The 50,342-nt window shown below is 66.2% G+C and carries 45 protein-coding genes; 12 read left to right on the plus strand and 33 right to left on the minus strand.

Going from position 1 to position 50,342, the window contains the following annotated elements:
- The first annotated feature begins 101 nt into the window (after window positions 1-101).
- Window positions 102-2,255: an esterase-like activity of phytase family protein gene (locus tag IT41_RS14335; protein WP_036742652.1), complete on the plus strand. Its 2,154-nt coding sequence runs from the start codon at window positions 102-104 to the stop codon at window positions 2,253-2,255.
- Between the two features lie 260 nt (window positions 2,256-2,515).
- On the opposite strand, the gene IT41_RS14340 is transcribed toward IT41_RS14335, so the two are convergent.
- Entirely contained in the window at window positions 2,516-3,982 is a 1,467-nt protein-coding gene (locus IT41_RS14340; RefSeq protein WP_036742709.1) for an alanine/glycine:cation symporter family protein, read from the minus strand.
- A gap of 363 nt (window positions 3,983-4,345) precedes the next feature.
- Between IT41_RS14340 and IT41_RS14345 the strand changes: the two genes are divergently transcribed.
- Genes IT41_RS14345 through IT41_RS14355 form a run of 3 tightly spaced genes read left to right on the plus strand, consistent with a single transcriptional unit; the run spans window position 4,346 to window position 7,184 of the window.
- Window positions 4,346-5,023, plus strand: a complete 678-nt coding sequence (locus tag IT41_RS14345; protein WP_036742653.1) for a GntR family transcriptional regulator — start codon at window positions 4,346-4,348, stop codon at window positions 5,021-5,023.
- A gap of 14 nt (window positions 5,024-5,037) precedes the next feature.
- Window positions 5,038-6,246: a mannonate dehydratase gene (gene uxuA / locus IT41_RS14350; RefSeq protein WP_036742654.1), complete on the plus strand. Its 1,209-nt coding sequence runs from the start codon at window positions 5,038-5,040 to the stop codon at window positions 6,244-6,246.
- Window positions 6,243-7,184 carry a sugar kinase gene (locus IT41_RS14355; RefSeq protein WP_052081592.1) on the plus strand — a complete coding sequence of 314 codons (942 nt, stop codon included), beginning with the start codon at window positions 6,243-6,245 and terminating at the stop codon, window positions 7,182-7,184. Before uxuA ends, IT41_RS14355 begins: the two co-directional genes overlap by 4 nt.
- A gap of 19 nt (window positions 7,185-7,203) precedes the next feature.
- Here the strand turns inward: IT41_RS14355 and IT41_RS14360 are convergent, their stop codons facing one another.
- From IT41_RS14360 to uxaC, 9 genes are read right to left on the minus strand one after another with little or no spacing between them, the layout of a single operon-like run.
- The gene (locus IT41_RS14360; protein WP_036742655.1) at window positions 7,204-8,682 is read right to left on the minus strand and encodes a UxaA family hydrolase; all 1,479 of its coding nucleotides are present in this window, start codon (window positions 8,680-8,682) and stop codon (window positions 7,204-7,206) included.
- The gene (locus tag IT41_RS14365; RefSeq protein ID WP_036742657.1) at window positions 8,654-10,114 is read right to left on the minus strand and encodes a mannitol dehydrogenase family protein; all 1,461 of its coding nucleotides are present in this window, start codon (window positions 10,112-10,114) and stop codon (window positions 8,654-8,656) included. Before IT41_RS14365 ends, IT41_RS14360 begins: the two co-directional genes overlap by 29 nt.
- Entirely contained in the window at window positions 10,092-10,820 is a 729-nt protein-coding gene (kduD, locus tag IT41_RS14370; protein ID WP_036742659.1) for a 2-dehydro-3-deoxy-D-gluconate 5-dehydrogenase KduD, read from the minus strand. Before kduD ends, IT41_RS14365 begins: the two co-directional genes overlap by 23 nt.
- Window positions 10,817-11,641, minus strand: coding sequence for a 5-dehydro-4-deoxy-D-glucuronate isomerase (gene kduI, locus IT41_RS14375; protein ID WP_036742661.1), 825 nt, complete (start codon window positions 11,639-11,641; stop codon window positions 10,817-10,819). Before kduI ends, kduD begins: the two co-directional genes overlap by 4 nt.
- A gap of 10 nt (window positions 11,642-11,651) precedes the next feature.
- Window positions 11,652-11,933 carry a cupin domain-containing protein gene (locus IT41_RS14380; RefSeq protein WP_036742663.1) on the minus strand — a complete coding sequence of 94 codons (282 nt, stop codon included), beginning with the start codon at window positions 11,931-11,933 and terminating at the stop codon, window positions 11,652-11,654.
- A 10-nt stretch (window positions 11,934-11,943) separates the two neighbouring features.
- Window positions 11,944-13,224 (minus strand): TRAP transporter large permease, encoded by a 1,281-nt coding sequence (locus IT41_RS14385; protein WP_036742664.1) that lies wholly within the window; start codon window positions 13,222-13,224, stop codon window positions 11,944-11,946.
- A 3-nt stretch (window positions 13,225-13,227) separates the two neighbouring features.
- A complete protein-coding gene (locus tag IT41_RS14390; protein WP_081967573.1) occupies window positions 13,228-13,839 on the minus strand; it encodes a TRAP transporter small permease in 612 nt (203 codons plus the stop codon).
- 55 nt (window positions 13,840-13,894) lie between these two features.
- On the minus strand, window positions 13,895-14,881 hold the full coding sequence (locus IT41_RS14395) for a TRAP transporter substrate-binding protein (protein ID WP_036742666.1): 987 nt from the start codon (window positions 14,879-14,881) through the stop codon (window positions 13,895-13,897).
- Between the two features lie 20 nt (window positions 14,882-14,901).
- Window positions 14,902-16,308: a glucuronate isomerase gene (gene uxaC, locus IT41_RS14400; RefSeq protein ID WP_036742668.1), complete on the minus strand. Its 1,407-nt coding sequence runs from the start codon at window positions 16,306-16,308 to the stop codon at window positions 14,902-14,904.
- 102 nt (window positions 16,309-16,410) lie between these two features.
- Here uxaC and IT41_RS14405 point away from each other — a divergent pair, with 102 nt between their 5' ends.
- Window positions 16,411-17,115, plus strand: coding sequence for a GntR family transcriptional regulator (locus IT41_RS14405; protein ID WP_036742669.1), 705 nt, complete (start codon window positions 16,411-16,413; stop codon window positions 17,113-17,115).
- 9 nt (window positions 17,116-17,124) lie between these two features.
- Here IT41_RS14405 and glpK read toward each other — a convergent pair whose 3' ends face one another.
- The 10 genes from glpK to efp form a co-directional block, all read right to left on the minus strand.
- Entirely contained in the window at window positions 17,125-18,612 is a 1,488-nt protein-coding gene (gene glpK, locus IT41_RS14410; RefSeq protein ID WP_036742670.1) for a glycerol kinase GlpK, read from the minus strand.
- A 54-nt stretch (window positions 18,613-18,666) separates the two neighbouring features.
- Window positions 18,667-20,388, minus strand: a complete 1,722-nt coding sequence (locus IT41_RS14415; protein WP_036742672.1) for an ABC transporter substrate-binding protein — start codon at window positions 20,386-20,388, stop codon at window positions 18,667-18,669.
- Between the two features lie 76 nt (window positions 20,389-20,464).
- On the minus strand, window positions 20,465-20,746 hold the full coding sequence (locus tag IT41_RS14420) for a DUF2160 domain-containing protein (protein ID WP_036742715.1): 282 nt from the start codon (window positions 20,744-20,746) through the stop codon (window positions 20,465-20,467).
- 156 nt (window positions 20,747-20,902) lie between these two features.
- Window positions 20,903-21,187 (minus strand): hypothetical protein, encoded by a 285-nt coding sequence (locus IT41_RS14425; protein WP_036742673.1) that lies wholly within the window; start codon window positions 21,185-21,187, stop codon window positions 20,903-20,905.
- Window positions 21,188-21,189: 2 nt separating this feature from the next.
- Window positions 21,190-21,993, minus strand: a complete 804-nt coding sequence (locus IT41_RS14430) for a carbohydrate ABC transporter permease (RefSeq protein ID WP_036742675.1) — start codon at window positions 21,991-21,993, stop codon at window positions 21,190-21,192.
- Window positions 21,993-22,880, minus strand: coding sequence for a carbohydrate ABC transporter permease (locus tag IT41_RS14435; protein ID WP_036742676.1), 888 nt, complete (start codon window positions 22,878-22,880; stop codon window positions 21,993-21,995). Before IT41_RS14435 ends, IT41_RS14430 begins: the two co-directional genes overlap by 1 nt.
- On the minus strand, window positions 22,880-23,965 hold the full coding sequence (locus IT41_RS14440) for an ABC transporter ATP-binding protein (RefSeq protein ID WP_036742678.1): 1,086 nt from the start codon (window positions 23,963-23,965) through the stop codon (window positions 22,880-22,882). The genes IT41_RS14435 and IT41_RS14440 overlap by 1 nt, the downstream gene beginning before the upstream one ends.
- Before the next feature lie 11 nt (window positions 23,966-23,976).
- Window positions 23,977-25,014 carry an ABC transporter ATP-binding protein gene (locus tag IT41_RS14445; RefSeq protein ID WP_052081594.1) on the minus strand — a complete coding sequence of 346 codons (1,038 nt, stop codon included), beginning with the start codon at window positions 25,012-25,014 and terminating at the stop codon, window positions 23,977-23,979.
- Window positions 25,015-25,090: 76 nt separating this feature from the next.
- Window positions 25,091-26,650, minus strand: a complete 1,560-nt coding sequence (gene glpD / locus IT41_RS14450; protein ID WP_036742681.1) for a glycerol-3-phosphate dehydrogenase — start codon at window positions 26,648-26,650, stop codon at window positions 25,091-25,093.
- A 206-nt stretch (window positions 26,651-26,856) separates the two neighbouring features.
- Complete coding sequence (efp, locus tag IT41_RS14455; protein WP_036742683.1) at window positions 26,857-27,423, minus strand: elongation factor P; 567 nt, start codon at window positions 27,421-27,423, stop codon at window positions 26,857-26,859.
- A 122-nt stretch (window positions 27,424-27,545) separates the two neighbouring features.
- Between efp and epmA the strand changes: the two genes are divergently transcribed.
- Window positions 27,546-28,604 (plus strand): EF-P lysine aminoacylase EpmA, encoded by a 1,059-nt coding sequence (gene epmA / locus IT41_RS14460; protein WP_036742684.1) that lies wholly within the window; start codon window positions 27,546-27,548, stop codon window positions 28,602-28,604.
- Between the two features lie 155 nt (window positions 28,605-28,759).
- On the opposite strand, the gene glcF is transcribed toward epmA, so the two are convergent.
- The 3 genes from glcF to IT41_RS14475 are packed head-to-tail and all read right to left on the minus strand — an operon-like array spanning window position 28,760 to window position 32,623.
- A complete protein-coding gene (gene glcF, locus IT41_RS14465; RefSeq protein WP_036742686.1) occupies window positions 28,760-30,052 on the minus strand; it encodes a glycolate oxidase subunit GlcF in 1,293 nt (430 codons plus the stop codon).
- A 1-nt stretch (window position 30,053) separates the two neighbouring features.
- Window positions 30,054-31,181 (minus strand): FAD-binding protein, encoded by a 1,128-nt coding sequence (locus IT41_RS14470; RefSeq protein WP_036742688.1) that lies wholly within the window; start codon window positions 31,179-31,181, stop codon window positions 30,054-30,056.
- Window positions 31,178-32,623, minus strand: coding sequence for an FAD-linked oxidase C-terminal domain-containing protein (locus IT41_RS14475; RefSeq protein WP_197056005.1), 1,446 nt, complete (start codon window positions 32,621-32,623; stop codon window positions 31,178-31,180). Before IT41_RS14475 ends, IT41_RS14470 begins: the two co-directional genes overlap by 4 nt.
- 152 nt (window positions 32,624-32,775) lie before the next feature.
- On the opposite strand from IT41_RS14475, the gene IT41_RS14480 reads away from it, so the two are divergent.
- Complete coding sequence (locus IT41_RS14480) at window positions 32,776-33,558, plus strand: FCD domain-containing protein (RefSeq protein WP_036742691.1); 783 nt, start codon at window positions 32,776-32,778, stop codon at window positions 33,556-33,558.
- An 88-nt stretch (window positions 33,559-33,646) separates the two neighbouring features.
- Window positions 33,647-35,104: an amidase gene (locus IT41_RS14485; protein ID WP_036742693.1), complete on the plus strand. Its 1,458-nt coding sequence runs from the start codon at window positions 33,647-33,649 to the stop codon at window positions 35,102-35,104.
- 40 nt (window positions 35,105-35,144) lie between these two features.
- Here the strand turns inward: IT41_RS14485 and IT41_RS14490 are convergent, their stop codons facing one another.
- The 10 genes from IT41_RS14490 to IT41_RS14535 form a co-directional block, all read right to left on the minus strand.
- Window positions 35,145-36,230: an ABC transporter substrate-binding protein gene (locus tag IT41_RS14490; protein ID WP_052081621.1), complete on the minus strand. Its 1,086-nt coding sequence runs from the start codon at window positions 36,228-36,230 to the stop codon at window positions 35,145-35,147.
- 81 nt (window positions 36,231-36,311) lie between these two features.
- The gene (locus tag IT41_RS14495; protein WP_052081619.1) at window positions 36,312-36,824 is read right to left on the minus strand and encodes a thioesterase family protein; all 513 of its coding nucleotides are present in this window, start codon (window positions 36,822-36,824) and stop codon (window positions 36,312-36,314) included.
- Entirely contained in the window at window positions 36,821-37,144 is a 324-nt protein-coding gene (locus tag IT41_RS14500) for a 2Fe-2S iron-sulfur cluster-binding protein (RefSeq protein ID WP_036742694.1), read from the minus strand. The genes IT41_RS14495 and IT41_RS14500 overlap by 4 nt, the downstream gene beginning before the upstream one ends.
- 62 nt (window positions 37,145-37,206) lie before the next feature.
- The gene (locus IT41_RS14505) at window positions 37,207-38,145 is read right to left on the minus strand and encodes a 3-hydroxyacyl-CoA dehydrogenase NAD-binding domain-containing protein (protein WP_036742696.1); all 939 of its coding nucleotides are present in this window, start codon (window positions 38,143-38,145) and stop codon (window positions 37,207-37,209) included.
- Between the two features lies 1 nt (window position 38,146).
- Complete coding sequence (locus tag IT41_RS14510) at window positions 38,147-38,905, minus strand: SDR family NAD(P)-dependent oxidoreductase (RefSeq protein ID WP_036742697.1); 759 nt, start codon at window positions 38,903-38,905, stop codon at window positions 38,147-38,149.
- A complete protein-coding gene (locus IT41_RS14515) occupies window positions 38,905-40,323 on the minus strand; it encodes an aminobutyraldehyde dehydrogenase (protein ID WP_036742699.1) in 1,419 nt (472 codons plus the stop codon). Before IT41_RS14515 ends, IT41_RS14510 begins: the two co-directional genes overlap by 1 nt.
- A gap of 25 nt (window positions 40,324-40,348) precedes the next feature.
- Window positions 40,349-41,281 (minus strand): 3,5-dioxohexanoate:acetyl-CoA acetone transferase, encoded by a 933-nt coding sequence (gene kce / locus IT41_RS14520; RefSeq protein WP_036742701.1) that lies wholly within the window; start codon window positions 41,279-41,281, stop codon window positions 40,349-40,351.
- 18 nt (window positions 41,282-41,299) lie between these two features.
- Entirely contained in the window at window positions 41,300-42,100 is an 801-nt protein-coding gene (locus tag IT41_RS14525) for an SDR family NAD(P)-dependent oxidoreductase (RefSeq protein WP_036742721.1), read from the minus strand.
- Window positions 42,101-42,137: 37 nt separating this feature from the next.
- Window positions 42,138-43,280 (minus strand): aromatic ring-hydroxylating oxygenase subunit alpha, encoded by a 1,143-nt coding sequence (locus IT41_RS14530; protein WP_036742703.1) that lies wholly within the window; start codon window positions 43,278-43,280, stop codon window positions 42,138-42,140.
- Window positions 43,281-43,418: 138 nt separating this feature from the next.
- Window positions 43,419-44,441: a GlxA family transcriptional regulator gene (locus tag IT41_RS14535; protein WP_036742705.1), complete on the minus strand. Its 1,023-nt coding sequence runs from the start codon at window positions 44,439-44,441 to the stop codon at window positions 43,419-43,421.
- Window positions 44,442-44,678: 237 nt separating this feature from the next.
- On the opposite strand from IT41_RS14535, the gene IT41_RS14540 reads away from it, so the two are divergent.
- The 4 genes from IT41_RS14540 (at window position 44,679) to repA (ending at window position 50,284) form a co-directional block, all read left to right on the plus strand.
- Window positions 44,679-45,641, plus strand: a complete 963-nt coding sequence (locus IT41_RS14540) for an ABC transporter substrate-binding protein (RefSeq protein WP_139221662.1) — start codon at window positions 44,679-44,681, stop codon at window positions 45,639-45,641.
- An 11-nt stretch (window positions 45,642-45,652) separates the two neighbouring features.
- On the plus strand, window positions 45,653-46,720 hold the full coding sequence (locus tag IT41_RS14545; protein WP_036742725.1) for a quaternary amine ABC transporter ATP-binding protein: 1,068 nt from the start codon (window positions 45,653-45,655) through the stop codon (window positions 46,718-46,720).
- 37 nt (window positions 46,721-46,757) lie between these two features.
- Window positions 46,758-48,794 (plus strand): ABC transporter permease subunit, encoded by a 2,037-nt coding sequence (locus IT41_RS14550; RefSeq protein WP_036742707.1) that lies wholly within the window; start codon window positions 46,758-46,760, stop codon window positions 48,792-48,794.
- A gap of 302 nt (window positions 48,795-49,096) precedes the next feature.
- Window positions 49,097-50,284 (plus strand): plasmid partitioning protein RepA, encoded by a 1,188-nt coding sequence (gene repA / locus IT41_RS14555; RefSeq protein ID WP_036742727.1) that lies wholly within the window; start codon window positions 49,097-49,099, stop codon window positions 50,282-50,284.
- Window positions 50,285-50,342: the final 58 nt, after the last annotated feature.

Consider the following 50,342-nt stretch of genomic DNA (forward strand, 5'->3'; position numbering starts at 1 on the left):
GGCGGGGACAGCGAAATTCATCCTTTCGTCGCCCGAATGTCGCAAGACTGTCATCCGGGACAGGGAAAAACCCCGCGAGACAACAGGATCCGAGGTTTCCCATGACATTCCGCCTGACCGCCATTTCGGCGCTGGCCCTTGCCGCCGCCACGCCCGCCATGGCCGAGCCGGTCTTCAACCGCATCGCCTCTTTCCCGGTGGCGATGAACCTGCCCGAAGGCGCCGATCCGATGACCGAAACCTCGGCCGAAATCATGGCCGTGACCGAGGACGGCAATACCCTGATCTATTCGGACAGCCCCAACAAGGCGCTTGGCTTCGTGGACATCACCGATCCGCGCGCGCCCAAGCCCCTGGGTCAGGTCGCGATGGAGGGCGAGCCGACGACCACCGTCATCATCGGCGGCACCGGTTTCGTCGGGGTGAACACCTCGGAAAGCTTTACCCAGCCCTCGGGCGTGCTGCGCAGCGTCGATCTGGCCAGCCGCCAGATCGTGGCCAGCTGCGATCTGGGCGGCCAGCCGGATTCGGTCGCGCGCAACGCCGATGGCACGCAGATCGCCGTCGCCATCGAGAACGAGCGCGACGAGGACGTGAATGACGGCGCCATCCCGCAGCAGCCGGCCGGTTTCGTCGTCACCCTGCCGGTCGCGGATGGCGCGGTCGATTGCGCCGGCAAGCAGGTGATCGACCTGACCGGCCTCGCGGATCTGGCCGGCGACGACCCCGAGCCGGAATATCTCAGCTATAACGCGGCGGGCGATCTGGTCGTCACGCTGCAGGAAAACAACCATCTGGTGGTGATCGGCGCCGACGGCGCGGTGGCGGCCGATTTCCCGGCCGGAACCGTCGATCTGGAAGGGATCGACATCGAGGATGACGGCAAGTTCGATTTCTCGGCCTCGCAAGGCGCCGTGCCGCGCGAACCCGATGCCGTCGCCTGGTTGGATGACGGCAATTTCGTGACCGCGAACGAAGGCGACTGGAACGGCGGCTCGCGCAGCTTCACCATCTGGTCGCGCGACGGGCAGGTCGTGCACGAGGATGCCGGCGCCTTTGAAAAGGCGATCGTGCCGACCGGGCATTACCCCGATGGCCGCTCGGACAACAAGGGCGCCGAACCCGAGGCGGTGATCACCGCCGAATATGACGGGCAGAAGCTGATGTTCCTGGCCGCCGAACGCGCCAGCCTGGTCGGGGTCTATGATGTGGCCGATCCCGCCGCGCCCAAGCTGTTGCAACTGCTGCCCTCGGGCATCGGCCCCGAGGGGCTGGTCGCGATTCCGCAGCGCAACCTGTTCGCCACCGCCAACGAGACCGATCTGGGCGAGGACGGTGCCGCCCGCGCCCATGTGACCATCTTCGAACGCTCCGAGGGGCAGGCGAACTGGCCGCAGATCGTCGCTGACGCTGGCATCGGCTGGGGCGCGCTGTCGGGGCTGGCGGTCGATGCCGCGACGCCGACCACGCTTTACGCCGTATCCGACAGCGTCTACGGCGCCGCGCCGGCGATCTTTACCATCGACGCCTCGGCCATGCCGGCGAAGATCACCCAAAAGACCATCGTGACGCGCGACGGCAACCCGGCGGAAAAGCTGGATCTGGAAGGCATCGCCGTCGATCCGGCGGGCGGCTTCTGGCTGGCCTCGGAAGGGGATGCCGAAAAGGAGGTACCGCATGCCGTCCTCAGGGTGGACGCGAACGGCGCCATCACGCAGGAGATCGGGCTGCCCGACGCGCTCAAGGATCAGGCGACGCGCTTCGGCTTTGAAGGGGCCGCGGTCATCGACGGCAAGCTGTGGCTGGCGGTTCAGCGCGAATGGAAGGACGACCCCAAGGGGCAGGTGAAACTGCTGCAACTGGACCCGGCCAGCGGCGAATGGGCGGGTGTGCGCTATCCGCTGGAAACCGGCGAAGGATGGGTTGGTCTGTCCGATCTGGCGGTGCATGGCGAGCATCTGTATCTGATCGAGCGTGACAACCTGCTGGGTCAGCGCGCGCGGACCAAATCCGTGACCCGCATCGCGCTGGCCGATCTGGCCCCGGCACCGCTGGGCGGCGACCTGCCGCTGGTCCAGAAGGAACTGGTCCGCGACCTGATGCCCGATCTGACCGCGACCGGCGGCTTTGTTCTGGACAAGGTCGAGGGGCTGGCAATCACCCCGGAGGGCACCGCCTATATCGCGACCGACAATGACGGCACCGATGACAGCACCGGCGAAACCATGTTCTTCAGCTTCCAGCTGCCGGGCTGATCGCGAAAAAACGGCCGATGCGGCGACAAGCCCGCATCGGCCAGACGGATAACGGCATTCCAGCTTTCATGACCAAAGCATTTTATGACATAATACTGATTATCAATACATTTCCGCCCGCGTTGTCGGGCCCCCTCCTGACCTGCGGCAGCCGATGATTTCAGGCGGTTGCCATGCGGGAAATCCCGCCCGGATCGGGATATGAAAAAGGGCAGCCCGAACCCTGGTCGGGCTGCCCGCGAATGTTTGGCCTTGCCCGGTCAGGCCATGGCCGAACGCTCGCTCTCCTTCCATTCCTCCCAGCCGGGCCGGCCCTTCATGAAGGCCTCGATCTCGGCGCGGTTGGCCTCCAGCCTGGGGTCGTGCTTGAGGTAGAAACTGGTTTCGCGCGCGACCAGACCCGACAGGATCAGCAGCCCGATCAGGTTCGGAATCGCCATCAGCCCGTTCATCACGTCCGAGAAGTTCCAGACCACGCCCAGCTGCATCGTGCAGCCCACCAGCACGACCAGCGAGAACAGCACCCGGAACGGCATCACGCCGCCATGCCCGACCAGGCGCTCGACATTGCGTTCGCCGTAATAGGCCCAGCCCAGGATGGTCGAATAGGCAAACAGCACCAGGCCCAGCGTGACGATCCAGTGCCCCCATTGTCCGGGCAGCCCGTGGGTGAACGCCTGGCCGGTCATCAGCGCGGCCGAAAGCTGTTCGCCCGTGGCCGGGTCGATCTCGTTCCAGACGCCGGTGGTGATGATCACCAGCCCGGTGCAGGACACCACGATGATCGTGTCGATGAAGGTCTGCGTCATCGAGACCAGCCCCTGGCGCACCGGATGCGTCGTCTGCGCCGAGGCCGCCGCGATCGCCGCCGAACCCATGCCGGATTCGTTCGAGAAGATGCCGCGCGCCACGCCGAACTGCACCGCGATCATGATCGCCGAGCCGGCAAAGCCGCCCACCGCCGAGGTGCCGGTGAAGGCGTCGGTAAAGATCATGCCGACCGCCGCCGGAATGCCGCTGGCATTGGCGATCAGGATGTAAAGCGCGCCCAGCACATAGAACAGGATCATCACCGGAACCAGACCGGCGGTGACGCGGCCGATCGACTTGATGCCGCCGACCAGCACGATCAGCGTCATCGCCGCCAGGACCACCCCGGTGATCCAGGTCGGCAGCGCAAAGCTGCGCTCGAGATTCGAGGCGATGGAGTTGCCCTGCGTCATGTTGCCGATGCCGAAACAGGCCAGAACGGTGAACACCGCAAAGGACAGGGCAAGGAACTTGCCGAAGCCGTTGGGGATGCCCCGCTCAAGATAGTATTGCGGGCCGCCGTTCTTTTCGCCCACCTCGTCGGTGGTGCGGAAGCGCACGCCCAGGAACGCCTCGGAATATTTCGAGGCCATGCCCAGGATCGCGGTGACCCACATCCAGAACAGCGCGCCGGGCCCGCCGATGCTGATCGCGGTCGCCACGCCGACGATATTGCCGGTGCCGACCGTGGCCGCCATGGCGGTGGTCAGGGCCTGGAACTGCGAGATATCGCCCTCGGCATCGTCGTCATGGCGCTTGATCAGCCCCAGACGCAGCGCCGCGCCCAGCCGGATCAGCTGTATGCCGCCCAGCCGAATGGTCAGGTAAAGGCCCGTGCCCAGCAGCAGCGGGATCAGCAGATACGGCCCCCAGACGACGCCTCCCACCGCGCCGAAGAAGCTTTCAAGTTGTGCCATGTCCATCCCCTGTTATCCTTCTGTCGTTTCTGATGTCGCGAATGACGATCGTTTCTGTCAGAGATTGTCAATCCGCAGCATGGAAATTGGCCTCGGGTCGCGGTCCTGCCTCCCCGACGATCCGGGACCGCTTGCGAAGTCCCGCACAGCTTGCCACCATATCCACAGCCGGTAAAGATAAATGTGTTATTTCAGTCATCTATGGGAAAGCCACAGATATTGGCATGACCGCCAGCGCCCGGCCCGCAAACCGCAATCCCCTCGGCGTCGCGATGAATCGGCAGGGTTTTCCCTCGGTCTGCCCCGATTCGCGGCTTTACTTGTATGGAAGTATGGCTTAGACGATGCGGGAGGGAGGCAGCTATGGATTCGCCCGTCATCACCCCGCCGCCAAGCACCGCCAGTCAGGTCCATGACTGGCTGCGCCGTCGCGTGCAGCGCGGCGATCTGGCCCCCGGCGCAAGGCTGAGCGAGACCGAGATCGCCAATGAGATCGGCACCAGCCGCCAGCCGGTGCGCGAAGCCTTCATCCGGCTGGCCGGTGACGGTCTGGCCGAGGTCCGGCCGCAGCGCGGCACCTATATCAGCAAGATTTCCGTCTCGGCCGTGCTTTCGGCCCGGCTGATCCGCGAGGCGGTCGAAAGCGATCTGGCGCGGATGATCGCCACGCAGCGCCCGGCCAGGGTGCTGGCCGCGATGCGCGAGGAAATCGACCATCAGCGACGGGCCGATGACCGCGCCGAGGTCGAGGCCTTTATCGAATCGGACGACCGCTTTCACCGCCTGCTGGCCGCCGGCGCCGGTCACGAGGCGGTCTGGAACGATCTCGAACGGCTGAAAGCCCAGATGAACCGGCTGCGGCACCTGTCGATGCGCGCCTTTGACCGCGCCCATACGATCCGCCAGCATGTCGATATCCTCGATGCGCTGGAGGCGGGCGACGCCGATGCGGCCGAACGCGCGCTGCGCACCCATCTGCGCCAGATGCTGACCGAATTGCCGCGGATCGCGGTACAGAAACCCGAATATTTCACCGAATAGGAAAGGACGACGAGATGCGGCACACCTGGCGCTGGTTCGGCCCGAATGACCCGGTTTCCATCGACGACATGCTGCAGGCCGGCGTGCAGGGCGTGGTCACCGCGCTGCACCATGTCCCCACCGGCGAGGTCTGGACCCCGGAGGAAATCGCCCGCCGGCAGGACCTGCTGTCGCGGATGCGCGACGGCGCGCCCTCGGGGCTGGCATGGGAGGTGGTCGAAAGCCTGCCGGTCAGCGAGGCGATCAAGACCCAGACCGGCGACTGGCGCGGGCATGTCGCGAACTGGATCACCTCGATGCGGCATCTGCATCAGGCGGGCATCCGCACGATCTGCTATAATTTCATGCCGGTGCTGGACTGGACGCGCACCGATCTGGCCTGGCGGCGCCCCAGCGGCGCCACCTGCATGCGCTTCGATCTTTACGATTTCGCCGCCTTCGACATCCATATCCTGCAGCGCAAGGGCGCGGCCGAGTCCTTCCCCGAAGATATCCGCGATGAGGCCGGCCGCCGTTTCGCCGCCATGGACGACGCCCGGCGCGAGCAACTGGCCGGCAATGTCGTCTTTGGCCTGCCCGGCGCGGCCGAGCGGCTCTCCATGGCCGATGTCCGCGACCTGCTGGACAGCTATGCGCCGGTGACCGATACCGTGCTGCGCGGCAATTTCCACGCCTTTCTCGAACAGGTCGCGCCGGTCGCGCAGGATCTGGGCATGCGGCTGTGCTGCCACCCGGACGACCCGCCCTTTCCGCTTCTGGGCCTGCCCCGGATCATGTCGACCGAGGCGGATTACGCCGAACGCATCGCCGCCGTGGACCTGCCCGCGAACGGCATCACGCTGTGCTCGGGCTCGCTTGGCGCGCGGCCTGACAACGATCTGCCCGGCATGATGCGCCGGCTGGGCCATCGCGTGCATTTCCTGCATCTGCGCAATGTCCGCCGCGATGCCGACACGATCCCCGCCAGCTTCTTCGAGGACGAGCATCTGGGCGGCCAGACCGACATGGTGGCGCTGGTCGATGCCGTGCTGGCCGAAGAAGCCCGCCGTCGCGCCGAAGCGCGCGAGGATCACCAGATCCCGATGCGGCCCGATCACGGGCAGGATATCCTGGACGATATCGGCCGCGGCGGCCAGCCCGGCTATCCCGCCATCGGCCGGCTGAAAGGGCTGGCCGAACTGCGCGGGGTCGAGGCCGCGCTGAGCCGCAAGGGGGCCGCATGAGCCCCCGCCATATCCTGTCCATCGGCGAGGCGATGCTGGAGCTTTCCTCGGCCGGGCAGGCCGATCTGTGGCGGTTGGGGATCGCGGGCGACACGTTCAACACCGCCTGGTATCTGCGCCGGCTGCTGGCGGCCGACTGGCGCGTGGGCTATCTGAGCCGCGTCGGTGAAGGCGAATTTTCGCAAAAAATGCTCGATTTCCTGCAGGCCGAAGGGATCGAGACCAGCCATGTCCTGCGCGACCCCGCGCGCGAGATCGGGCTTTACGCCATCTCGCTGAAAAATGGCGAGCGCAGCTTTTCCTATTGGCGCGACCGCTCGGCCGCGAAGCTCCTGGCCGAAGATCCGGCGGCGCTGGACCGCGCGCTGGAGGGCTGCGGCATCGCCTATTTCTCGGGGATCAGCGTTGCCATCCTGTCGGATGCGGGGCGGGAAAACCTTGCCGGCGCGCTGGCCCGGGCGCGGGCGCGCGGCACAAGGATCGTTTTCGATCCGAACCTGCGGCCGCGGCTCTGGCCCGACGCGGCGGCCATGCGCGCGGGCATCGAGGCCGCGGCAAGCGGCGCCGATCTGGTCCTGCCCAGCTATGACGACGAGGCCACGCATTTCGGCGATGTCGATGCCGATGCCACGATCCGCCGCTACCTGTCCTTGGGCGCGGGGCATGTGGTGGTCAAGAATGGCGGCGGCCCGATGCGCTTTGGCGGCAGCGGCGGCCAGGGCACCCTGTCCGATCTTGCCCCGGAAACCCCGGTCGATACCACGGCGGCCGGCGACAGCTTCAACGCGGGCTATCTGACGGCGATGCTGCGCGGCGCGGATTGCGCCACCGCGATCCGCGCCGGCCACGCGCTGAGCCGGCAGGTGATCCGCCATCCCGGCGCGCTGGTGCCCGCCGCGATTCCGGCCGCAAAGGCGGAAATCGACAGCCTGCTGTGACGCCGGGCGGGCGCGGCGGTCACACCGTCGCGCCGATCTGCCAGGGCACGAATTCATGATCGCCCAGCCCCAGCGATTCGCTTTTCGTGACCTGACCCGAGGCGGTCGCCAGGATCAGATCGACGATCTGGCCGGCCTTTTCCTCGAGCGACACGCCCCGGCTCAGGATATCGCCGCAATTCAGATCCATGTCGTCGGGCATGGCGGCGGCCAGCCGGTCATTGGTCGCCAGCTTGATCGTCGGCGCCGGTTTCGAGCCGAATGCCGAGCCGCGCCCGGTGGTGAACACGATCAGCTGCGCGCCGCCCGCGATCTGGCCGGTGGCCGAGACCGGATCATAGCCGGGCGTATCCATGAAATTCAGCCCCGGCGCGGTGATCGGCTCGGCATAGTCCAGCACCGCCTCAAGCGGCGCGTTGCCGCCCTTGGCCACCGCCCCCAGCGATTTCTCCAGAATCGTGGTCAGCCCGCCCGCCTTGTTGCCGGGGCTGGGGTTGTTGTCCAGCGAAGCGCCGTTCCTGGCGGTATATTCCTCCCACCAGCGGATCCGGGCCAGCAGCTTTTCGGCCACCGCTGACGACGCGGCGCGATCCAGCAGCAGCCGCTCGGCGCCATAGATCTCGGGCGTTTCCGACAGCACCATCGAGGCCCCCTGCGCGGCCAGGATATCGCTGGCGATGCCAAGCGCCGGGTTCGCGGTCACGCCGGAAAACCCGTCCGAGCCGCCACATTGCAGCCCGATCTTCAGCGCCCCGGCCGGCACGGTTTCGCGCCGCACCTCGTTCAGCGCGGGCAGCATCTCGCGGATGCGCGCCTTGATCGCCTCGATGGTCTTGCGGGTGCCGCCGGTGTCCTGAATGGTCAAGCCGTGAAACCGCGCGGCCGCGCCCAGTTCCTGCTTCATGCGGGCAATCTGCATCACCTCGCAGCCCAGACCGACGAACAGCGCCGCGCCGACATTGGGATGGCCGGCATGGCCGGTCAGGACACGTTGCAGCGCCTGCCAGCCCGGCCCGCTATCGGCCATGCCGCAGCCGGTGCCATGGGCGAATGCCGCGACGCCATCGACATTGGGATAGGGCTCCAGCGCGCCCTCGATGCGAATCTCCTCGGCCGCGCGGCGGATCACCGTGGCCGAGCAGTTCACCGTCGCCACCAGCGCCAGATAGTTGCGCGTGCCGACCGCGCCATCGCCGCGCCGGTAACCCTGGAAGGTGAGGGCAGGCCCCTGGCGCGCGGCCAGCGACCTGCGCGCGTCCTCCAGCCCCGCGCCGGGGTGATAGTCGCGGCCATGTTCGCCAAAGACGCAGTTATGGCTGTGGACATGCGCGCCCTCGGCAATCGCTTCGGTGGCATAGCCGATGGTCTGGCCGTATTTCACCACCTCGCCGCCCCGGGGGATGGGGCGGCGGGCGATCTTGTGGCCGGCGGCGGCGACCCCCTTTTCGGTCAGGATCGCGACATTGTCGTCAGGATGCAGAACCAGAGGCTCGGGCATCGCTTGCTCCTTTCAGGCTGGCTTGCGCACCGTTTTCGATCAGGCCGCGCAGGGCGGCGGTCAGGTCGCGGGCAAAGCCCGGATCGTCGCGCAGGGCGGGCGGAAAGACCTCGGCCAGCGCCAGAAAGCCGTCGACCGTCCGGGCCGGATCGTCATGCCACAATGCGGCCAGCCGGTCGGCCAGCGGGTCCCTGACCTCGATCGGCTGGCCCTTTTCGTCCCGGCCCGAGGCATAGCGCATCCATGCCGCAACGGCGAGCGTCAGGCCCGGAACGGCGCGCCCCGCCGCGCGGTTTTCCAGAATCGTGCCAAGGATGCGCTGCGGCAGTTTCTGGCTGCCATCCATGGCGATCTGCCAGGTCCGGTGACGGATCGCGGGATTGGCATAGCGGTCGTGCAGCGCATCCGCATAGGCCGCCAGATCCACGCCGGGCGGCGGGGTCAGCGCGGGAATGATCTCGTCACGCCACAGCCCGCGCAGGAAATCCGAAAAGGCCGGATCGGCCACGGTGTCGGAGATCGTCTCATGCCCGGCCAGATAGCCCAGATAGGCCAACGAGCTATGCGTGCCGTTCAGCATCCGCAGCTTCATATGCTCAAAGGGCGTCACGTCCGCGACCAGCTGCGCGCCGACGGCGGTCAGATCGGGGCGCGCGGCATCGACGAAATCATCCTCGATCACCCATTGGCGAAAGGGCTCGTGCATGACCGGCGCCTCGTCGCGCCAGCCGGCGATAGCCTCCAGCCGGTCCAGATCGGCGGGCGTGGTCGCCGGCACGATCCGGTCCACCATGGTCGAGGGAAAGGCCCCTTCCGCGCTGATCCATTCGGCCAGATCCGGCGCGATCAGCCCGGCCAGTTCCAGCACCACGCCGCGCAGGACGCGGCCGTTTTCCGGCAGGTTGTCGCAGCACATCACGGTAAAGGGGCGCAGCCCGGCGGCGCGGCGCAGAGCCAGCGCGCGCACCAGAAAGCCCGGTGCGGATTTCGGCAGCGGGTTTTCCAGATCGTGGCGGATATCGGGATGCGCGCGGTTCAGCCGCCCGGTCGAGGGTTCATGGCAGTACCCCTTTTCGGTGACGGTCAGGCTGACGATCCGCACCAAGGGGGCGGCCATGGCGTCCAGCACCGCCTGCGGGTCCTCGGGCGCGACCAGCACGTCGCGCAGCACGGTCATCACCTGCGGCTTTTCACCGTCGGGCGCCAGTTCCAGCGCGGTATAGGCCCAGCCCTGCGGGCGCAGCCTGTCGCGCGTCCCCGGCGATTGCAGCGACACGCCGACAATCCCCCAATCGCCGCCGGATTTCGCCATTGCCTCGGCGATATAGACGGCGCCATGGGCGCGAAAGAACGCCCCGAGGCCCAGATGGACGATCCCCGCCGGAGCGGATGAGGGATTACGATACAACCTATCTGGCAAGCCAGCCTCCATCGACATTGATGACCGCGCCATTGACATAATCCGAGGCCGGCGCGGCCAGAAATACGGCCGTCTGGCCGATATCCTCGGGCCGGCCCCAGCGGCCGGCCGGAATACGGTCGAGGATCGCCCCGCTGCGCGCCGGATCGGCGCGCAGCGCCTCGGTATTGTTCGTTTCGATATAGCCGGGCGCAATGGCGTTCACGTTCAGCCCGCGCGCCGCCCATTCATTGGCCATCAGCCTGGTCAGCCCGGCCACGCCATGCTTGCTGGCGGTGTATGAAGGCACGCGGATGCCGCCCTGAAACGACAGCAGGCTGGCGATATTGACGATCTTGCCCTGCCCGCGCGGCAGGGCGGCACGGGCAAAGGCCTGACAGGTAAAAAACAGCGCCTTCAGGTTCACGTCGATCACATCGTCCCAGTCGGATTCGGTGAAATCGACCGCATCCGCGCGCCGGATGATGCCGGCATTGTTGACCAGAATGTCGATCCGCTCGGCGGCAAAGACATCGCGCGCGGCCATCGGATCGGCGAAATCCAGCCGCATGCCGCGCCCCTTGTCGCCGATCAGGGCCAGCGTCTCGTCGCAGTCGCGGCGGCCGGCGGCGATCACCTGCGCCCCGGCCTGCGCCATGGCCACCGCGATCGCCTGACCGATGCCGGTATTGGCGCCGGTGACCAGCGCCGTCTGGCCGGCAAGCGAAAAGGCGTTCACCGCAGATCCTCCGGCTGGATGAAGTCCATGTCGGTGTAATCGACATTGTCGCCGGCCATCGCCCAGATGAAGGTATAGGCGCCGATCCCCGCGCCCGAATGGATCGACCAGCTGGGCGAGATCACCGCCTGCTCATTGGCGACAAAGACATGCCGGGTCTCCTGCGGTTCGCCCATCAGGTGCAGCACGCGCGATTCCGGGGCCATGCCGTGGTAAAGATAGGCCTCCATTCGGCGGTCGTGGACATGGCTGGGAATGGTGTTCCAGACCGAGCCCTCCTCGAGCGAGGTATAGCCCAGCACCAGCTGGCAGCTCTCCATCACCAGCGGGTGGATGAACTGGCGGATGATGCGCTTGTTGCTGGTCTCGGCGGCGCCCAGCCTGAGCTCTTTCGCTTCGGCCACGGTGATCAGGCGGCAGGGCAGTTCGCGATGCGCCGGGCATGAGGTGATGTAGAACCGCCCCTGCCCCGAGAATGTGACCGGCCCCGCACCCATGCCCAGATAGAGCACGTCGCCGTAAGCCATGTCCCAGCCCTGGCCGGCGGCCTCGACCCGGCCCGGCCCGCCGATATTGACGATGCCCATCTCGCGCCGTTCCAGAAAGGTTTCGGTCCGGGTTTCCGCGACCTTGTCCAGCACCAGCGGCTTGCCCTTGGGCACCGCCGCCCCGACGGTAAAGCGGTCGTAATGGGTATAGACCAGGCGGATTTCGCCATCGGCGAACATGCCCTCGGTCAGGAAATGGCGGCGCAGGGTTTCGGTATCCATGGCCCGGGCATGCTCGGGGTGGATCGCATGGCGGGTTTCGACGGTCAGCATATCGGTCCTTTCACAGAAAGTCGTCGCGGCGGGGGGTAAAGCTGTCGATCAGTTCGCCCGGCTCAAGGCACAGGCAGCCATGCTCCGCCCCCGAGGGGATCACGAAGGCATCGCCCGGCCCCACCTCGAATTCGCGCCCGTCGATGCTGAACCGGTAGCGCCCGGATTGCACATAGGTCGACTGCACATGTGGATGGCTGTGCAGCGCCCCCCGGTCGCCCGCCCGGAAGGCAAAGCGGACGACCATCAGTTCGGGGGCGTGGGCCAGTACGGTCCGGGTGGGATCGCTCATCGGAAGAACCTCATTTGAAGACCGAGGGCAGCCACAGCGACAGCGCCGGGATATAGGTCACCAGCATCAGCGTGGCGAAGGCGGCGAAATAGAACGGCCAGATCGTGCGCATCGCCTGCCAGATGCTGATGCGGCCGACCGCGCAGCCGACGAACAGCACCGCGCCGACCGGCGGCGTGCACAGACCGATGCCAAGGTTCAGCACCAGGATCACGCCGAAATGCACCGGATCGACGCCGAAGGCCTGCGCCACCGGCAGAAAGATCGGCGTGGTGATCACGATCAGCGGCGACATGTCCATGAAGGTGCCCAGGATCAGCAGGATCACGTTCATCAGAAGCAGGATCACCAGCGGATTGTCCGAGATGTTCTGCAGCATCTCGACCAGTTGCGCGGGCACTTTCAGATAGGCCAGAAGCCAGCCGAAACTGGCCGCGCAGCCGATCACCAGCAGCACCATGGCGGTTGTGCGCACGGCGCCCTTGGTGGCCTCGACGAACTCGGCCCAGGGCAGGCTGCGATAGATCAGCGCGGTGACCAGCAGCGCATAGACCACCGCGATATTCGAGGATTCAGAGGCCGTGAACACGCCCGAACGCACGCCGCCAAAGATGATCGCGATCAGGATCAGCCCCGGCACGGCCGAAACGAAAAGCTGCCCCATCATGCGAAAGCCCGGAAACGGGTCGGTCGGATAGCCCTTGCGCTTGGCCACCCACCAGGCGGCGGTCATCAGAAGCAGCGCCAGCACCATGCCCGGAAAGATCCCGGCGGTGAACAGATCGGCGATCGACAGCCGCCCGCCGGCCGCGATGGAATAGATGATCATGTTGTGGCTGGGCGGAATCATCAGCGCGATGATCGAACTGACAACGGTGATATTGACCGCGTAATCGACATCATAGCCGCGCCGTTTCATCTGCGGCACCATCAGCCCGCCGACCGCGCTGGCATCCGCCGCGGCCGAGCCAGAGACGCCGCCGAACATCAGCGAGGCCATGATATTGACCTGGCCCAGCCCGCCCTTGAGATGCCCGACCAGCGAGCCGGCCAGCGCCACCAGCCGGCGCGCGATATCGCCGCGCACCATCAGGTCGCCCGAATAGATGAAGAAGGGAATCGCCATCAGCGCAAAGACCGAGATGCCGGAATTCAGCCGCTGGAACACCACCACCGGCGGCAGCCCCAGATAGAGCACGGTGAAAAAGCTGGAGGCACCCAGGCAAAAGGCGACGGGCGTGCCGATCAGCAAAAGGCCGGTGAAGCTTCCGAACAGGATCCAGTATTCCATCGCCTAGCCCCTTTCCTGCGGGTTCCGGTCGGCCGGAGCCTCTGGCAGCGCCTCGCCGCCGATGCTGTGCTGGTGATGGCCGTCCACCTCGCCGCCGGCCTCGTCATCGGTATCGCCGAAGCGCGCGGTTTTCAGACCCGCCGCGCGGCGCAGGATGCGCTCGACCGAAAACAGGATCAGCATGACCCCGCCGGCGATCAGCGGCGCGAAGTCCCAGAACCGCGAAATGCCAAGGCCGGGGATGTCGCCGCTTGCCGCCTTGGCGGCCAGTTGCCAGCCGTAAATGCTCATCCCGAAGCCAAAGGCCACGACGACCAGGTCGGACAGGGTGTGAAACCATGGCCGCATCCAGACCGGCACCAGATACAGGCCGACATCGAAAGACAGGTGATAGCCCTCTTTCACGCCGACGGCGGCACCCAGAAAGATGAACCAGCCCATCAGCATGACGCTGGCCGGCTCGGCCCAGAACAGGCTGGAGCCGATGACATAGCGGGAAAAGACCTGCGCAAAGACGAAAGCGGTCATCAGCACCAGCCCGATCCCGGCCAGCCACAGGCCCAGACGCGCCAGTGCCCCGGTCAGCCGGGCGATTTTCAGCATTGTGTCGTGCATATTTCCTCCGCTCGGGATGGCGGCCGCCCGGCGATGTCGCACGGGCGGCCCCGGCTCACTGGGTTTCCTGGATCCGCTTGACCAGATCCTGCGCCTCGGGCGTGGTCACGTATTTTTCATAGACCGGCGCCATGGCCTCGATGAACGGGGTCTTGTCGATCTCCTTGATGATCTCGGCGCCATCCGCGACGACATTCTCCTCGGAGGCCTTTTCCTGATCCGCCCAGAGCTGGCGCTGGATCACGGCCGAGTTCCGCGCCGCCTCGCGCATGATCTGCTGATCCTCGGGGCTCAGCTTCTCCCAGCTCAGTTTCGAGACGGCGACCACCTCCGGCACCATCAGGTGCTGGTCGAGCGTATAGTATTTCGCCACCTCGGCATGGCCGGAACTGTCATAGCTGGGATAGTTGTTTTCCGCCCCGTCGATGACCCCGGACTGGATCGAGGAATAGACCTCGCCATAGGGCATCGGGGTGGCATCGGCGCCAAGCGCCGACATCATGTCGACAAAGACATCGTTCTGCATGACGCGGAATTTCATCCCGCTCAGGTCGTCGATCGAGTCGATCGGCTTTTGCGAATTGTAAAAGCTGCGCGCGCCGCCATCGTAATAGGCCAGCGCGATCAGGTCCTTTTCGGCAAAGCCGGCGGCCAGTTCATCGCCGATCGGGCCGTCCATGACCTTGTACATGTGGTCCTGATTGCGAAACAGATAGGGCAGCGAGAAAAGCTGCGTCTCGGGCACGATATCGTTGAACGTGCCGAACGAGGCGCGCACCATGTCGATGACGCCGAACTGGGTCTGTTCGATCGCGTCCTTTTCCTCGCCCAGCTGCGAGGCCGGAAAGACCTCGATGCAGATGCGCCCTTCGGTCTTTTCCTTGACCTCGGCGGCCATGGCCCGGACGCCCTCGACGGTCGGATAACCGTCGGGATGCGTGTCGGACGAGCGCAGCGTGACCTCGCATTCCTGCGCCGCCGCCGCCGTGGCAAGCGCCGCCGTGGCCAGCAGCCCGACCAGGGTGTTTCTGTAGATCTTCATGTTTTCCTCCCTTGAAAAACTCAGAGTTTATAGGCCTTCTTGGCGAGGCCATAGGTAAGCTGACGGGCCAGTTCCGGCGCCTCGTCCGCGGTCAGCCGGCCCGAGGCGACCAGCGTCGCGAGCCAGGCGCAATCGACGCGCCGCGCGACATCGTGGCGCGCCGGGATCGAGCAGAAGGCCCGCGTATCGTCGTTGAAGCCGACGGTATTGTAGAAGCCGGCGGTCTCCGTGGTCATTTCGCGGAACCGGCGCATGCCCTCGGCGCTGTCATGGAACCACCAGGCCGGGCCAAGCCGCAGGCAGGGATAGACCCCGGCCAGCGGCGCCAGTTCGCGCGCATAGGAGGTCTCGTCCAGCGTGAACAGCACCACCGTCAGGTCGGGCCGCATGCCGACCGCGTTCAGCAGCGGCCGCAGCGCCGCGACGTAATCGGTGCGGCCGGGAATGTCGAAGCCCTTGTCGCGGCCGAACATCGCCATGACCTGATCGGAATGGTTGCGCCGCGAACCGGGATGGATCTGCAGCACAAGCCCGTCCTCAAGGCTCATCCGCGCCATTTCGGTCAGCATATGGCCGCGAAACGCGTCGGCCTCGTCTGCGGTGCAGGTGCCGGCCAGCGCTTTCTGGAACAGCGCGGCGGCATCCGATTGCGGCAGGTCCTCGGTCCGGGCGCTGGCATGGCCGTGATCGGATGAGGTCGCGCCGAATTCCCTGAAATAGGCCCGCCGCGCCCGATGCGCGTCCAGATAGCCCGACCATGTGGCGGTGTCGAAACCGGTCTGCTCGCCCAGCAGGGCGACATTTTCCGCGAATCCGGCCATTTCGGGGTCCACGACGCCATCGGGGCGATAGGCGGTGATGACCCGCCCGTCCCAGCCCGAGTCGCGGATCATCCGGTGCCAGCGCAAATCGTCGGTCGCGGCTTCGGTGGTGGCGATCACCTCGATGTCGAAGCGCCTGAACAATGCGCGGGGCCGGTATTCGGGCCGTGCCAGACAGTCCGCGATATGGTCGTAATACCAATCCGCCGTCGCCGCGCTCAGCCGCCGGTCGATGCCGAAGACATGCTGGAAACTGTGATCCAGCCAAAGGCGCGAGGGCGTGCCGGCGAACAGGTGGTAATGCTCGGCGAACAGCCGCCAGATCCTGCGCCCGTCGGTTTCGGTCGGCCCGCCATCGGCGCGCGGCACGCCCAGATCGGCCAGATCGACACCTTGCGAGCAGAGCATGCGGAACACGTAATGATCGGGGGTGACGAACAGCTGCGCCGGGTCGGGAAAGGGCGCGTCCTCGGCAAACCAGCGCGGATCGGTATGGCCATGCGGGCTGATGATCGGCAGGTCGTGGATTTCCGCGTAAAGCGCGCGGGCCAGGTCGCGGGCCCGCCCCTCCAGCGGAAACAGCCGGTCTTCGTCCGTCAAGGCCATGCAGCGCCTCCCCATCGAATCATGCTTGCTTCGGGTCTGATCCTCTAATATGCTAGTTTGCAAGTTTGGTCAATGCACGCAATCGCCAGGAAGGGATGTGACATGCCGCAAGCCGGGCCCTCGGTCACCACCTTGCCGGCGCTGGACGATCCGCGCCCGCGCACGGTCACCGATCAGATATTCGATCTGCTTTACGAAAATGTGGTCGATCTGAGCCTGCCGCCGGGCGCGAAGCTCTCCGAGGCCGAGGTGGCCGCGCAGATGGGCGTTTCGCGCCAGCCGGTGCGCGACGCGTTCTACCGGCTGTCGCAACTGGGCTTCATCCAGATCCGGCCGCAACGCGCGACGACCGTCACGCCGATCTCGGAAGAGGCCGTCATGCAGGCCTATTTCATCCGCCTGGCGCTGGAAGAGGCCTGTATCCGCGTCGCCTGCGACACGCTGACGCCGGCGAATTTCGACGATCTGGACCGCCTGATCGTGCAGCAGGAGGCCGCGCTGGCCGCCGATCGCCGCGCCGAATTCCACGCGCTGGACGACCGGTTCCATCACGATATCTGCGCCCATGCCGGGCTGAAATTCGTCTGGGCGCTGGTGCGCGAGAACAAGGGCCATATGGACCGGGCGCGCTATCTGAGCCTGTCCTATAACGCGTCGATCGCGCTGGACGAGCATCGCCGGATCATGGCCGCGCTGCGCGCCCGCGACCCCGAGGCCGCCACCACCGCCCTCCGGCTGCATCTGGGCCGCATCAAGGAGATCGTCGCCCGCCTGCAGATCGACCAGCCCGACGTCTTCAGCGCCTGATCCGCCGCCTTACGACACCTGCATCGCCGCCGCGACCGCCCGTTTCCAGCGCGCATAGCGGGCATCGCGCGTCGCTGCGTCCATCCTCGGCTCAAAGCGGCGCTCCAGCGCCCATCTGCCGGCGATGACCTCGGGTCTGGGATAGAGATCCACCCGCAGCCCTGCCAGATAGGCGGCGCCAAGCGCGGTCGTCTCGGTCACTTCGGGGCGATCCACGGGCGCGCCCAGGATGTCGGACAGGAACTGCATGGTCCAGTCGCTGGCCACCATGCCGCCATCGACGCGCAGGACGCCTTCGGCCGCGGCATCCCAGTCGGCGCGCATCGCCTCCTGCAGGTCGCGGGTCTGGAAACCCACGCTTTCCAGCGCCGCGCGGGCGAATTCCTCGGGGCCGGAATTGCGCGTCAGGCCAAAGATCGCGCCGCGGGTCTCGGGCCGCCAATAGGGCGCGCCCAGCCCGGTGAATGCCGGCACCAGGACCAGATCCTGCGCATCGTCGGCGGCCTGCGCCAGCGGCTGCGTCTCGGCCGCGTTGCGGATGATCCTGAGCCCGTCGCGCAGCCATTGCACCACCGCGCCGGCAATGAAGATCGAGCCTTCCAGCGCATAGGTGGTCTGCCCGTCCAGCCGATAGGCGATGGTGGTGAGCAGCCGGTTTTGCGAGGGCACCATCTGATCGCCCGTGTTCAGCAATGCGAAACAGCCGGTGCCATAGGTCGATTTCATCATGCCGGGCCGGAAACAGGCCTGCCCGACGGTCGCCGCCTGCTGGTCGCCGGCAACGCCCCTGATCGGGATCTCGCGCCCGAACAGATCGGCCCGCGTCACGCCGAAATCGTCGGCGCTGTCGCGCACCTCGGGCAGAAGCTGCATCGGAATGTCCAGAAGCGCGCAGATCTCTTCGTCCCAGCGGTTTTCGGCGATATTGTACAGCAGCGTGCGCGCGGCATTGGTGGCATCGGTCGCATGCACGCGGCCGCCGGTCAGGTTCCAGATCAGCCAGCTGTCCACGGTGCCGAATGCCAGCTCGCCCGCCTGCGCGCGCGCCCGTGCGCCCTCGATATTTTCCAGCAGCCATTTCAGCTTGGTGCCGGAAAAATACGGGTCCAGCAGCAACCCGGTCCGGGCCGAGATCATCGCCTCATGGCCCTGTTTCTTCAGCACCTCGCACAGATCCGCCGTGCGGCGATCCTGCCAGACGATGGCGCGATGGATCGCGCGGCCGGTCCCGCGATCCCAGAGCACCGTCGTCTCGCGCTGGTTGGTGATGCCGATGGCGGCAATGCCGGCCGCCCCCTGCCCCAGCTTTTCGATGGCGGCGCGGGCCGTCGCGGCAACCGTGCTCCACAGGTCCGAGGCGTCATGCTCGACCCAGCCCGAGGCGGGGAAATGCTGCGGAAATTCCTCTTGCGCCGCGGCGACCGGCTTCAGCCCCTCGTCGAACAGGATCGCGCGTGAAGATGTCGTGCCCTGGTCGATGGCAAGGATATGGTTCATGGATGGATTCCCCGGACAGATAGGGGGGCGAGGCAGGCCCCGCCCCCGTCAGCCTTATTGCCAGGACTTGATCAGCTCGTCATACGAGATGGTCTCGCCCTGCGGCTTTTCGTTTTCCAGCATGGCGACCGGCGCGCCGGGCGCGTCCAGCCATTCCTGCGGGTCCTTTTCCTCGTTCAGCCTGGGGCCCAGATCGCCCTGCACGCCGGCGCGTTCCAGACGCTCCAGCACGCGCTCCTGCTCGGCGCAGAGCGAATCCAGCGCCTCTTGCGGCGATTTGGCGCCCGACAGCGCGTCACCGATATTCTGCCACCAGAGCTGTGCCAGCTTCGGATAGTCGGGGATATTGGTGCCGGTCGGTGACCACTGCACGCGGGCGGGCGAGCGGTAGAATTCGACCAGACCGCCCAGATTGGGCGCGCGATCGGTAAAGGACTGGTCCTCGACCGAGGATTTGCGGATGAAGGTCAGCCCGATATGGGATTTCTTCACATCCACGGTCTTGGAGGTCACGAACTGCGCGTAAAGCCAGGCGGCCTGCGCGCGGTCGACCGGGGTCGATTTCAGGATCGTCCAGCTGCCCACGTCCTGATAGCCGATCTTGGTGCCCTCGGACCAATAGGCGCCGTGCGGGCTGGGGGCCATGCGCCATTTCGGCGTGCCGTCCTCGTTCATGACCGGGGTGCCGGGCTTGACCATGTCGGCGGTAAAGGTCGTGTACCAGAACATCTGCTGCGCGATATCGCCGCGCGCCGGGACCGGACCGGCCTCGCCGAAGGTCATGCCCATGGCCTCGGGCGGGGTGTATTTCTGCAACCAGTCGATGGCCTTGGTCACGGCATAGACGGCGGCCGCGTCATTGGTCGCACCGCCGCGCGCCACGCAGGAGCCGACGGGCCGCGAGTTCTCATCGACGCGGATGCCCCATTCGTCGACCGGCAGGCCGTTCGGCTCGCCCTTGTCGCCCATGCCGGCCATGGACATCCAGGCATCGGTATAGCGCCAGCCAAGGCTGGGATCCTTCTTGCCGTAATCCATGTTGCCCCAGACCTTGGAGGGGCTGCCCTCGACATAGGACATGTCGCGGCCGGTAAAGAAGGCGGCGATATCCTCATAGGCCGACCAGTTCACCGGCACGCCCAGATCATAGCCGTATTCGGCCTTGAAATCGTCCTTGGTCTTCTGGTCGTTGAACCAGTCATAGCGGAACCAGTACAGGTTGGCGAATTGCTGGTCGGGCAGCTGGTACAGCTCGCCATCCGGCGCGGTGGTGAAGCTGGTGCCCAGGAAATCGTCCAGATCCAGCGTCGGGCTGGTGAAATCCTTGCCCTCTTCGGCCATCCAACGGGTCAGGCTGCGGGCCTGCTGATAGCGCCAATGGGTGCCGATCAGGTCGCTGTCATTGACATAGCCGTCATAGATGTTCTCGCCGGTCTGCATCTGGGTCTGCAGCTTTTCGACGACATCCCCCTCGCCGATCAGATCGTGGGTGATCTTGATGCCGGTGATGGCGGTAAAGGCCGGGGCCAGCACCTTGGATTCATATTCATGCGTGGCGATGGTTTCCGAGACCACCTTGATTTCCATGCCCGCCAGCGGCTGCGCGGCGTCGATGAACCACTGCATTTCCTTTTCCTGATCCTCGCGCGAGAGCGAGGACAGATCGCCGATCTCGGCATCGAGGAACGCTTTCGCGGCCTCGATATCGGCCCAGGCGGGGGCGCCCGTGACCATCAGGGCCAGCGCGATGACCGTGGTTGTTTTCGTCGGTCTCATGTTTTCCTCCCTTGGAATGCGAGACATTGCTTGTCGCGCCGAGCGATCGTTGCCGCCCGGCGCGGGTCGAACCCGGTCAGACCCAGCGGAACACCGCCGCGGCATAGACAAGGCAAAGCGCGAGCCCCCACCAGAGCGGGGGACCGGCAAAGAACAGCCAGCCCAGGCAGATGAAGGCCGAACCCAGCAGCGAGATGAACAGCCGGTCGCCGCGCGTCGTCTCGATCCGCAGGATGCCCATGCGCGGGGTTTCCGGAAACCGGATGGCGAGGATGGTGAACAGCGTGAGCAGGCTGGCGATCACCCAGAAGAACAGCGCCACCGGGAATGTCCAGGCCATCCAGCCGCGGGCGATCATCGGCGCGGTCCAGTCGCGGGCGCCCTCTTCGGTCACCGGCGTGGCCCAGATCAGAAAGCCGAGCGCGGCGCCAAGGATCAGGGCGGCGGCGGCGTAGATCGCGAGCCAGCTGGTGCGGCGGGTGGGGGCTGCGCTCATACCCATCTCAGTGCTGCCTCATCTTCTTCCTGGTCCGCCGTCGAAGGGCGAACGATCAGGTATGGCTTCGATTACCTTGTACCGCCCTTCGCCCGGCTCTCCGGTATGCTGCACGGCAGAAAACACGCGCAGCAACTCCCGAAGTTGCCAGCCAAAAGCGCCGTGCTTGTCGCCAAGAGCAGCCCAAGCGCTCTCGGATAGAAGAGACTCAGCCCCGAACTCTTCATTCAGCGGCTTAGCGCGGATCGCCTCTATCACGTCAGCCAAATGATCCGCTATTTCCTCAAAATCCTTACGTGCCATTTTCACACTCTCCCCAGAGCAAAACCTTTTGCGATGTAGTTACGGACAAACCAGATGACCAAGGCGCCCGGCACGATGGTCAGCACCCCCGCCGCCGCCAGCACGCCCCAATCCATGCCGCTGGCGGAAACCGTGCGGGTCATGGTGGCGGCGATGGGCTTGGCATTGACGCTGGTCAGGGTGCGCGACAGCAGCAGTTCCACCCATGAGAACATGAAGCAGAAGAATGCCGCCACGCCGATGCCGCTCGCGATCAGCGGCATGAAGATCCGCACGAAGAAGCGCGGAAAGGAATAGCCGTCGATATAGGCGGTCTCGTCGATTTCGCGCGGCACGCCGCGCATGAAGCCTTCCAGGATCCAGACCGCCAGCGGCACGTTGAACAGGCAATGCGCCAGCGCCACCGCGATATGCGTATCGAACAGCCCGACCGAGGAATAAAGCTGAAAGAACGGCAGCGCGAACACCGCCGGCGGCGCCATGCGGTTGGTCAGCAGCCAGAAGAACAGATGCTTGTCGCCCATGAAGTTATAGCGCGAAAACGCATAGGCCGCCGGCAGCGCCACGGTGATCGAGATGACCGTGTTCAGCACCACATAGATGATCGAGTTGACGTAACCCATGTACCAGCTGGGATCGGTCAGGATGGTGCGGTAATTGGCAAAGGTCAGGTTGCGCGGGAACAGGCTGAACGTGCCGGTGATCTCGGCATTGGTCTTGAGGCTCATGTTCACCAGCCAGTAGATCGGCAACATCAGGAACAGCAGATATAGCACCATCACGATGGCCGAGGATTTCATGCGCATCACAGCTCCTCCGGGATGTCGGAGCCGGCGCGGTCCATATTGCTCATCACCGTGTAGAACACCCAGCTGACCAGCATGATCACGACGAAATACATCAGGCTGAAGGCCGCGGCCGGGCCAAGGTCGAACTGCCCCACCGCCATCTTGACCAGATCGATGGACAGGAAGGTGGTCGAATTGCCGGGCCCCCCGCCGGTCACCACGAATGGCTCGGTATAGATCATGAAACTGTCCATGAAGCGCAAGAGCACCGCGATCAGCAGCACGCCCTTCATCTTGGGCAGTTCGATATGGCGGAATACGGCCCAGCGGCTGGCCTGGTCGATGCGGGCGGCCTGATAATAGGCCTGCGGGATGGATTGCAGCCCGGCATAGCACAGCAGCGCGACAAGGCTGGTCCAGTGCCAGACATCCATCACGATCACCGTGACCCAGGCGTCCAGCGGATCGCTGGTATAGTTATAGTCGACCCCCAAGGCGGCCAGGGCACCGCCCAGCAGGCCGATATCGACGCGGCCAAAGATCTGCCAGATCGTGCCCACCACGTTGAACGGAATAAGAAGCGGCAGCGCCATCAGCACCAGAACGAGGCTGGACCAGAAGCCCTTTTTCGGCATGTTCAGCGCAACGAAAATGCCCAAGGGCACCTCGATCGCCAGGATGATGGCGGAAAACAGCACCTGCCGGCCAAGCGCCTCGTGCAGGCGCTCGGAATGGACCATCTCGTCGAACCATTCAAGGCCCGCCCAGAAGAACTGGTTGTTGCCGAAAGTGTCGTTGAACGCGTAATTCACCACCGTCATCAGCGGGATCACCGCCGAAAAGGCGACCACGACCAGCACCGGCAGGACCAGAAACCAGGCCTTGTTGTTCCAGGTCTTTTCCATCAGGCGGCCTCCTCTGCAGCGGGTGCGACGCGCCAGTCATCGGCATAGACATTGACCCGGTCGGGGGCGAAGGCCACGCGCGGCAGGCCGTCGATCGCCATGCCCTCGGGGATGACGACATTCAGCGGCTGGCCCAGCACGGAGCCGCGCACCAGCCGGTGGCGGCCGACATCCTCGACGCGGGTGACGTCAAAGGGCAGCCCGCCATCGGCGACCAGCGTCGCGTGTTCGGGGCGGATGCCGATCTGCACCTGACCCGACACCGCGCCGTAATCGCCGCCCAGTTCCACCGCCGCGCCGCCGGCCAGCAGGGCGCGGCGGCCCTGCACCTGCGCGGGCAGGAAATTCATGCCGGGCGAGCCGATGAAATAGCCGACAAAGGTATGGCCGGGCTTTTCGAACAGTTCCTCGGGCGTGCCCATCTGCACGACGCGGCCCTCATACATGACGACCACCCGGTCGGCAAAGGTCAGCGCCTCGGTCTGGTCATGGGTGACATAGATCATCGTATGGCCGAATTCGCGATGCAGGCGTTTCAGCTGCGTGCGAAGCTCCCATTTCATATGCGGGTCGATGACGGTCAGCGGCTCGTCGAACAGGATCGCGTTCACATCCTCGCGCACCATGCCGCGGCCCAGGCTGATCTTCTGCTTGGCGTCGGCGGTCAGGCCCTGCGCCTTGCGCGCCAGCATGTCCTCCATCCCGATCATGGCGGCGATCTGATCGACGCGGGCCTTGATATAGGCCGCATCCATGCCGCGGTTGCGCAGCGGAAATGCCAGATTGTCGCGCACCGACATGGTGTCGTAGACGACCGGGAACTGGAACACCTGTGCGATATTGCGCGCCGCCGTCGGCTGTTCGGTGACATCGGTATCGCCGAACAGCACCCGGCCGTGGCTGGGTTTCAGCAAACCGGAAATGATGTTCAAAAGCGTGGTCTTGCCGCAGCCCGAGGACCCCAGAAGCGCATAGGCGCCGCCATCCTGCCAGACATGATCCATTTCCTTGAGCGCGTAATCCCGATCCGTTTGCGGGTTCGGGTAATAGCTGTGGGCAAGGTTTCGCAGCGTGATCTGTGCCATGATCCCCCCCCTCAGGCCGCGACGGCATAGGCTGCGGGCGCGGCCAGCCGTCCGGCATCGTCGAACAGATAGACATGGGCCGGGTCCAGCCAGAGGGTCAGCTCCTGCCGCCGCGCCAGATCATGGACGCCCTCGACCAGGCCGACCCAGCGGTCGGGGCCGTGATCGGCATGGATGAAGGTCTCGGAGCCGGTGATCTCGGTCACCACCAGCTTGCAGCGGAACCCGAGCGCATGGTCGCCATGCCGCTCAAGATGCAGGTGATTGGCGCGAAAGCCGGCCCGGTAGGCGCCATCCGGCAGCGCCGCGAAACCCGCGACCGGAATCGTCTGATCCCCCAGGGTGATCTGGCCGCCCTGCTTTCTTGCCGCCATGAAATTCATCGGCGGGTCCGAGAATACCCGCGCCGTGGTGGCATCGACCGGCTGGCGATAGACCTGCGGCGTCGGGCCGAACTGGGTCACGCGCCCCTCCCATAATGTCGCGGTATGACCGCCCAGCAGCAGCGCCTCTTCGGGTTCGGTGGTGGCATAGACGAAGATCGCGCCCGAGGCCTCGAAGATGCGGGGGATTTCCACCCGCAATTCCTCGCGCAGCTTGTAATCCAGATTGGCCAGCGGCTCGTCCAGCAGCACGAGGCCCGCGCCCTTGACCAGCGCCCGCGCCAGCGCGCAGCGCTGCTGCTGGCCGCCCGACAGCTCCAGCGGCTTGCGCGGCAGCATCGGGGTCAGGCGCATCATCTCGGCGGTCTCGCGCACCTTGCGGTCGATCTCGTTCGCCGGCCGGCCCATGATGCGCAGGGGCGAGGCGATGTTTTCGTAAACCGTGAGGCCGGGATAGTTGATGAACTGCTGATAGACCATGGCCACGCCGCGATCCTGCACGCGCATGCCGGTCACGTCCTGCCCGTCCCAGACCACCCGCCCGGCCGAGGGCTGGTCGAGCCCCGCCATCAGCCGCATCAGGCTGGTCTTGCCCGACAGCGTCGGGCCCAGCAGCACGTTCATCGTCCCCTTGCGCAGGGTCAGATCGGTCGGATGAATATGCATCCGACCGCCGGCCGACCGCGACACGCCCTGCAATTCCAGCACGCCTTCCCCCCTTCTTGGCCGCCCGTCCCGCGGCCTATTGCCCCTTTACGAACCGATCGAGTTCGCGGGCCTGTTCCTCGTCCATGTGAAGCCCCAGCTTCGTCCGCCGCCAGAGGATATCCTCGGCGCTGCGGGCATATTCCCTGTCCATCAGCCATCTGACCTCGGTCCCGGTCAAGCCTGCCCCGAAGTCGCGGCCCAGATCGGCCATGCCTTTCGCCCCTGCGAGCAGGGCATGGGCATCGGTCCCGTAGGTCCGCACCAGCCGCCGCGAAAGCCGGGGCGACAGGAACGGATAATCCGCCTGCAGGCGCGCGATCAGCGCCGCGACCCCGTCCACCGGAAAATCGCCGCCGGGCAGCGCCACGCCCGCCGTCCAGTCGCCGCCGCATTGCGGGAAAAACCGCGCCAGCCTGGCCATCGCGCTTTCCGCCAGCCGCCGATAGGTGGTGATCTTGCCGCCAAAGACGTTCAGAAGCGGCGGCCCCCGGTCGTCCAGGCTCAGCACATAGTCGCGCGTCGCCGCCGTCGCCGATTTCGCCCCGTCATTGTAAAGCGGCCGCACCCCGGAATAGGTCCAGACCACCTGATCGGGCGTCACGGGCTGCGCGAAATACCGGCTGGCAAAGGCGCAGAGATAGTCGCGTTCCTCGTCCGAGCAGCGCGCCGCGCCCGGCGCGCCCTGATGGTCCATGTCGGTGGTGCCGATCAGGGTGAAATCCTGTTCATAGGGAATGGCGAATATGATCCGGCCATCGGTCCCCTGAAAGAAGTAGCAGCGGTCGTGATCGTAAAGCCGGGGCACGACGATATGGCTGCCGCGCACCAGCCGCACGCCTTCGGCGGACTGGATATGCGCGACATTGCGGATCACATCCTCGACCCATGGCCCGCCGGCATTGACCAGCGCGCGGGCGCGGTGGCTCTGCGGACCGTCCGGCCCCTCGGTGGTGACCTGCCACAGATCGCCGGCCCGCTCGGCATGGGTGACGCGGGTGCGGGTCAGGATGGTGGCGCCGCGCGCCGCGGCATCGCGGGCATTCAGCACCACCAGCCGCGAATCCTGCACCCAGCAATCGGAATATTCCCAGCCCAGCCGAAAGCCCGGCTTCAGCGGCGCGGCCAGCGGATCGCGCGCCAGATCCAGCCTTTTCGTGCCGGGCAGGATCCTGCGCCCGCCCAGATTGTCGTAAAGAAACAGCCCCAGCCGGATCAGCCAGGCCGGCCGCCGCCCCTTCATCCAGGGCATGACAAGGCCCAGCAGGCGCGAGGTCGGGGTGTCGCTTTCGAAGCGCATATCCGGCGAATAGGGCAGCACGAAACGCATCGGCCAGGAGATATGCGGCATGGCGGCCAGCAGGGTCTCGCGCTCTTTCAGCGCCTCGCGCACCAGGCGGAACTCGAAATATTCCAGATAGCGCAGCCCGCCATGAAACAGCTTGGTCGAGGCCGATGAGGTTCCCTGCGCCAGATCGCCCATCTCGGCCAGCGTCACCGACAGGCCGCGCCCGGCCGCGTCGCGGGCAATGCCGCAGCCATTGATGCCACCGCCGATGATGAAAAGATCGACCACCGGCCGTTCCGACGCTGACACGCCATTCCCCTTTGCGCGACTCTGTTCCCCGTCGGGCAGGATGCCCTGCGGAATGCGCGCCGGTCAAGCATGTATTTTCGTTTTCTCGCCAAGAAATATAAAAGCGAATATTTTCGCGTCCGCAGAAACCATCAGCGCAAAGCAAAAGGGCGGCGCCGCGCCTGCGGTGCCGCCCGTTCGATCCGGTCCTGTGCGTTGGCCCGCGCTCAGCCCTTGGCGCGTTCCACATAGGTCAGGTCGGCGGTGTTGATCACCACCTTGGTGCCCACGCCGATATGCGGCGGCACCATGATCCGCACGCCGTTATGCGCCTGCGCCGGCTTGTAGCTCGAGGAGGCCGTCTGGCCCTTGACCACCGGCTCGGTCTCGACCACCTCGACGGTCACCTTTTGCGGCAGCTCGATGGCGATGGCGACTTCGTTGTGGATCTGCAGGAAGACACGGACGCCATCTTCCAGAAACACCTTGTCATCGCCCACCACATCGGGCGCGACGGTCACCTGCTCATAGCTTTCCGGCTCCATGAAGTGGAAGCCTTCGCCATCCTCATAGAGGAAATCGTATTCGCGTTCGTCCACATGGGCGCGCTCGACCTGATCGGTGGTCTTCCAGCGCTCGGAGATCTTGGTTCCGTCCGAGATGCGGCGCATATCGACCTGCGTCGTCGGCGTCCCCTTGCCGGGGTGAAAATTGGTCGCGGTCAGAACGACATGAAGACGGCCGTCGATTTCGACGACATTGCCTTTGCGAAGGCTTGAGGCGATGACTTTCAAGGTTTTTCCCTTGCCTGCTTTCCAAATACCGGGGGGCCGGCTATGCGAAGGGCCGGCAAAGATGCGTTCCCATAACGTGTTTCACGCAGCGATGCCAGCGGCAAGCATAGGGAGGCCCCGCGATGAAAACCCCGACCGCCAGCCCGTGGTGGGACCGCGACCGCCATGCCGGGCGCCGGCCCCTGCTTCTGGCCCGCAACCGGATGCAGGCCGCGATCCGCGACTGGCTGGGGACGCAGGGCTTTCTGGAAATCGACCCCGCCGCGCTGGCCGTCAGCCCGGGGAATGAGGCGCATCTGCACGGCTTCGCGACCCGGATGATCGGCAATGACGGCGCGCCGCATGCGATGTATCTGCATACCAGCCCCGAATTCGCGATGAAAAAGCTGCTGGCCACGGGCGAGGAGCGCATCTTTTCGCTGAGCCATGTCTGGCGCAACCGCGAACGCGGGCCGCTGCATCACCCCGAATTCACCATGCTGGAATGGTATCGCGCGGGCGCGGATTACCGCGCGCTGTTCGAGGATTGCGCGCATTTCCTGCGCCTTGCCGCCGAGGCGGCGGGGGCCGAAGCCCTGCGGTTTCGCGGCGCCGAATGCGACCCTTTCGCCACGCCCGAACTGGTCACCGTGGCCGAGGCGTTCCGCGAATTCGCCGGCATCGACCTGCTGGCCACCTGTTCGGGCGCTGACACCGACGCCCCTGCCCTGCGCGCGCAGGCCGAAGCCGCCGGCATCCGCACGGGCGGGGATGACAGCTGGTCGGATATCCTGTCCCGCGTCCTGGTCGAAAAGGTCGAGCCGCATCTGGGCCATGGCCGGCCGCTGATCCTGGACCGCTATCCTGCGGCCGAGGCGGCGCTGGCGCGTCCCGCCGCCGACCCGCGCGAGGCCGAGCGGTTCGAGCTTTACGCCTGCGGGGTAGAACTGGCCAACGGCTTTGGCGAGCTGACCGACCCCGCCGAACAACGCCGCCGCTTCCTGCTGGAGATGGAGGAAAAGGCCCGCATCTATGGCGAGCGCTATCCGCTGGACGAGGATTTTCTGGCCGCTCTGGCGCAGATGCCCCCGGCCTCGGGCTGCGCATTGGGGTTCGACCGGCTGGTCATGCTGGCCACCGGCGCGCCCCGCATCGACGAGGTGATCTGGGTGCCCGTGGCGGAACAGGTTGCCGGAACCTGACGTGTTTCGGGTTGAGGTTGCGTCGTTGGTGCTCAGCGGTAAGCGTCTGCCCGGGTGGGCGCGGAACGCGCCCGCCGTGGGGCGGGCGGACGCGTGCCTGCCGCTGACGCGACAGGCGGGCAGAGCGGAAATGTATCACCTTAACCCGAAACGCTTTAAGCCCCCGACAGCGCCCTTGGCCTTGGCCCGCCGGTCGCCCAGTCCAGCAATTCGGCGGTATGGACGACCGGCACGCCGGTCCCCGAGCCGATCTGCATCATGCAGCCGATATTGCCGGCGCTGATCACCTCGGGCGTCAGGGCCTCCAATGTCTCGACCTTGAGGCGCTTGAGTTCGGCCGAAATCCCGGGCTGCATCAGGTTATAGGTCCCGGCCGAGCCGCAGCAGATATGGCTGTCCTTCGGCTCCAGCACGGTAAAGCCGGCCGCCGCCAGCAATTCCTTGGGCGCGGACCGGATCTGCTGGCCGTGCTGCAGCGAACAGGCCGCATGATAGCCCACGCGCAGCGGCGGGGCATGAGTGGCGTCGGCCAGCCCCAGATCGGCCATGACCTCGGTGATGTCGCGCGCGAGCCCCGCCACACGCGCCGCATCCCCGGCCAGCGCATCGCCCTTGAACATATGGCCGTAATCCTTGACCGTGGTGCCGCAGCCCGAGGTGTTGATGACCACCGCATCCAGCCCGTCGCCCGCGATCTCGGCCATCAGGGCGCGGATATTGGCGGCGGCCATGGCATGGCTTTCGCCGGTCTTGCCCATGTGATGGGTCAGCGCACCGCAGCAGCCGACGCCCCTGGGGATCACCACCTCGCAGCCATGGCGGCGCAGCAGACGAATGGTGGCGTCATTGATATCGGTGTTCAGCGCCCGCTGCGCGCAGCCGATCAGCAGCGCGACACGCTTGCGGCGCGCACCTTCGGCCGGAAAAACCTGCGGCCGGTCGTTCAGGCTGGGCGGCGGGATGTGCTTCGGCGCCATGTCCAGCATCGCCCGCAGCCGCGCATCCGGCAGCAGCCGGCGAAAGGGCCGCGCCAGCTTCGCGCCCGCCAGCGCCAGCCGGAACCGCCCCGGATAGGGCAGGATGCGCGCCAGCAGCCAGCGCAAGGCACGCTCGCCCAATGGGCGGCGATAGGTCTTTTCGATATATTCCCGCGCGTGATCGACCAGATGCATGTAATGCACGCCCGAGGGACAGGTGGTCATGCAGGACAGACAGGACAGGCAGCGGTCGATATGCTGCACGGTCTTTGCATCCGGCACCTTGCTGTTTTCCAGCATGTCCTTGATCAGGTAGATGCGCCCGCGCGGGCTGTCCAGTTCGTCCCCCAGCACCTTGTAGGTCGGGCAGGTCGCGGTGCAAAAGCCGCAATGCACGCAGGAGCGCAGGATTTCATTGGCGCGGGCGGTGCCGGGATCGGCAAGCTGCGCGGGGGTGAAATTCGTCTGCATCTCAGCCCTCCATCAGGCCCGGGTTCAGGATGCCGGCCGGATCGAAACTGCGCCGCAGCCCAGCCGAGAGCGCGGCAATCGTCGCGGCCTGCGGCGGGAAGGCCGGCCCCTGCAACCCGCCGCGCCGGACCAGCGTGGCATGGGGCGCGATCCGGCGCACGGCATCGGGCAGGGCCGGCCCGCAATACCAGATCAGCCCGCCGCCCCAGTCCAGCGAACATGCACCCCCCAAAGCCTCAAGCGCCCGGACCGCGGCCGGGGCATCAGTCGGCTTGACCAGCAGCCGCCACAGCGGCGTCTCGGCACCGGCGAAATGCGCCACATCGCGCAGCCCTTGCCACAGATCGACGGTCGCCCCGGCCTCCAGCACCTCGGCCCGGCGATCCCCGAGCAGCGCCAGCAGCCTGTCCCGGCGATAGGCCAGTTGCGGCCCCAGCCCCTCGATCCGCAGCCATGCGGTGCCGTCGCGATAGGCCGCGCCCGAGACCTCGAACGGGGTGGCCAGCGCGGCCGAAAACACCGCGACCGCCTCGGCCGCCGTCAGGCCGGGCAGGGCCAGCGTGGCGCGTTCGGGCATGGCCGGCAGGGTCTTGAGCACCATTTCGGTCAGCACGCCCAGCGTGCCATGCGCGCCGCAAAACAGCTTGCTCAGGTCCAGCCCGGTGACGTTCTTCATCACCCGGCCGCCGTTTTTCAGGATGCGCCCCTGCCCGTCCACGAAGCGGATGCCTAGCAGATGGTCGCGGCAGGCCCCGGCCAGCAGCCGGCGCGGTCCGCTGGCATTGGCCGCCACCACGCCGCCGATGGTGGGCGCGCCGTTCCCGCCCAGAAGCCCGCGCATATCGGGCGGCTCAAAGGCGAGCGCCTGCCCCTCGGCGGCCAGCATGGGCTGGATCTCATCCATCGTCGTGCCGGGACGCACGATCAGCGTCATCTCGCCCGGCTCATAGGTGACCACGCCCGCAAGCCGCGAGGTAGCCAGCGCCGCGCCCGGCAGATGCCCGGTCTGGACCCGCGTGCCGCCGCCGATGATGCGCAAGGGCGCGCGCGCCCGGAACCGCTCGACGATCAGCGCGGCCAGTTCGCCCTCGTCCGAGGGGGCGAATGCGGTCGATATATCGGCGCTCATTCCGCGGCGGCCCTTTCGCGATAGGGCTGGCTGGCGGGCAGCGGAAACACCTTGGCCGGGTTCAGAAGCCAGCGCGGATCGAAGACGTCCTTGACCTCCATCTGCACGGCCAGATCGGCGGGGTCGTATTGATCGCCCATCAGGTCGCGCTTTTCGATGCCGACGCCATGTTCGCCGGTCAGGCAGCCGCCGACGCGCACGCAAAGCCGCAGGATATCGGCGCCAAAGGCCTCGGCCCGCTCCAGATCGCCGGGCTTGTTGGCGTTGAAGAGGATCAGCGGATGCATATTGCCGTCGCCGGCGTGAAAGACATTGGCGACCTCGAGCCCGTGCTGGCGCGACAGCTCGCCGATCATCTTCAGCGTATAGGGCAGTTGCCCGACCGGCACGGTGCCGTCCAGACAGATGTAATCGCCCAGCCGGCCCATGGCGCCAAAGGCAGACTTGCGCCCCTTCCAGATTGCGGCGGCATCGTCTGCATTGCGGCTTTCGCGGAACTCGACCGGGTTCAGCGCATCCGCGATCTCGCGCACCCTGGCGATCTGAAAGGCGATTTCCTCGGGCGCGCCCTCGACCTCGACGATCAGGACGGCGGCGCATTTCGGATAGCCGGCATTGGCGAATGCCTCGACCGCGCGCAGGCAGGGCTCGTCCATATATTCGATGGCGACCGGCAAGACGCCCGAGCGGATGATGCGGGCCACGCATTCGCCGGCCACCTCGGCATCGTCGAAACCGATCAGCACCGGGCGCGCGCCCTCGGGCCGGGGCAGGATCTTCAGCGTGGCTTCGGTCACGATGCCCAGCTGCCCCTCGGAGCCGCAAAGCAGGCCCATCAGGTCCAGCCCCATCGGCGCCATTTCCGGCCCGCCCAGCTCAATCACCTCGCCGGTGGTCAGCACCACGGTCGCGCCCAGCAGGTTATTCGTCGTGACGCCGTATTTCAGGCAATGCGCGCCGCCCGAATTCATCGCGATATTGCCCGCGATCGTGCAGGCCAGTTGCGAGGACGGATCGGGCGCATAGAAAAACCCGTGCGGCTCCAGCTCGGCGCTGACCGACAGGTTGGTGACGCCGGTCTGCACGCGGATAAAGCGGTTCCGGGTGTCGATCTCCAGCACGTCGCGCAGGCGCATGGTGCCGATCACCACGCAATCGGCGGTCGGCAGCGCACCACCGGCCAGCGAAGTCCCCGCCCCGCGCGGCACCACCGGCACGCGCAGATCGTGGCAGATGCGCATGGCGGCCGCGACCTCGGCCGTCGTGCGTGGCAGCACCACCGCCAGGGGCGGGCAGCGATAGGCGGTCAGCGCGTCGCATTCATAGGCGCGGGTTTCCTCAAGGTCCGAAATCACCGCGTCATCGGGCAGCACGGCGCGCAGCGCGGCGGTGATCTCGGCCGCGCGGGCAAGCACGCGCGGATCGGGTTCGGGCATGGCGATGCTGGACACGGGGTTCCTCTCCTCGTCCCTGGCGATGCGGTTTGGTAAAATAAATTGACCACTCATGTCAACCGGCCTTTTCCGGTGACCGGAACGGTTGCGCGACACGCGAACTTGGCCAATGATGGCATGAGAACGCCGCGAAACGGACCATGACCGAGACCTCAGCCAAACCCGGGCGCGCCGCCGAAACCGTCGCCCGCCATATCGAGAAACTGATCCTTGAGGGCGCCCTGCGCCCCGAGGAATACCTGCTGGCCGAGCGCGAACTGGCCAGCCGGCTGAACGTCTCGCGCCCGACGCTGCGGGACGCGCTGAAACTGCTTGAGGAGCGCGGGCTGATCCTGGCCGAACGCGGGCGCGGCACCCGCGTGGCGGCCCTGGGCGCGGCGGCGATCTCGGATCCGCTGATCGCGCTGCTGGCGCAATCGCCCGAGGTGGACGACGACTACCTCGAGTTCCGCGACGTGGTGGAAAGCCAGGCCGCCGCGCTGGCCGCCACCCGCGCCAATGAAATCGACCGCCGGATGATCGCCGGCTGCCTGGCCGCCATCGAGGCGGCGCATGCCAAGGCCGATGCCGCCGAAGAGGCCGAGGCCGACGCCGCCCTGCATCTGGCGATCTACGAGGCCAGCCACAATCTGGTCCTGTTGCAGATCATGCGGGCGCTGTCGGGGATCCTGCGCAGCGACGTGATCCAGAACCGCGGCCGCATGTTCACCATTCCCGCCATCCGCGAATTGCTGCGCGACCAGCACCGCGCCATCGCCGAGGCGATTCTGGCGCGCGACCCGCAAGCGGCGCGGGATGCCGCGCATGAGCACCTGTCCTATATCCGCCGCGCCTCGCGCGAGATCCGCGAATCCGAGGCCAAGCTGGGCCAGTCCCTGCGCCGCGTCAGCGGCGGCGGGCTGCAGGCCCCGCGCGGCAGCTGAACGCCCTGCCCCATCCTGCCGCACCCGCCCCGCTTCGGCCCCGCCAATTTCCCCAAGACATTGCCAATGGACCTGCTAGTCTGGCGACATGAGCAGCACCGCACCCTCCCCCGACGCCTCTTCGATCACCGCGCTGTCGGCCCTGGAACTCAGCCGGGCGATCCACGACCGCGACCTGTCCTGCACCGAGGTGATGACCGCCTATCTCGACCGGATCGAGGCGCTGAACCCGCGGGTCAATGCGCTGATCTCGATGCGTCCGCGCGATGCGCTGATGGCCGAGGCGGCACAGGCCGATGCCGAACTGGCCGCCGGCCGGCCGCGCGGCTGGCTGCACGGCATTCCGCAGGCGCCCAAGGATCTGACCGCGACCCGCGACATTCCCAGCACCAAGGGCTATCGCGGCTTGCGCGACTTCCTGCCGCCCAGCGATTCGGTCCTGGTCGAGCGCAGCCGCGCCGCCGGTGCCATCCTGATCGGCAAGACCAACACGCCGGAATTCGGCCTTGGCTCGCATACGTTCAACAGCCTGTTCGGCACCACGCTGAACGCCTGGGACCAGCGGCTCAGCGCCGGCGGCAGTTCCGGCGGCACGGCGGTGGCGCTGGCGCTGCGCATGCTGCCGGTCGCCGATGGCAGCGACATGATGGGATCGCTGCGCAATCCGGCGGGCTGGAACAATGTCTACGGCCTGCGCCCGACCGCCGGGCTGGTGCCGATGGCCCCGGCGCCCGAGCTGTTCTTCAGCCAGCTCGCCACCGAAGGGCCGATGGCGCGCAATATCGCCGATCTGTCCATGCTGCTGGCCACGCATGCAGGCCATGATCCGCGCGCGCCGCTGTCCCTGGCCGGGGACGGCACCGAATTCGCCGCGCCGCTGGCAGGCGAGATGCGGGGCACGCGCATCGGCTGGCTGGGCGATCTGCAGGGCCATCTGCCGACCGAACCGGGCGTGCTGGAGACCTGCGAAAAGGCGCTGGCGATCCTGACCGATCTGGGCTGCGAAATCGAACCGGCGCGCAGCGATTTCAACATGGAACTGCTGTGGCAGGCCTGGGTCGCGCTGCGCAGCTTCATGGTCGCGGGCGGCATGGGCGCGCTTTACGACGACCCGCAGGCGCGCGACCTGCTGAAGCCCGAGGCGATCTGGGAGATCGAGACCGGCCGCGCCCTGACCGGCACGCAGATATTCGCCGCCTCGACGACCCGCTCGGCCTGGTATCAGGCCATGCTCGACCTGTTCCGGCGCTATGATTTCCTGATCCTGCCGAGCGCGCAGATCTTTCCCTTTGACGCATCGCTGCACTGGCCGGCCGAGATCGCCGGCCGCACCATGGACAGCTATCATCGCTGGATGGAGGTCGTCATCCCCGCCACGCTGGCCGGGGTGCCGGCGCTGGCGGTGCCGGCGGGCTTCGGCCCCGGCGGGCTGCCGATCGGCCTGCAGATCCTCGGCCCGGCCCGGCAGGATCGCCGCCTGCTGGAACTGGGCCACGCCTATGATCTGGCGCAGCCCTTTACCGCACGCGAACCGCCCCTGACCTGAGCGGTGCGCGCGGCGCCGGCGTCGGGCCCCCTGCCCCGGATCAGTCCGATGCCAGCCAGTTGTTGAAGCGTTCGGTCAATTCGGCATCGTGGTCGGCCCAGAACTCGGGATCGTCCATCACCGCGTTTTCCAGATGCTCGGGCGCGGTGGGCAGATAGGGGGCGATCTCGGTCTTGTCGTCCTGGTAAAGGCCCAGCAACGCGGTCGAGGATTTCCGCGCGGGACCATAGCTGATATAGCGCGCCTGACCGGCCAGGGCCTCGGTGGAACTGGCGAATTTCACATATTCCATCGCCGCTTGCGGGTTCGGCGCGTCCTTTGGAATGACAAAGGCGTTAAGCTCCAGGAACTGGCCGTCCCAGATGATGTCGAAGGGCTTGCCCTCGTTGATCATCGCGTCGAAGATGCGGCCGTTATATGCCGTCGTCATGGTCACTTCGCCATCGGCCAGCAGCTGCGGCGGCTGCGCGCCGGCCTCCCACCAGACCACATCGTCCTTGATCGTGTCCAGCATGGCGAATGCGCGGTCCACCCCTTCGGGCGTGGCAAGCTGGTCATAGACCTCGGCGGCGGGGACGCCATCCGCGATCAGGCCCAGATAAAGCGTCCGCTTGACCGATTTCGCCAGCGACCGCTTGCCGGGATAGGTCTCGGTGTCGAAGAAATCGGCGACGGTCGAGGGCGCGCCATCGGGAAAGCTGTCCCGGTTGAAGCTGATGACCGTGCCCGCGACGATATTGCCCACCGCACATTCCCACAGCGCGCCGTCAAGGAAATCATCGGCCGCGGGCGTGCCATCGGCGCCGTCGGGCAGGTCGGCGGGATCTATTTCCACCAGCGCGCCTTCGTCGCACAGCCGGATCGCGTCGGACATGGCGACGTCGAAAACATCGCTGGTGACATTCTGCGCCTCGATCTGGGTTTTCAGCGGCGAGGCGGGATCGTCCGCCGCGATCGCCTTGACGCCGATGCCCGTCGCCGCCGTAAAGGGCTCGTTATAGGCCTTGACCTGGCTGGCCTCGATCGCGCCGCCCCAGCTGACCACGTTGATTTCCTGGGCAATTGCCGCCGTGGCCGGCAGGCCAAGCAACAGGGACAGGCAGCTTGTCCTGATGACAGGGTTCATGTTTTCCTCCTCCTTTGACGGGCCGCGCGACCGGCGCGGCACTGACGTGATCCTGTGGCCGCATCGCGGCCGGGCGCCGCCTCACGGCGCGGACGGTCCCGGGCGCGAGGGCTTCTCTCCGACGAAGCGGCCGGCGCCCTCGGCCGGCTGGCCCGAATGCGTCGCGGCGAACCGGCCGATCGCCTCTGCGATCCTTGCGTCCGGCGGGCTTGAGCGGCGGGTATCCAGATCGGTATGCAGCAGCAGCGTCTCGACCGTCGCCGCCAGCATGCCGTCGCCGCGATGCAGGCGATGGAAAAGATGCAGCTTGCGGCCTTCGCCACGCAGGACCTGCGTGGTGACGGTCAGCCGGTCGCCGGCAAGGACCTCGGCCAGATAGCGGATATGCGTCTCGACGGTGAAGAAGCTGCGGCCCGAGCGCAGGTAATCCGCACCCGCGCCGATCAGCTCCAGAAAGCGATCGGTCGCCCCGGCCGCGACGACCAGATAATGGGCTTCGTTCATATGCCCGTTGGCATCGGCCCAATCGGGCGGAACCTGCCTTTCGGCCGTCACCGGCAGCGCGCCGGTGCTGCGATCTGCGTTTTGCGTCATGCCTGCCGCTCGGGCAGGGTGACGACCAGCCCGTCCATCTCTTGCGTGACCCTGATCTGGCAGGTCAGGCGCGAACGGTCGGGGTCCGGGGCCCAGGCGAATTCCAGCATGTCCTCTTCCATCCCGGCCTTGTCCGGCAGGCGGGAGATCCATGCCGCATCGACATAGACATGGCAGGTCGAGCAGGCGCAGGCGCCGCCGCAATCCGCCTCGATGCCCGGAACGCCGTTGTCGCGCGCCCCCTCCATCACGGTCAGGCCGGGCTTGACGTCGATTTCATGCACGGTGCCGTCGTGCCCGATATAGGTGATCATGACCATCGCGTTCTTCCTGTCGCTGTCTGGCGCCCCTGCTTCTGCCGGGCGCGGCAAGGTTCTGGCGGTCAGGCGCCGTTGCGCAGCGGCGCGGTCGCCTTTTGCATGGCGGTGATCAGCGCGTCGCGCTGGCTGGCAAGCTCGGCCTGCGATTTCGCGCGGGATTCGCGCTCGACACCCTCGATCAGGTCCGAGGACAGCGCCGGATCAAGATGCAGCACGCCCAGATCGTCCCACCAGCGGTTGAAACTGTCCGAATATCTTTCGCAGAAGGCCGCAAGCCCGCCCTCGCCCGCGCCCAGATGGAACAGCATCGTCGGCCCCATCGCCGCCCAACGCAGGCCCGGCCCGGCCCAGACGGCGGTATCGACATCCTCGACCGAGGCGACGCCGGTCTTGACCAGATGGATCGCCTCGCGCCACAGCGCCGCCTGCAGCCGGTTCGCGACATGGCCCGGCACCTCGCGACGGACGCGGATGGTGACCTTGCCGGTCAGCCGGTAGAATTCCTCGGCCCCGGTGACCGCCTGTTCCGCCGTCTGCTCGTTGCCCATCACCTCGACCAGCGGGATCAGATGCGGCGGGTTGAACGGGTGGCCCAGGACGAACTGGTGCGGGTCCGTCCAGCCGGCCTGCATCTCGGACAGCGTCAGCCCGGATGCGGATGAGGCGACGATGGCGCCATCGGCCAGCGCGGGCTCGATCTCGGCATAAAGCGCATGTTTGATCGCGATCCGCTCGGGCACGCTTTCCTGCACGAATTCGGCGCCCGCGACGGCTTCGGCGGCGGCGCCGTGAAAGCTCAGCGCGCCGCGGCGGTCATGGGTGGCAAGGCCCAGCTCGATCATCGTCGGCCAGGCCCGGTCGATATAGTCGCGCACGGTTCTTTCGGCATCGGCCGAGGGGTCGAACACCGCCACGTCCCGGCCCGAGGCCAGGAACAATGCGGCCCAGCTCGCGCCGATCACCCCGGCGCCCAGAACAGCGGTTTTCTGGTATTTGGTCATGTCAGAACAGCCTTGGTTGCAGTGGCGAGGCACTGGTCAGCCCGCCATCTATGGTAAAGGATTGGCCGGTCACGAAGCCGGCCGCGTCGGAAACCAGCCAGAGGATCGCCCCGGCCACGTCCTGCGGCGCGCCAAGGCGTCCCGCCGGGTGGCGCGCGATCGCATCCGCCCTTGCCCTTTCGGGATCATGGGCCAGGGCGAAGCCCGCCTCGGCCATATCGGTCATGATCCAGCCGGGGCGGACCGCATTGCAGCGGATCCGGGGGCCATGATCCACCGCGATGGATCGCGTCAGCGCATGGACGAAGCCCTTGGAGGCATTGTAGATCGCCATCGAGGGGTCCGCGACCTCGCCCGAGACCGAGCCCAGATTGACGATGCTGCCGCCGGTTTCCGGCACCTGCGGGATGAAGGCGCGGCACATGTTGAACACGCCCCGGCAATTCGCGCCGATCAGCCGGTCCCAGTCGTCATCCGTCGTCTCGGTCACGGTCTTCTCGATCTGGATGCCGGCATTGTTGACCAGGATCGAGACCGGGCCGAATTCCGCCCGGGCCTCTGCACAGATCCGCGCGGCATCATCGGCGCGCGAAACATCGCCCTGCACCCACAGGATCTCCGCAGGCAGATCCTCGGGCCGGGCGCCGCGGCCGCAAATCGTCAGATCGGCCCCGGCCGCGCGCAGCGCCTCGGTGACGGCGCGGCCGATGCCGCGGCCGCCGCCGGTGACAATCGCGGCCTTTCCCGCCAGCGCGGTCATCAATGCGCCACCATGACGTGACGCACGGCGGTATAGGCATCCAGCGCATAGACCGACATGTCGCAGCCCGTGCCCGAGCCCTTCATCGCGGCCCAGGGCATTTCCGGGGTGGCGACGCCATGCGTGTTCACCCAGGTAAAGCCATAGCGCAGCCGGCTGGCCATCGCCATCGCGCGGCCCGCATCCCGCGTCCAGACCGAGGATGCAAGGCCATAGCGCCCGGTATTCACCGCCCGGATCACCGCATCATGGTCGGAAAACCGCGAGACGCTGACCACCGGGCCGAATATCTCGTTACGCGCGATCTCGGCATCGTCGGCGACATTGGCGACCACCGTCGGGCGATAGAAAAAGCCGGCCTGGTCGGGCGCGGCGCCGCCGGTCAGCACCTCGCAGCCGGCGCGGGCGCGGTCCACGAAACCGGCCACGCGGTCACGCTGCGCGGCCGAGACGACGGGCCCCATCTCGACCCCCTCATCGCGCGGCCGGCCGATGCGGATGCTGTCCACCGCGCTGGCCAGATCGGCGGTGACGCGGTCATAGATGCTGTCATGGACCACGATCCGGCAGGGCTGGGCGCAGTCCTGCCCGGCGTTGAAGAACGCGCCGCCCCGGATGGTTTCGACCAGCGCCGCGATATCGGCATCCTCGCAGACGATCACCGGCGCCTTGCCGCCCAGTTCCAGATGCACATGGCGCAACTGTTCCGCGGCGGCCCGCATCGCCGCCTGGCCGGTCGCCGGCGATCCGGTGATCGAGATCGCCTCGATCTCGGGCGCGTCCAGCATCCGCTGCCCGACCGAAGGCCCGCGCCCGTGCAGCACGTTCAGCACCCCTTTGGGCAGGATGTCGTTCAGCAGTTCGGCAAGCCGCAGCGTCGCCAGCGGCGTCACCTCCGAGGGCTTCAGGACCACCGGGCAGCCCGCCGCGAGCGGCGCGGCCAGCTTCCACGAGGCCATCATCAGCGGATAGTTCCAGGGCGCGATGGCCGCGACCGGGCCGATCGGGTCGCGGCGGATCATGCTGGTATGCCCCGCGACATATTCCCCGGCGGCCGAGCCCTGCATGGTCCGCGCCGCCCCGGCGAAAAAGCGGAACACGTCGATGGTCAGCGGCATCTCGTCATGCAGCGCCGAGGGCCAGGGCTTGCCGACATCGCGGCTTTCCAGCCCCGCCAGTTCCTCGGCATTCGCCTCGATGGTATCGGCAATCGCCAGCAGCAGCGCGGCGCGTTCCGCCGGCGTGCTCTGCCCGAAACCGTCAAAGGCCTCGGCGGCCGCGCGCGTCGCCGCCGCGACCTGTTCGGCGCTGGCCTCGGGGATGGCGGCGATTTCCTCGCCCGTTGCAGGGTCGATGACCGGCAGCGCCTCGCCATCGCCCTGCACCAGTTCGCCATTGATCAACAATCTGCTCGGCATCGCCGCCTCCCCCCTTTTGGTCCGGTCAGAATTTCACCATGTCGCCACCCTTGAGGCCCAGCCTTTCGCGCGCCTCGGCGGGGGTGGCGACGGTCAGGCCCAGGCTCTCGACGATCTCGCGGATGCGCCGCACCTGCTGCGCGTTCGAGGTGGCGAGCTCGCCCTTGCCGATGAACAGGCTGTCCTCCAGCCCGACGCGCAGATTGCCGCCCAGAAGCGCGCTTTGCGTGGCAAAAGGCATCTGGTTGCGGCCGGCGGCCAGCACCGACCATTCATAGTTTTCCGGGCCGAACAGGCGATCCGCAACCTTGTGCATATGCATGAGGTTTTCCAGATCCGCACCGACGCCGCCCAGAATGCCGAACACCATCTGGATGAAGAAGGGCGGCTTGATCAGGCCCTGATCTATGAACCATTTGACGTTGTAGAGATGGCTCAGATCGTAGCATTCGAATTCGAATTTCGTGCCATGCCCCTGGCCCAGCGTCTTGAGCGCGTATTCGATGGTCGCGAAGGTGTTCGGAAAGATGAAATCCCGCGTCATTTCCAGGAATTGCGGCTCCCAGTCATGCTTCCATTCCTTGTATTTGGACAGCAGCGGAAAGATCGCGAAATTCATCGAGCCCATGTTCAGGCTGGCCATTTCCGGGCTGGCCGTGGTCGCGGCCAGCAGCCGCTCGTCCATGGTCATGCCAAGCCCGCCGCCGGTCGAGACGTTGATCACCGCATCGGTCGATTGCTTGATGACCGGCAGGAACTGCTGGAACGTCTCGGGCCGGGGATCGGGCTTGCCGGTTTCGGGATCGCGCGCATGCAGATGGATGATCGCGGCGCCGGCCTCGGCGGCCTCGATGCTGGCGGTGGCGATCTCGGCCGGCGTGATCGGCAGATGCGGCGACATGGTGGGCGTATGGATGCCGCCGGTCGGCGCGCAGGTGATGATGACGGATCTGGACATGTTTCGTCCCTTGCTTGGCTAGAATTTCATCTGCTGGACCTGCGCCGTCAGGCCGCCATCCAGCACCCAGAGCTGGCCCGAGGCATAGCGCGCCTCGTCCGAAGCCAGCCAGTTCACCAGATTTGCGACATCTTCGGGCGTGCCGCAACTGCGCGTCGGATGAACCTCGCGTACCTTGTCGAGAACATCGCCCAGCGTCCCGCCGCCGGCGCCCGATCCGGCGCCGGAAAAGAAGCCGCGCAGCATCGGCGTGTCGACATAGCCCGGGCAGATCGCGTTGACGCGGATCCCCTCGGGGCCGTGATCGCAGGCCATGGCGCGGGTCAGCGCATGGACCGCGCCCTTGGTCGCGCAATAGGCGGCAAGGCCCGGATCGGCGATGAACCCGTCATAAGAGCCGAAATTGATGATCGAGGCGGTGCTGCCGCCCGCGCTGGCCTTGCGCAGCAGCGGCAGGGCGTGTTTCGCGGCCAGAAATGTGCCGGTGACATTGATCGCGAAAATGCGGTTCCAGTCATCCAGGCTGGTGTGCTCGATCGTGTGTTCAAGCTCGATCCCGGCGGCATTGACCAGAATGTCCAGCCTGCCGCTGTCACCGGCGACGGTTTCCATCGCCGCCCGGATCTCGGCCTCGGAAGTCACATCCATCCGGATGAACCGGCCGGCATCGCCGGCGCCGGCCTCCATGCTGCCGTGATCGCTGAGATCGGCGGCATAGACCGTCGCGCCCTCGTGCAGAAAGCGCGCGCAGATGGCGCGGCCGATACCGCCGCGCCCGCCGGTGACAAGGGCAACCCTGCCCTGCAGCATTCCGGTCATTCCCGGCATTCCGTGCCGGCGGCGCGGATGCGCGGCCTCATGCCCTTGCAGCCTGCGCATAGGCGTCCAGCACCAGCCCGTGGAAATGGTGCAACGCATGTTCGGACTGGCCCGACCCCTCGGGATCGTTGACGATGCGGCCCTGGGTAAAGGCGGGCGTGCTCATGCCGCGCTGCACGCTTTCCACCAGGCCGATATCCTCGGGCTGCAACACCTCGTTGATATAGCGGATCGCCTCGAGCTCGGTCGCATCCGCCTCGGGTGTCTCGAGGTAGAAGTCATAGGTTTCCAGCGTCCGGTCGGGACCGGCGGGAATGACGTTCAGCACGATCATCGAGGACCGGCCCGGATAGCGCATCAGGCAGGTATTGGGCCACAGCCACCAGACGGCATGCGTCTTGACCTTGGCGTTCGAGGTGTCATAGGCGCTGTTCGCGGTCTTGCCCGCCTCGGCCATATGGCTGGAATAGATGCCATGGGTCGTCACCTTGTAGGTGTCCATGTCGACCAGCGTGCAGAAATCCTTGTGCGCGGTCGGGCAGTGATAGCATTCCAGGAAGTTGTCGATGACGTTCTTCCAGTTCGACCGGATGTCATAGGTCAGCCGGTGGCCAAAGGTCAGCTGTTCGATATCGGGCGCCCAGTGCCGGATCTCGGTTTCCAGATCGCCGGATTGTTTCGACAGCGATTCCGCGCCCGGGTCCAGGTTCACATAGACGAAACCGCAGAACTCTTCGACCTGGACCTGATCGAGGCAGATATCCTTGGTATTGAAGTTCTCCAGCGTCTCGGTATGGGGCGCGCGGACCAGCTGGCCATCCAGCTTGTAGGTCCAGGCGTGATAGGGGCACATGATCCGGGTGGTGTTGCCCGTGCCCTCCAGCAGGTGATGGGCGCGATGCTTGCAGACATTGTAGAAGGCGCGCAGCGTGCCTTCGCGGTCGCGCACCACGGCGATCGGATAGCCGGCGACGGTGACCGCGATGTAATCGCCGGGATTGCGCAGCTTTTCGACATGGCAGACCCATTGCCAGGTGCGCGCGAAAATCGCCCGCAGATCGGCGTTATACCAGCTTTGCCCGGTATAGGCATCGGCGTTGAGCGACATCGTGCGCGAGGGATTGGGGTCGAAGCCGCGGGGGATGGCGTCGAATTCGGCTTTGTTGGGAAGCTCCGTCATGGGACGATCCTTTGCTGGAAAGATACCTAGCGGCGTCATGGCGACGATCTGGATTCAGATTAGTCGCGGATTACCGCCCCGGATGTCGCCCATTGGCCGGAAATTTCGCTTTTTTCGCCATCAGCTGCGGGCGGCACCTCAGCCCCCGTCACCCTGCCTGCGATGCATGGGCCAGGCGCGGAACTCGAACGGGATGCGCCCCTCCAGCCGGTCGGAGCGCGGCGAGATGCCGAACCTGCTTTTATAGGCCTGCGAGAAATGCGCCTGACTGGCAAAGCCGGTGGCGGCGGCAACCTGCGACAATTGCAGGTTGGTCTGCGTCACCAGCCCGCGCGCGCGATCCAGCCGGATATCGCGGTAATAAAGCACGGCGGTCTTGCCGACATAGCGTTCGAACATGCGCGAGACATGGCGCTGCGACAGCCCGATCCGGTCGCAAAGCTCGGGGATCGGCAGCGGCTCTTCCAGATTGCGCTCCATCTCGGCGATGATCTGGCGGAGCGCGGTCGGCGTGGTATGGCCCAGAGGCTCGATGGTCGAGGGGTTCTGCGGCGCGCTTTCGCCGCGAATCACCGGATGAAAGACATAGCGCGCGGCGGCATTGGCCAGCGCATTGTCGCAATGCGCGCGCACCAGCTCCAGCCCCATATCGGCGGCGGCGGTTCCGCCGCAGCAGGTGAAGCGGCCCTTGCCGAGGGTAAAGATATTCTCCGAGACCTCGATATCGTCATACAGTTCCTGCAACGCGTCGATATGTTCGTAATGCACCGTCGCGGCCTGTTTGCGCAGCAACCCCGCCTCGGCCAGGATGAAGGCGCCGGTATCCAGCGCGCCCAGCACCACCCCCTGACGCGCCCATTTGCGCAGCGCGACCAGAAGCTGCGGCGAGGCATGCGATTCGGGCGACCAGCTGGACGAGACGACGACGATATCGAACCTGTCCTCTTCCAGTTCCTTCAGCGGCCGGGTGTTGACGCTCAGCCCGTTGCTGGCCATGACCGTGCCGCCGCCGACCGAGGCAAAGACCCATTTGAAATGCGTCACCCCGGCCAGGTAATTGGCGGCGCGCAGCGGATCGACCAGCGCGACCGTCGCCATCAGATTGAAATTCGGAGTCACGAGCAGCAGCAGCCACACGGTGCGCGCCGTTTCCTGGGGCATGACCTGCTCCTGGGTACAGGGCCAAATACGAAAACTTTCCGGCGATCCAGCGTAAGTCACGCCGGGCCATCCGGCAAATGAAAAGATCGGCGAATTGCCCGGACCCGGCCCTTGCGCGGTGGCGGCCGATTCGCGGGTCCGGCCAAAATTGAAATGTATTGGTCCAAAATCGGCAAGTTTATTGCGCTTATCGTGCAACAATTTTGCCGAACGGCACTGGCTGCCGTCGGGGAGGACATGATGAAAACTGCAAAAGCGACCGTTCTGGTAGCCATGGCCGGCCTGTTCGCGACGCCCTTGGCGGCGGCCGAACTGGGCGCGGTGGATGAGCCGATCAAGCTTGCCGTCAACGAATGGACCGGGCAGCACATCACCACGCTGATCGCCGGGCATATGCTGAAAGAGGCCGGCTACAAGGTCGAATACATCACCGCCGGCTATCAGAACATGTGGCCCGCCATGGCCGAGGGCGATCTGGATGCCGCGGTCGAGGTCTGGGAATCCAACGTGCCGCAAGGCTATTACCAGCTTCGCGACGGCGGCCGGCTCGAGGATCTGGGCGCGCTCGGCCTCGATGCGCGCGAGGGCTTCGTCTATCCCGCCTATATGGAGGAACAATGCCCCGGCCTGCCCGACTGGCAGGCGCTGGCGGCCTGCGCCGCGAATTTCGCCACCGTCGAGACCCTGCCGCAGGGGCGTCTGGTCGATTACCCCGGCGAATGGGGCACGCCCGGCGCCGACCGGATGGCCGCGCTGAACCTGCCCTTCAAGGCGATCCCGGCCGGCTCCGAAGGCGCGCTGGTGGCCGAGTTCAAGGCCGCGCAATCGCAAAAGACGCCCCTGCTGGCGGTGTTCTGGCAGCCGCATTGGGCGATCACCGCCTTCGACCTGAAATTCACCAAACTGCCCGAAGGGACCGAGGCCTGCTATGCCGACGCCTCGGCCGGTCCGAACCCGGATGTGACGGGCGATTGCGATTTCCTGCCGACGCGGGTCTTCAAGGCCGCCTGGCCGGGCCTGAAAGAGAAATGGCCGGCCGCGCATGAGATCCTGACCAATCTGCAGCTCAGCGTCGAACAGCAGCAGCCGCTGATGGGCGCGGTCGATGTCGATGGCCGCCCCGCCGAGCAGGTGGTGGCGGAATGGGTCGCCGCCAATGAATCCGCCTGGCGCCCCATCGTCGACGCGGCAATCCGGTGAGCGGCGCGGTGATCCAGGATCGGCCCGCCCCTGCCGGGGCGCCTGCGATCTCGTGCCGGGGGGTCTGGCAGGTCTTTGGCGTCAATGCGCGCGCCAGCCTCGACCTCGCGCTTGGGGAAACCGGCGGCGACACCGCCGCGACGGCGCGGCTCCTGCGCCAGCGCGGGCTGATCCCGGCGGTGCAGGACATCACCTTCGACGTGGCCGAGGGCGAGGTGTTCGTCATCATGGGCCTGTCCGGTTCGGGCAAGTCCACGCTGATCCGCACCATCGCGCGGCTGATCGACGGCACCGCCGGCGAGATCCGCATCGCCGGCGAGGATATCCTGACCGCCGATGCCCGGCGCCTGCTGGCGCTGCGGCGCGACAAGCTGGGCATGGTGTTTCAGCATTTCGGCCTGTTCCCGCACATGACCGTCGCCGAGAATGTGGCCTTTCCGCTCAAGATGCAGGGCATGGGTCCCGAGCAGCGCCGCGCCCGCGCGCTGGAGGTGCTGGAGCTGGTCAGCCTGAAGGGGCGCGAGGATTCCTTTCCGCGCCAGCTGTCGGGCGGCCAGCAGCAGCGCGTGGGGATCGCGCGCTCGCTGGCGGTGAATCCGGATCTGTGGTTCCTGGACGAGCCGTTCTCCGCGCTGGACCCGCTGATCCGGCGCCAGTTGCAGGACGAGTTCCTGTCGATCCAGGCCGATCTGGGCAAGACCTCGGTCTTTATCACCCATGACATCAGCGAGGCGCTGAAGATCGCCGACCGGATCGCGATCATGCGCGACGGCGTGCTGGTCCAGATCGGCACGCCGGACGATATCGTGCTGAACCCGGTGAACGATTATGTGCGCGAATTCACCCGCGACGTGCCCAAGGGCCGCCATGCCCATGTCGAGACGATCATGACCCTGCCCGCATCGCTGCCCAGGATGCCCGACGACCCCGGGCTGCGCGCGAACATGACCATCGATTCCGCGCTGGCCGCCTGCATGTCGCTGTATCAGCCGGTCCCGGTCTGGGGCGCGAACGGGGAAATCGCGGGCGTGGTGAAACCCTCGGACCTGGCCTCGGCCCTGACGCCCGATGAGCTCTGATTCGCAAGCCGGCCCGCTTCCAGCCACGGGTGGAACCATGTTCAGAAGCCTTTCGCCCGCCATCCGGGCGGCTCTGCTCACGCTGATCGTCGGAATGGTCTGCATGCTGCTGGCGCCCTATCTGGGCTGGCTGCAGAAATGGCCGGCAAGCATGACCCTGCCGGCGACCGAATGGATCGGCGCGGCCGTCACATGGCTGGTCGAGCTGATCAAGCCGCTGGCACGCTGGGGCGCCTGGCTTCTGTCCTATCCGATGGGCTGGGCCGCCTTCATCCTGATCGAGACCCCCTACCCGCTGGTCATCGCCGCCATCACCGCACTGGGCTGGCATCTCGGCGGGCCCGGCATGGCCCTTGGCGTGCTGGCGGGCCTGTGTTTCGTGCTGTTCAGCGGCTATTGGGTGCAGGGCATGACGACGCTGTCGCTGGTCATGGTCTCGGTCCCGCTGGCGCTGTTCGCCGGGCTGGTGACGGGGATCGTGGCCTACCGGATGCCGGCGCTGCGGCGTCCGATCCAGGTGATGCTGGACGTGATGCAGACGGTCCCGACATTCGCCTATCTGACGCCGCTCCTGCTGCTTCTGGGCTTCGGCCCGGTGGTCGGGCTGATCGCCTCGGCGATCTATTCCGCGCCGCCGATGGCGCGCAACGTGCTGCTGGGGCTTCAGCGGGTCGATCCGGAAATCCGCGATGCCGCGCTGATGAACGGCGCCAACAGCTGGCAGCAGCTGATCCTCGTTGAACTGCCGGCGGCCTCGCGCCAGATGCTGGTCGGCATGAACCAGTCGATCATGGCGGCGCTGTCCATGGTCATCATCGCGGCGGTGATCGGCGGTTTCGACGATATCGGCTGGGCGGTGCTGCTGACCATGCGCAAGGCGGATTTCGGCAACAGCCTGATCGCCGGCATGGTGATCGTGGTCTTTGCCATCATGATCGACCGGCTCAGCAGCAGGCTGGCCGAGCCGCGCGGCGGCCATTCGCGCAAGGTGATCTGGGGTCTGCTGGGCGCGGGCGCGGTCATGGCGGTTCTGGCGGCCCGCTGGCTGCCGGCCGCCTCCGAGATCGACATCTTCGCGCCTCTGGCCGAGCGCACGAACAGCGCATTGGGCCAGTTCACCGCCAACCATGGCGCGACGCTGAACGCGATCAGGAACAACGCCATGATCTATCTGCTGCTGCCGCTGCGGATCGGGCTGGATCACGCCATCGTGCCCGTCATGTGGGGCTTTGGCTGGACCTCGGCGATGGCGCTTGGCTATTTCGGCGCCGCGGCGGCACTGGCCGGCTGGCTGGCCTGGCGCGGGCAGATCCTGGCCGCGCTGATGCTGCTGACGGCGGCCGGCGTGGTCAAGCTGGGCATCGCGCATCTGCCCTGGCCCTTCGTGCTGTTTGCCGCAGGCGCGCTTGGCTGGGTCGCCTCCGGCTGGCGGCTGGCGCTGACCGCCGTCACGCTGCTGGGCCTGATCCTGATCATGGGCCTGTGGGAGCCCGCGATGCTGTCGGTCTATCTGTCGGGAACCGCGGTGCTGATCTGCACCGTGCTTGGCGGCGCGATCGGGCTGCTCTCGGCGGTCAGCCCCGCCGTCTGGCGGGTCGTGCGCCCGGTCTGCGACCTGCTGCAGACGGTGCCGCTTTTCGTGTTCCTGATCCCGGTGCTGATGTTCTTCCAGATCGGCGAGTTCTCGGCCCTGCTGGCGATCTGCGCCTATGCCATCGTGCCGATGATCCGCTACACCCATCAGGGGCTGAGCTCGACGCCCGAGGAGCTGGTCGAGGCGGCCCTGGCCTCGGGGGCGAACAGTTGGGCGATCATGACCGAGGTGCGTGCGCCCTATGCCGCGCCGACGATCCTTCTGGGGCTGAACCAGACGATCCTCTATGCCTTTTCCATGCTGGTGATCGCGGCGCTGATCGGCACCACGGATCTGGGTCAGCAGGTCTATCTGGCCCTGGGACAGGGCGATGTCGGGCTGGGCGTCGCCGCCGGGGCGGCCATGGCGATGCTTGCATGGGTGGCCGACAGGCTGGTTCAGGCCTTTGCCGAGGAAAAACGCGCGGCGCTTGGGCTATAGGCCCGCAAGGCCGGTGTCACCGCGACCCTGACGCTACCCTCGCGGTCGCCGGGGATCTCGCACCACGCATCCATGGCCGCCGCGAGCGGCTGAGCTGGTTTGCGATCGGGTCGCGGAGGGAACGCGACCAGGACAGGTCTAAAGGAACGCCGCATTGTGGGCAGGCCGTCACGCGACACCATATATCGGTGCCTGCGGGAAAAAACCCTTGCCAGAATCGGATAATTGTCACATTCATTTACGGAATAAACAGAATAAGACGGTCCAAAGCGTAACAACGGGCCGCGGAACATGAGGGTATGATGCAGCCAAAGACCCGCATCGACAAGCTTGTGGGCAGCCATGCGCTGGCCCTCTCCGAACGGCTGCAGGCGCATCGCGCGCAGCTGTTTCCCCCCGATGCCCGCCGCCAGTTGCGGAAATTCACCAGTGGCGAGGTCGCCGATCTGCTGGGCGTCAAGGACGCCTATCTGCGCAAGCTGGACCTGGATGGCAAGGGTCCAAGCCCGGAAACGCGCGCCGGCGGGCGCCGTTACTACAGCCCCGAGGATATTCACGCGCTGCGGCAACTGCTTGAAAAGGGGGCGAAATCCCCCGGAACCTACCTGCCCGGCCGGCGCGAGGGCGACCATCTTCAGGTCATTACCGTGATCAATTTCAAGGGCGGCAGCGGCAAGACCACCACCGCCGCGCATCTGGCGCAAAAGCTGGTGCTGGACGGCTATCGCGTGCTGGCCATCGATCTGGACCCGCAGGCCAGCCTGTCGGCATTGCATGGCGTGCAGCCAGAATTCGACCTGCAGGATGGCGGCACGCTTTACGACGCGATCCGCTATGACGATCCGGTGCCGATTCGCGACATCATCCAGCAGACATATTTCACCAATCTGGACCTGATTCCCGGCAATCTTGAACTGATGGAGTTCGAACACGACACGCCGCGCGCAATCATCGAACGCTCCGGTAAGTTCTTCTTTACCAAGATTGGCGATGCTCTGGCCGAGGTGGAACAGGATTACGACATCGTGGTGATCGATTGCCCGCCGCAGCTGGGTTTCCTGACCATGTCGGCCCTGTCTGCGGCGACCGCGATCCTGGTGACGGTGCATCCGCAGATGCTGGACGTGATGTCGATGTGCCAGTTCCTGCTGATGACCTCGAATCTGCTGGGCGTGGTGGCCGAGGCGGGGGGCGATATGGATTACGACTGGATGCGCTATGTCATTACCCGCTACGAGCCGGGCGACGGTCCGCAGAACCAGATGGTCAGCTTCATGCGCTCGATGTTCGGGGAACATGTGCTGAACCATCCGGTGCTGAAATCCACCGCCATCTCGGATGCCGGGATCACCAAGCAGACCCTCTACGAGGTTGAAAAATCGTCATTTACCCGCTCGACCTATGAACGCGCGATCGAAAGCCTGAACGCGGTCAACGGCGAGATCGAGGGGCTGATCCAGGCCGCCTGGGGACGTGGGGAGGCTGGCTGATGGCACGCAAGAACCTGCTGAAAGGTCTGATGGACAGCGCCCCCGCCCCCTCCGAGAC

This window comes from Paracoccus halophilus, from assembly GCF_000763905.1.
In the GTDB taxonomy this organism is placed as follows: Bacteria; Pseudomonadota; Alphaproteobacteria; order Rhodobacterales; family Rhodobacteraceae; genus Paracoccus; species Paracoccus halophilus.

Excerpts from the sequence above, each read along its gene's own strand:
- IT41_RS14335 (WP_036742652.1), top strand. The coding sequence starts at position 102 with ATGACATTCCGCCTGACCGCCATTTCGGCGCTGGCCCTTGCCGCCGCC.
- IT41_RS14340 (WP_036742709.1), bottom strand. The coding sequence starts at position 3,982 with ATGGCACAACTTGAAAGCTTCTTCGGCGCGGTGGGAGGCGTCGTCTGG.
- IT41_RS14345 (WP_036742653.1), top strand. The coding sequence starts at position 4,346 with ATGGATTCGCCCGTCATCACCCCGCCGCCAAGCACCGCCAGTCAGGTC.
- uxuA (WP_036742654.1), top strand. The coding sequence starts at position 5,038 with ATGCGGCACACCTGGCGCTGGTTCGGCCCGAATGACCCGGTTTCCATC.
- IT41_RS14355 (WP_052081592.1), top strand. The coding sequence starts at position 6,243 with ATGAGCCCCCGCCATATCCTGTCCATCGGCGAGGCGATGCTGGAGCTT.
- IT41_RS14360 (WP_036742655.1), bottom strand. The coding sequence starts at position 8,682 with ATGCCCGAGCCTCTGGTTCTGCATCCTGACGACAATGTCGCGATCCTG.
- IT41_RS14365 (WP_036742657.1), bottom strand. The coding sequence starts at position 10,114 with ATGGAGGCTGGCTTGCCAGATAGGTTGTATCGTAATCCCTCATCCGCT.
- kduI (WP_036742661.1), bottom strand. The coding sequence starts at position 11,641 with ATGCTGACCGTCGAAACCCGCCATGCGATCCACCCCGAGCATGCCCGG.
- IT41_RS14380 (WP_036742663.1), bottom strand. The coding sequence starts at position 11,933 with ATGAGCGATCCCACCCGGACCGTACTGGCCCACGCCCCCGAACTGATG.
- IT41_RS14385 (WP_036742664.1), bottom strand. The coding sequence starts at position 13,224 with ATGGAATACTGGATCCTGTTCGGAAGCTTCACCGGCCTTTTGCTGATC.
- IT41_RS14390 (WP_081967573.1), bottom strand. The coding sequence starts at position 13,839 with ATGCACGACACAATGCTGAAAATCGCCCGGCTGACCGGGGCACTGGCG.
- IT41_RS14395 (WP_036742666.1), bottom strand. The coding sequence starts at position 14,881 with ATGAAGATCTACAGAAACACCCTGGTCGGGCTGCTGGCCACGGCGGCG.
- uxaC (WP_036742668.1), bottom strand. The coding sequence starts at position 16,308 with ATGGCCTTGACGGACGAAGACCGGCTGTTTCCGCTGGAGGGGCGGGCC.
- IT41_RS14405 (WP_036742669.1), top strand. The coding sequence starts at position 16,411 with ATGCCGCAAGCCGGGCCCTCGGTCACCACCTTGCCGGCGCTGGACGAT.
- glpK (WP_036742670.1), bottom strand. The coding sequence starts at position 18,612 with ATGAACCATATCCTTGCCATCGACCAGGGCACGACATCTTCACGCGCG.
- IT41_RS14415 (WP_036742672.1), bottom strand. The coding sequence starts at position 20,388 with ATGAGACCGACGAAAACAACCACGGTCATCGCGCTGGCCCTGATGGTC.
- IT41_RS14420 (WP_036742715.1), bottom strand. The coding sequence starts at position 20,746 with ATGATCGCCCGCGGCTGGATGGCCTGGACATTCCCGGTGGCGCTGTTC.
- IT41_RS14425 (WP_036742673.1), bottom strand. The coding sequence starts at position 21,187 with ATGGCACGTAAGGATTTTGAGGAAATAGCGGATCATTTGGCTGACGTG.
- IT41_RS14430 (WP_036742675.1), bottom strand. The coding sequence starts at position 21,993 with ATGCGCATGAAATCCTCGGCCATCGTGATGGTGCTATATCTGCTGTTC.
- IT41_RS14435 (WP_036742676.1), bottom strand. The coding sequence starts at position 22,880 with ATGGAAAAGACCTGGAACAACAAGGCCTGGTTTCTGGTCCTGCCGGTG.
- IT41_RS14440 (WP_036742678.1), bottom strand. The coding sequence starts at position 23,965 with ATGGCACAGATCACGCTGCGAAACCTTGCCCACAGCTATTACCCGAAC.
- IT41_RS14445 (WP_052081594.1), bottom strand. The coding sequence starts at position 25,014 with ATGCATATTCATCCGACCGATCTGACCCTGCGCAAGGGGACGATGAAC.
- epmA (WP_036742684.1), top strand. The coding sequence starts at position 27,546 with ATGAAAACCCCGACCGCCAGCCCGTGGTGGGACCGCGACCGCCATGCC.
- glcF (WP_036742686.1), bottom strand. The coding sequence starts at position 30,052 with ATGCAGACGAATTTCACCCCCGCGCAGCTTGCCGATCCCGGCACCGCC.
- IT41_RS14470 (WP_036742688.1), bottom strand. The coding sequence starts at position 31,181 with ATGAGCGCCGATATATCGACCGCATTCGCCCCCTCGGACGAGGGCGAA.
- IT41_RS14480 (WP_036742691.1), top strand. The coding sequence starts at position 32,776 with ATGACCGAGACCTCAGCCAAACCCGGGCGCGCCGCCGAAACCGTCGCC.
- IT41_RS14485 (WP_036742693.1), top strand. The coding sequence starts at position 33,647 with ATGAGCAGCACCGCACCCTCCCCCGACGCCTCTTCGATCACCGCGCTG.
- IT41_RS14490 (WP_052081621.1), bottom strand. The coding sequence starts at position 36,230 with ATGAACCCTGTCATCAGGACAAGCTGCCTGTCCCTGTTGCTTGGCCTG.
- IT41_RS14495 (WP_052081619.1), bottom strand. The coding sequence starts at position 36,824 with ATGACGCAAAACGCAGATCGCAGCACCGGCGCGCTGCCGGTGACGGCC.
- IT41_RS14500 (WP_036742694.1), bottom strand. The coding sequence starts at position 37,144 with ATGGTCATGATCACCTATATCGGGCACGACGGCACCGTGCATGAAATC.
- IT41_RS14505 (WP_036742696.1), bottom strand. The coding sequence starts at position 38,145 with ATGACCAAATACCAGAAAACCGCTGTTCTGGGCGCCGGGGTGATCGGC.
- IT41_RS14510 (WP_036742697.1), bottom strand. The coding sequence starts at position 38,905 with ATGACCGCGCTGGCGGGAAAGGCCGCGATTGTCACCGGCGGCGGCCGC.
- IT41_RS14515 (WP_036742699.1), bottom strand. The coding sequence starts at position 40,323 with ATGCCGAGCAGATTGTTGATCAATGGCGAACTGGTGCAGGGCGATGGC.
- kce (WP_036742701.1), bottom strand. The coding sequence starts at position 41,281 with ATGTCCAGATCCGTCATCATCACCTGCGCGCCGACCGGCGGCATCCAT.
- IT41_RS14525 (WP_036742721.1), bottom strand. The coding sequence starts at position 42,100 with ATGACCGGAATGCTGCAGGGCAGGGTTGCCCTTGTCACCGGCGGGCGC.
- IT41_RS14530 (WP_036742703.1), bottom strand. The coding sequence starts at position 43,280 with ATGACGGAGCTTCCCAACAAAGCCGAATTCGACGCCATCCCCCGCGGC.
- IT41_RS14535 (WP_036742705.1), bottom strand. The coding sequence starts at position 44,441 with ATGCCCCAGGAAACGGCGCGCACCGTGTGGCTGCTGCTGCTCGTGACT.
- IT41_RS14540 (WP_139221662.1), top strand. The coding sequence starts at position 44,679 with ATGATGAAAACTGCAAAAGCGACCGTTCTGGTAGCCATGGCCGGCCTG.
- IT41_RS14550 (WP_036742707.1), top strand. The coding sequence starts at position 46,758 with ATGTTCAGAAGCCTTTCGCCCGCCATCCGGGCGGCTCTGCTCACGCTG.
- repA (WP_036742727.1), top strand. The coding sequence starts at position 49,097 with ATGCAGCCAAAGACCCGCATCGACAAGCTTGTGGGCAGCCATGCGCTG.